This is a genomic window from Achromobacter sp. 1014246743 (genome assembly GCF_059760725.1).
Genome location: NZ_JCBANA010000043.1, coordinates 1 through 54,365, shown reverse-complemented (window position 1 = coordinate 54,365; position 54,365 = coordinate 1). Strand labels below are relative to the sequence as shown.

Sequence of the window (54,365 nt, the reverse complement as noted above, 5' to 3'; positions counted from 1 at the left end):
GTGGATGCGGTGGCGTTTGGCGTGCAGTACATCGCCAACCCGGACCTGGTGCGCCGCTTCGCGCTGAAGGCGCCGCTGAATGCACCGGATTCGTCGACGTTCTATTCGTCGGGCGCGGCCGGTTATACGGACTATCCGGCCCTGGCGGCCTGAACGGCCGGTCGGACGCTGCCTGGGTAGCCAGGCCGTCCGGCCCGCTCGGCCGAGTCCTCATACGGGCTTGGGTTCTGGTTTGCGGCATGGCCGCAAGCGGGAACCCAAGCCCGTTTTTCAATTCAGCGTCACGCGTATTCTCAATGCAGAATCGCGCGCATCGGGTAGGTGAACAGCCCGTAGTGCGCGGCGTTCAGGCCCAGGTGGGCCAGCACGGCGGCTGCCAGGCCGCCATGACGATAGGCCACGCCGTAGCCAACGCCGGCAATGCCTGCCAGCAGCATCCACTGCCAGCCGCCCGCGTAGTGCGCCAGGCCGAACAGCAGCGCGGCGACCCCTGGCGCGGCCGTGGCGCCCCAGCGCTGGCCGCGCCAGCACTGCGCCAGGCGCTGCTGCACGTAGCCGCGGAACAAGGCTTCTTCGGCCAGGGTCACGAGCAAGGCATTGTTGATCAGCCAGAGCCAGCCGGATTCGGGCCATTTCGGCGCCCATCCCACCACGCCCAACGCCAGGGCCAGCCCCAGGCAGACCACGATGGCGGCGGCGCAGGCGGCCAGGGCGGCGCCCAGGGTGGTGCGCGCGGTGGTTCCCGCCATGACGGGCGCGGCGGCCAGGATGACCCAGAACGCGACCAGCGGTTTGTCCAGGTTCAGGTACATGCCGAAGGGTACGGCGTCGGGCGTCAGCGCGGCGCGCGGGATGACCAGCGGGTTGTGAAAGCCCGGCAGCCAATGCAGGAACAGCAGCACGGCCACCGCCAGGAACAGCGTATGGCCGGCGGCGCGCAGGGCGGGCGGCGAGGCAGGGCGGACCAGCATGGCGGCCAGGACCAGCAGCGCGGGCCAGGCCAGCGCCAGCGGCTCGATGCCGCCTTGGGTCCAGGCCCAGGCGTAGGCGGCAGCCAGCGGCAGCAGCGACCAGCGGCGGGTGGCCGGCAGCCACAACAGGGCGGCGGCCAGGAACAAGAGCGAACCGGGGGACACGAGCGGCATGAATCTTCCTGCGATGCATCAATGGGCGGCGGTCTGCGTGCGGCCCCGCGGGCGGGTGGCGCCACCCGAAAAAACGCGGCGATCCGCCAAGGCGCGCAGCCGCCGCCACGACAAGGTCGCCAGTGTAAGCGCCCCGGGCTTTTCATTTCCGCGCTTTCAGGCGACCATGCCGCAGCGGCGGCACGGGCTTGCCGCGCGTCGCGGGCCTGCCCGCACAAGGAGCAACAATGAAACTGATCGCCTGGTTGATGTTGGCGGCGGCAATCCTGCCCTTCGTGTCGACGATCGTGGCCAAGGCCGGCGGCAACAAGTTCGACAACAACGATCCGCGCGCCTGGCTGGCCCGCCAGGAAGGCTGGCGGGCGCGCGCCAACGCGGCGCAGATCAATACCTTTGAAGCGCTGCCGTTCTTTTTCGGCGCGGTGCTGTTTGCGCTGTACACCCAGGCGCCGCCCGCGCACGTGGCCACGCTGATGGCGTGCTGGCTGGGGGTGCGGCTGGGCTATCTGGCAATGTACCTGGCGGGCTGGGGCGCGCTGCGTTCGCTGGTGTGGACGATCAGCATGGGGTTCACGATCGCCATCCTGTTCTCGGGCGTGTAGCACTATGCGCAAACGGCGCATCGCGGCCGGCGTCGCCGTCGTGGCGGGCGTGCTGGTATACGTGGCCAATGCCGACCGGACGGTGCCCGAGCCGGGGGCGCAGCCGACGCTGCTGGCGCACCGCGGCATCGCGCAGCGGTACGACACCACCGGCATGCAGCCCGACACCTGCACGGCTACCCGGATCGTGCCGCCCGTCCATGGCTACCTCGAAAACACCATCGCGTCGATGCGCGTCAGCTTCGAGGCGGGCGCCGACATCGTCGAGATCGACGTGCACCCGACCACCGACGGCCAGTTCGCGGTGTTCCATGACTGGACGCTGGATTGCCGCAGCGACGGCCACGGCGTGACGCGCGAACATTCCATGGCCCAGCTCAAGGCGCTGGACATCGGCTACGGCTACACGGCGGACGGGGGCAAGACGTTTCCGTTGCGTGGCCGCGGCGTGGGGCTGATGCCGTCGCTGGACGACGTGCTGGCCGCCTTTCCGCGCCAGCGTTTCCTGATCAATGTCAAAAGCCGCGACCCGGCCGAGGGCGAGGCCCTGGCCCGCGTGCTCAATGCCATGACGCCCGAACGGCGGCGCGACTTCATGGCTTATGGCGGCGATGAGCCGATGGCGCGCCTGCGCCAGTTGTCGCCGGATGTGCCGACCTTGACCCGCTCGGGTTTGAAATCCTGCCTGCTGCGCTACGCCGCCCTGGGTTGGTCGGGCCATGTGCCAGAAGCTTGCCGCGGCATGCCGGTGATGGTGCCGATCAATGTCGCGCCCTGGCTGTGGGGCTGGCCCGGCCGCTTCCAGGCGCGGCTGCGCGACGTCGGCAGCACCCCGTTCCTGATCGGGCCGTATGAGGGCGAAGGCTTTTCAACCGGCATCGACACGCCGGACGACATGCGCCGCGTGCCCACGGGCTATACGGGCGGTATCTGGACCAACGAAATCGAAGCGGCCGCCCATGCCTTCAAGGGCCGCAGCCCCACGGCGTCGTTTCCTTGACGGCCACGAGGCGCTGCGCGAGGCAGCGCCGGGATGTCATGCCAGGTGGCTTCGTGGACCTTACTTCCACTCGAACACGGCGCGCGCCGTGCCGCTGTTCTGCACTGTCACGTCGCGGTCTTGCGTCTTGCCGTTGAAGGTGGCGGACACCTTGTAGCTGCCGGCGGGCAGTTTGACCAGCATGTAGGGGCCTTCGGATTCGGCCTTCAACACCTGCTTGCCGTGGGCGTCCTGGATGTGGACGGCGACGTTGGCCACGTAGTCGGCCTTGCCGTCGCGCTGGGCGGCAAAGGTCAGCGCCAGCGGGTAGTCTTTGGCCGCGGCCTTGAGGGCTTCGGATTCGTCCAGGCCGATGCCGCCGCTGACGTACTGCACGCTGCCTTGCTGCTTCACGGCAGGCAGGGCGGCCTGGGCGGTGGTCAGGATGCCGGCAACGGCCAGGCTGCCCAGCGCCATGACGGCGGCCACGGTGCAGCGTTCGATGCGTTTGTTCATGGAATGCTCCTTACGGAAATGATCACGCGCAAAAAAAAGCGTGATGGGAAATTCGACCGCCCGTCGCGCGGCGAGTTCGCTTTCGGCGCGACGGGATGCCTACCGATTGTTTCCGCGGCCTATTTCAGGATATCGCTTGCGGCAGCGTCGCGCCAGGCAAAGGCCAGGGCGCTTTCGCCATTGACCGATCCATCGGGGGCGAAGCGCCTTTCGGTCAATTCGGCCGCGCCGTCGTCGCGCAGTGCCAGCACGGTGGAACTGCGGGTGCCATAGTTGGGGCTGATGATGAACGGACTGCTCAATAGTCTTTCCCGATCCCGCGGCAGGCCGGTGGCGGGCAGGTCGGCATCGTCGGCGGGCTGGCGGTCGGCCAGGGCGGTGAACAGCGCCGGCAGGTCGGGCTGGGGATCGTTTTCCAGCACGCGCTCAAAGGCCGCCCGAGTGCGTGCCAGTTTGGGCCAGGGGGTGTCCAGCAAATGGTTGGACAGCGCATAGACGCCGGGCGCCAGCGCGCGCGGCGCGCCGTCGCGGTTGCTGGTGTACCAGGCGCCGCGCGCGTCGCCCACGATCAGGTTGAAGCCGTTGTAGGCCTGGCCGGCGGCATGGACGGCGGCCACGTAGTCCGCGGGGGATTCTGTGCCGCGCAGGAAGCCTTCGACCAGCGCGCCGCGCGACGGGGCGTCGGCAATCTGCCGGCCCGGTTCGCGAAAGTTGGTGACCAGCGCATAGCGCCCGCCCGTGGTCGCGCCCATCCAGGTGCCGCCGGCCAGGCCGTCGCGGCCGCCGTAGACGCTGGGCGCATCTGGCCATTGCGCCGCGGGCAGCGTGGGCCGGGCGTGGAATTCGTCGCGGTTGGCGGCGATCAGGACGGGGATGCCCGGCACGGCGTGCAGGGCCAGGACGGCGAGACACATGGTTCAGACCTGGTGAGCGTTTGGTTGTGGGGGCGCGGCTTTGCCCGGCGTGGCCGCGAATTCCGGGCCGGCCAGCGTCGCGCGCAGGGATTCGATGGCGGCGGCCGCCTCGCGCAGCGCGGGCACGGGCGCGTCGATCGGGTCGACCGCCACGGGCGCACCCTGTGCCACGGCCTCGGCCATGGCGTGCAGGGCGCCGGCCAGTTGCGCCAGTTCGGCGGGCGTGGGCGGCGGCGCGTCGGCGGGCAGGGACCAGGCGGTGTCCGAGACGGCGTTGGCGACGCGTTCCAGCGCCACTTCCACCGGCCACCAGGCCAGCGCGCGGCGGCTGACCAGCCGGGGTTCGGACAGGCCGCGCTGCAGCGCGATGCGCAGGTCCGACAGCCGTGCATAGGCTTGCGCGCGCAGGTCGTGGCGGGTGGCGCCGTCGGCCTGGAACACGGCGTTGAGATAGGCGGCGAGCGTGTCGATGGCGGTGGCGACGGCCTGGTCCAGGTTGTGGCGTTCCAGCCGCATCCAGGGCAGGTAGCCCACGGCCAGCACGATGCCCGCGGCCACGGCCACATCCACCAGCCGGGCCAGGGCGATGGGCCAGCTGCCCGGTTGCAGCGCGCCGATCAGCAACATCAGGATGGGCAGCAGGATGGCCGAGAACAGGCCGTAGTTGCGGCGGATGGACCAGGGCAGCAGCGCCGCCAGCGCCGCCACGGTGACCAGGCTGGCGATGCCGCTGCGGTCCAGCGCCAGCACGGTGGCGCTGATGGCCACGCCCACGACGCTGCCGGCGCAGCTTTGCAGCGCGCGGGCAAAGACCGAACCGAAGTTGGGCTTGAACACCACCACGACGATCAGCGGCACCCAGTAGGAACGCGGCAGCGCGAAGGCGTGGGCGACGACTTCGGCGGCAATCAGGCACAAGCCCAGTCGCACCAGGTAGCGCACCGTGGTGGGACCGGGCCGGTAGGTGCGCGCCAGCACGCGCCACGGGGTCCGCGGCCGGGCGGGCGGCAAGGCGGGAAAGGCGTCGGGCTGGGCCGGGCCGCTGCCGTCCAGCAGCGGCTGCACACGGGCCAGCGCGTCGGCCAGGGCATCGAGCCCCGCGCCGCGCAACGTGGCGATGTCGTCGGCGGGCGCGGGCGGGGCGTCGTTTTCCACGCGGTCGGCCAGGCGGTTCATGACGCGGGCGCCTTCGTGCGGCAGCACCCGGCCGGCGCGGGCCAGCGCCAGCGCGGTGTCGGACAGCGGCGTGCAGGCCTGCAGTTGCGCGGCCAGCCGGGCCAGCCGGGGCGAGGGGCCGGCGGCGCGACCGCGGGCGGCCAGCACGGTGTCGTAGGCGGTGGTCAGCGCGGCTTCCATGTCGCGCCGCGCGGCCATGATGCGCGAGGTGCCGATGGCGGCGAACATGGCCGCCAGCTTGCGGTAGGCGGTGGCGACGGCGGCGCGTTCCGGGGCAATGGGGTTGACGACCCAGCCCAGCAGCGTGAGCGCCAGGCCGAACAGGCCTCCGGCCCCCACCAGCACTGACGGCAGCCAGGGCGGCAGGGTCGAGGTGAGGCTGGTGCCGACGATGACGTAGGTGGCAAATTGCAGCGTGGCGACGGCGGCGATGTTGTTGAAGGTGCCGACGAGGCTGGCGATGAGCACCAGCACGGTCATGCCGGCGGCGCTCCAGAGTCCGTGGCCGGCCAGCAGGTTGCCCAGCAGGTAGCCGAGCGCGCCGCCGAAGACGGTGGACCCGATGGACAGGGCGCGATTGCGATAGGGGCCGCCGTTGTCGCCGGTGATGGCGGGCAGGGCGCCCAGGGCGACCAGCGCGGCGGCCGCGCTCTGGTCCAGCACCAGGCCGACGGCGGTGGGCAGGCCGATGGCCAGCGCGGCGCGCAGCGCCACCCAGCGGCTGACCGGCGACGGCTCCATGTGCGCCAGGCTCATGAGCCAGCGCATGTTGGAAGCGCGTGCGCGCGTCGGGTGGGTCGGGCGGGACAAGGCGGCCTCGGGGCGCGGGTTCGTGGGGGCTAGCCTTTGATGAGCGGGGCTTCTTGCGGCGCGGCGAGCCGGAAGTAGTCGTCGGTGCGCATCAGGATGGAGGCATCCAGCCGCCCGGCGTTGAACACGATTTCATCGTGGCGTTGGCGCAGCGTGGGGTCCACCATCAGGTGCAGGTCGGGGTTGAAGCTGAAGGGCGGGATGGCGCCGATTTCGCAGCCGGTGAGTTCGCGGGCGAGGTCCTGGGACGCCAGGGACGCTTTCTTGCCGCCGGCGGCGCGGGCGATGGCTTCCAGGTCGGCCTGCTGGTCGGCGGGGAAGACGGCGAGGACGTTCTTGCGCTGGTTGGACGAGATCTTGACGCGGCAGACCAGGGCCTTGGCGCCTTGGCTGACGGCGGTGCCGCGGACGGCGGCGACTTCGACGGAGCGCCCGGCGGCCGGGTGGGAGATCAGGCGGAAGGTGGCTTGGTGATGGGTCAGCAGTGCTTGCAGGCGGGTGTAGACGTCCATGTTTGATGTCTGTTTGGCGGTGTTTGGGGGGCTAGGGGAATGATACGCCGGGTGGGGGGGGCTTCGTAGGTCGCCCTGGGGGCTGGGCCTTGTTGTGGCGAGCGCCCACGATTGCGGTCCGGAGCCTTCGCTCCGGACTTCCCCTGCATCATCCTCGTACGCCTGCGGATTCCCTTGGGGGCGCATCGAGGTTGCTCGCCACAACAAGGCCCAGCCTCCAGGGCTACGGGTGGCGAGGTTTGGGGGGCGGGTTAGATGTCGCCTGTGAAGGCGTAGCCCCAGCCCCAGACTGTTCTTATTGGGAGTTCCATGTTGGTTTCCTGGGCTTTTCTTCTCAGGCGGCTGACGACGACGTCGGTGCGGCGTATGGACTCGCGGCCGGCTTGGGGGTCGCCGGGGGGGAGGTCGCCGCGGGGCAGGCGTTTGTCGGGGCTGGTGGTGAGTTTGAGGAGGAAGTCGCGTTCGGCCTGGGTCAGGGCCAGGCGGGTGCCGCGGGGGCTGACGAGGGTCCAGGCGGCGTCCTGGAAGTGCCATTTGCCGTTGCCGTCGACGGGGGCGGCGGGGGCGGGGCGCGGGTCGGGGTCGTGGGGGCGGCGGCCGGAGATGGGGACGCGGCGGACCAGGGCTTGCAGGGCGGCTGCGATTTCGGCGGTGGCGACGTCGGGTTGGAAGCAGGCGTCGGCGCCGCAGTGCAGGCCCAGGATGCGGTTTTCGGGGGAATCGAAGGTGGAGACGGCGACGATGCCGGCGGTGGTGTCCATGGCGCGCAGACCTGCGACGGCCATGCAAAGGTCGGTGAGTTCGGCTTCCATGACCAGCAGCGGGGTGCGGCGGGCCTGGAACAGGCGGAACAGGCCGTTGGAATCTTCGCAGCAGCGGGGCGAGAAGCCCATGCCGGCCAGGGCGTCGCTACGGCGGGTACGTTGGCGGGGGTCGGGCGAGAAGACGATGAGGTCTAGTAGGTCATTCATGAATCGTTGTCGAGATCTGTGCAGCTTCAGCGCATGCATGATGCATCGGATACAACGGATTCCTAAACGTCGCACAACACCACTTTCTTACCCGAATTCTCGGACATGAGCCCGCAAGGCCTGATTTGGCGCGGGTTTGCGGGCTATGGCGAGGATTTTGCGGCGGCCTGGGCGGGCGGTGTTTCGTTCCACCAGCCGCCGCCCAGCGCTTGCAGCAAGGCGGCGGTGTCGGCGTAGCGTGCGGCATCGGCGGCGCTGCGCGACAGCCGGGTCTGCAGCAACTGGCGCTGGCTGTCGAGCAGGCTCAGGTGGCTGATGCCGCCGGCCTGGTAACGGCCCTGGGCGATGCGGTCGGCGTCTGCCGCGCGGCGCCAGGCGGCGTCGTAGGCGCCGAAGGCCTGGGCATCGGTCTGCACGGCGCGCAGCGCGTCGGCGACCTGGCGGAACCCGTCCAGCACGGTCTGGCGGTAGGCGGCCTGGGCGGCGTCGTAGGCGGCTTGCGCCGAACGCGTGCGGGCGCGCAGTTCACCGCCACGAAACAGCGGTTGCACCACGCCCAGCCCCAGGTTCCAGACGTTGACGCCATCGGTGATATCGCCGGCCCGCGTGCGTTGCGACCCGAAGCTGGCGGTCAGGGTGAACCGGGGATACTGGTTGGCCGTGGCCACGCCGACCTCCGCCGCGGCCTGGTGCAGCAAGGCCTCGGCGGCCAGGATGTCGGGGCGCTGGCGGGTCAGCGCCGACGGCACGCCGGCCGGAATCTCGGCAGGCAGGGTCAGGTCGGCCAGGCGCAGCGGCGGCGCCTGCCCGTCGGCGGGCAACTGGCCCAGGTAGGTGGCCAGCTGGTGGGTGGCCTGGGCCAATTGGTATTGCAGCGGCGGCAGGGTGGCCTGGGTCTGGGCCAGCAGCAATTCCTGGTTGCGCAGGTCGGCTTCGGCGATGCCGCCGGCCGCCAGGCGCTGGCGCATGATGTCCTGCTGGCGTTGCTGGGCGGCCAGCAGGTCGCGCGTGATGGCGATGCGTTCGGTCAGGTCGGCCTGGCGGATGGCGGTGGTGACGACGTTGGCCGCCAGCGTCATGCGGGCCGCCTGCCATTCGTGCGATTGGTAGTCCACCTGGGCGGCCAGGCCTTCCAGCGCGCGGCGGTTGCCGCCGAAGACGTCCAGCGTGTAGGACACGTCGATGGACGCGTTGTACAGCGTGAACGGGGCGGGCTGTTCGGTCACGGGCACGCCATAGGCGGACGGATCGACCTTCTGCCGGGTCGCGGACAGGTTGGCGTCCACGGCGGGCAGCAGGCGGCCGCCGGTCTCGGCGTTCAGGTCTTCGCTGGCCTGGCGCAGGCGGGCGCGGGCCTGGTCCAGTGTGGGGCTGGCGTCCAGCGCCTGGCGCACCAGCGCGTCCAGGGCGGGGGATTGAAACAGCTGCCACCACTGCCCGGGAATGTCGGCGGCGGTGAGGCGCGGCTGCGCGGCGGCCTCTTGCGGCGCGGCATAGGCCGAGACGGCAGGCGCGGCGGGCCGGCTGAAATCGGGGCCGACGGCGCAGCCGGGCAGCAGGGCGCAGGCGGCCAGCGCCGCGGCGCGGCGGGCGAGGGGCAGGCGAGGGCGGGGGCAGGACATGGCGGCCTTCAATCCAGGGTGCGGCGGTAGAACTTCACGGCGGCCGTCATGACGATGGCGGTGAACAGCAGCATGGGCCAGATGGTGGGCCACAGGTCCCACCAGCCGTTGCCCTTGAGCAGGATGCCGCGGATCAGCCGGTTGAAGTGGGTCAGCGGCAGCAGATTGCCCAGGTACTGGGCCCATTGGGGCATGCCCAGGAACGGGAACATGAAGCCGGACAGCAGCATGTTGGGCAGGAAATAGAACATCGTCAGCTGCATGGCCTGCAACTGGTTCTGCGCCAGCGACGACAGCGTGATGCCCACGGTCAGGTTGGCGGCCACGAAGATCAGCGCGCCCAGGTACACCGTCAACAGGCTGCCCAGGAACGGCACGTGGAAGATGAAATACGCGGCCAGCAGGATGATGGTGGCCTGGATCAGGCCGATGGCGATGTACGGCACGATCTTGCCGGTCATGACTTCAAGCGGCCGCACCGGCATGGCCAGCAGGTTTTCCATGGTGCCGCGTTCTCGCTCGCGCGTCATGGCCAGGCCGGTCATCATCACCAATGTCATGGTCAGGATCACGCCCATCAGGCCGGGCACGGTGTTGTATTGCGAGATCTGCTCTTCGTTGTAGAGCTGGTGCACGCGCACGTCGAACGGCGGCTGGCCGCCCGCCAGGTGCGCCAGCGGGCCGGTCAGGTCCTTCTGCGCCACGGCCAGCGCCAGCTGGTTGGCCGAGCCGATGGCCAGTCCCGTCGCCATGGGATCGGTGGCGTCGGCTTCGATCAGCAGCGCCGGGCGCTCGCCGCGCAGCAGCTTGCGGGTGAAGTCGGGCGGAATGGTCACCACGAACAGCACGCGGCCCTGCGCCAGCGCTCTGCTGCCGGCTTCTTCGTTGGGCAGTTCGTCCACGATGTGGAAGTAGTCCGACGACTTCATCGCGGCCACGAAGCTGCGGGTGAACGGGCTGTGATCCGCCACGATGACGGCGGTGGGCAGCTGCTTGGGGTTGGTATTGATGGCGTAGCCGAACAGCGCCAGCTGCATGATGGGGATGCCCACGATCATGCCGAAGGTGATGCGGTCGCGCCGCAGTTGCAGGAATTCCTTGAGCACCATGCTCCACCAGCGCGACCACGAAAAGCCCTCCAGGTGGCGTCTCATGCCGGGCTCGCGAAGTTGTCGGAAGAACGGTTCATCAGGTAGATGAAGACGTCTTCCAGGCTGGTGTCGATGCGCTCCAGCCGCAGGTCCTGGCCGGCCACGGCGTCGTTCAGCGTGCGTTCCAGCTGCGCCGCGTCGCGCCCGCTGATGTGCAGCGCCGACCCGAAGGCCACCGTCTGGTCCACGCCCGGCGCGCCGCGCAACTGCTGCGCCAGCGGCACCAGGTTGTGGCCGTGGATGGCCCAGGTGGTCAGGTGCTGCTCGGCAATGACCTCGTCGGCCGTGCCCTGGGTCAGCAGCTTGCCGTAGGAAATGTAGGCCAGCTTGTGGCAGCGTTCGGCTTCGTCCATGTAGTGGGTGCTGACCAGCACCGAGATGCCGCGCGCGGCCAGCTCGTGCAGCTGTTCCCAGAAGTCGCGCCGCGCGGTCGGGTCCACGCCCGCGGTGGGTTCGTCCAGCAGCAACAGGCGCGGCTGGTGCAGCAGGCAGGCGGCCAGCGCCAGCCGCTGTTTCCAGCCGCCCGACAGCGACCCCGTCAGTTGCCCGGCGCGGCTTTGCAGCCCCAGGTCTTGCAGCGCGCGGTCGACGGTCTCGCGGCGCTGGGGCATGCCGTACATGCGGGCCACGAAATCCAGGTTCTCGCGGATGGTCAGGTCGTCCCAGTACGAGAACTTCTGGGTCATGTAGCCGACCTGGCGCTTGATCTGCGCGCTGTCCTTGATGATGTCGTAGCCCAGGCAGGTGCCGCTGCCCGAATCCGGCGTCAACAGGCCGCACATCAGGCGGATGCTGGTGGTCTTGCCGCTGCCGTTGGGGCCCAGGAAACCGAAGATCTCGCCTTCGCGCACTTGCAGCGACACATCGTTGACCACGTGCTTGTCGCCGAAATGCTTGTTCAGGCCCTGCACGTCGATGACGTAGCCGCCCGGCGCCGTGGGCGATGCCGTGGGGCCGTTCATTGCAGCGCCGCCTCGACCGGCTGGCCGGGATGCAGCCGCGCGGCGGCGTCGGGCGCCGGACGCGCCTCGATCATGTAGACCAGCTTGCCACGGGTTTCGCGGCTGTAGATCACCGGCGGCGTGTATTCGGCCTGCGGCGAGATGTAGTCGATGCGCACCGGCACGGGGTCGCCGCAGCCATCGCAGCGCACGGTGGCGGCCTGGCCGGGTTTCAGCGCGCCGGCCACGGCCTCGGGCACGAAAAAGCGCACCTTGATATTGCCCGGCGGCAACAGGCTGACGACCGGGCTGCCGGCCGGCACCCATTCGCCCACGCGGTACAGCGTGTCGAACACGAGCGCGGCGGTCGGCGCGGCCTGGCGCTTCTGGGCCAGTGTCCAGTCGGCCTGGGCCAGCGCGGCGCGGGCGGCCTCGACCTGGGCGGCCTGCGCACGCCGCTGATCCTGGCGGCCGGGCAGGTTGGCCACGTCCAGCTGGGCGCGCAGTTCGCGCACCCGCGCCGCATCCGACTGCGCCTGCGCGCGGCTGTCGTCCAGTTGCGCGCGGGCCACGCCGCCGATGCGGAACTGGGCGCTGTCGCGCGCCAACTGCGTGGCCGACCGGCGGCTGGCGGCTTCGGCCTGGGCCAATTGGGCGCGGGTGACGTCAACCTCGGCGGGGCGCTTGCCGGTGGCAATGTCTTCTTGCTGCGCAGTGGCCGCCGCCAGTTGCGCGTCGGCCTGGTCGCGGGCGGCGGATTCTCGGGTGGCTTCCAGCGCGAACAGCGGCGCGGCGGCGGCCACCTGCTGGCCGCGCTGCACCGACAGGCTGTCCAGCCGGCCCGCTTCGGACGAGGCGATGTACAGGTATTCGCCTTCGACATAGCCCTGGTAGGACGCGTCGCTGCCCTTGCCGCAGGCGGCCAGCAGCAACAGGCAAAGGGCGGCGGCGGGGCGTGCAAGGCGCAAGGCAGAGTCGGTGCGCATGGTCAGCGTCCTGGGGTGGGCGAGGGGGGAAGCAGGGTGTCGGCCATGGCGTCGGGCGGCGCCAGGTCGGGGCAATCGGCGGCAGCGTCGCCATGGGCCAGGCCGGCCGTCAGCGGGGCCGCTGGGGTGAACAGCCCACCCGTCAGCATGGCCACGGCGTGGGCCGCGATGGCGTCGTGGCCGATGGCCTGGGCGGTCGGGTCTTCCTGCCAGATGCGGCGCCACAGGCTGGACGTGGCCAGCGGCAGCAGGGTCAGGCCCAGGATCGACAGGAACACCAGGCGCGGTTCGACCCCGGGCGTGATGGCGCCGGCGCGCTGGCTGTCGGCGATCATGCCGGCAAAGACCTGCAAGCGCTGCGACGGCAGGTGGCGCAGCACCCGTTCGCGCAGCTGGCCGCCTTCGTTGACCACCTCGTGCATCCACAACGCCGGCAGCCAGGGCCGGTCAGCGGCGCAGCGCACCAGGCGCGAGACGATTTCGGTGATGGCGGCGCGCGCGGTGTCGGCCGGGCCGACCACGCGGCGGGCCGTCTGCGGCACGGGGCTCCAGACGAAGCTGATCACTGGCACCACGCGTTCCAGCACGACGGCATCCAGCAACTGGTCGCGGCTCTTGAAGTAGTAATGCAGCATGGCCGAGGTGACCCCGGCGCGCTCGGCGATGTGGGCGATGCGGGTGGCGGCCACCCCCTGCGCGGCGAACAGATCGGTGGCAATGTCCAGCAGCTGGTCGCGGACGGCGGCGTTGTCGGGGCGGGGCGGGCGGCCCGGACGGCGGGCGGGGGCAGGCGAATTCGGCATGCCGCAAATTCTAATTAAATATTTAATTAATTAAAAGGGGGGCGAGGGGCAGGGTTGCCGGACAAGCCGCCGGGCATCGATGGTGTAATGCCCTGAAGGCCTGCCGGCGCTGTTCGTTTTCCCGCGTTTCCCAGGGCAGGCCATGATCCGGAACAGAAGGAGTCTGCACGCCATGCCGCAATCGTCCTCCCTCAACCGCCGCATCGTCCTGGCCGCCCGTCCGCAGGGCGAGCCCGCCGACAGCGATTTCCGCCTGGAAACCGACGCGGTGCCCCAACCCGGCCCCGGCCAGCTGCTGCTGCGCACGGTCTACCTGTCGCTTGACCCTTACATGCGCGGCCGCATGAGCGATGCGCCCTCCTACGCCGAACCCGTGAAAGTCGGCCAGCCCATGGTGGGCGGCACCGTATCGCGGGTCGTGGCGTCGAACCATCCCGATTACCCGGTGGGCGAATGGGTGCTGGGCCAATCCGGCTGGCAGGACTACGCCGTGTCCGATGGCGCCGGCCTGCTCAAGCTGGGCCAGTCGCCCGACCACCCGTCCTATTCGCTGGGCGTGCTGGGCATGCCGGGCTTTACCGGCTACATGGGCTTGCTCGACATCGGCCAGCCCAAGGCCGGCGAAACCGTGGTGGTGGCCGCGGCCAGCGGCGCGGTGGGCGCGGTGGTGGGCCAACTGGCCAAGATCCACGGCTGCCGGGCCGTCGGCATTGCCGGCGGCCCCGACAAATGCCGCTACGTCGTGGACACGCTGGGCTTTGACGCCTGCATCGACCACAAGGCGCCCGACATGGCCGAGCAACTGGCGCGCGCTGTGCCGCAGGGCATCGACGTGTATTTCGAGAACGTCGGCGGTGCGGTGTTCGACGCCGTGCTGCCGCTGCTGAACCCGCGCGCGCGCGTGCCGGTCTGCGGCCTGATCTCGGCCTACAACGCCACGAGCCTGCCCGACGGCCCCGACCGCCTGCCGCTGCTGATGCGCACCATCCTCACCAAGCGCATCAAGGTGCAGGGCTTCATCATCTTCAACGAATACGCGCATCGCTACGGCGAATTCCGCGAGGCCATGCAGGGGCTGCTGAAAGACGGCCGCATCCAGTACCGAGAAGACGTGGTCGACGGCCTGGAAAACGCGCCGCGCGGCCTGATGGGCCTGCTCAAGGGCGAAAACGCGGGCAAGCGCATCGTGCGCGTCGGCCCCGATGCATAGGAGCGCAACATGAATATCCTGATCGTGCTGACTTCCCACGACACGCTGGGCAACACGGGCCGCAAGACCGGCTTCTGGCTCGAAGAGTTCGCGGCGCCGTACTACGCCTTCCTGGATGCGGGCGCGACGCTGACGCTGGCCTCGCCCAAGGGCGGCCAGCCACCGCTGGACCCCAAGAGCGACGACCCCGACGCCCAGACCGACGACACCCGCCGCTTTCGCCAGGACCCGGCCGCGCAGCAGCGCCTGGCCGCCACGCGCCGCCTGGCCGAGGTGCAGGCGGCCGACTACGACGCCGTGTTCTATCCCGGCGGTCACGGGCCGCTGTGGGACCTGGCCGAAGACCCCAAGTCGGTCTCGCTGATCGAGACCATGCTGGCCGCCGGCAAGCCCGTGGCCGCCGTGTGCCACGCGCCTGGCGTGCTGCGCCACGCTAAGACCGCCGATGGCAAGCCGCTGGTGCAGGGCCGCCAGGTCACGGGCTTTTCCAATGCGGAAGAGGCCGCCGTGCAACTGACCGACGTGGTGCCCTTCCTGGTCGAAGACCAGCTGGCCGCGCTGGGCGGCTTGTACACCAAGGGGCCGGACTGGCAGCCGTATGTCGTGTCCGACGGTCTCTTGATCACGGGGCAGAATCCGGCGTCGTCAGTGGGCGTGGCGCAAGCGTTGCTGGACCGGCTGAAGGCGTGATGCGCGGGCGTTGGCGCGCTGGCCGCAGGCGTGCCGGCGCCTTGCCGATGTCCGCATCGTTGTACGGTTCGATTCGCCGCGCGGGGCGCGCGCTTGTGTCAGAATTGATACTTTCAGACACAAGCGAACGGTTCCGTTGCAACCGCGCGCCCCATGCCTAATGCCTCCAGACTTGCCCCCGCAGGACGCGTCCGCGCCTGCTGCCTGTTCCCCAGGTTCTTGCGAAGCCGCGCTGTTCGCCGCGATGCAGGCGCGCGATCCTGCCACCGGCCGCCATTGCCACCGCGTCGTCGCCCTGAGCGTGGCCCTGGCCCGCGCCTGCGGCCTGCCTGACGACGAACAGAAAGCAGTTGCCGTGGCCGCGCGCTTGCACGACGTGGGCAAGATCGGCACGCCGGACCGCGTGCTGTTCTCGCCCAAGCGGCTGGAAAAAGACGATTGGGACATCATGAAGTCGCACGCCGCGACGGGCGCCGACATCATCATGCATAGCGACATACCGCAACGCGAACTCATCGCGCTGGCGGTGCGCCATCATCACGAACATTTCGATGGCTCCGGCTACCCCGAGGGGCTGGCCGGGCACGACATTCCGCTGCATTCGCGCATCATTTCGCTGGCCGATTCCTACGACGCGCTGGGCGACGCCCGGCCGTATCACCCGGCGCGCACGCACGCCGAGATCATGCGCATTCTCAACGTGGAAGCGGGGTCCAAATGCGACCCCGATCTGTTGCGCGTCTTCGAAACGATGATCCAGCACAGCCCGCTGCGCGTGCCGTGAAAGCAGGCGCACGCACTGCGCTTGCGGCGGGTGCGTGAACGCAGGGGCACCGCGAGCGGCCATCGCCACGCGGTATGACCCTGCAGCCATCGACGCGGCGCTGGCCGCGCGAGATCACTTCAGCTTGTAATGCGCCGCCACGCCGGCCAGCTCCTGCAGCGTGCGCTGCTGCCAGGCGGCGTCGTGGCCCAGTTCCTCGGCCAGGATGCGCGCGACTTCCGGCGCGGCCATCAGGGCGGCGTCGGCGTCCAGGAACAGCGCGCGGTTGCGGCGCGCCAGCACATCTTCGGCGCTGCGCGCCAACTCGAAGCGCGCCGCGAAGCGCACGTGCGCTTCGGACAGGCCGCTGCTTTTCACCAGCATGCGGTCCGCGCCGGGCAGGGCCTTGAGCGCGGGCAGGTCGCTGCCGTAGTAGCTGTCCGGCGTGCCGGCATGTTCCTGCGACGGCGCCAGGCCGCCCGAGCCATGCAGCGCCAGCGACTCGGTGCGGCAGCTGGCCTGCGTCAGCAACTGGTGCTGGATGGCGGTATCCACCACGTCCTGCGCCATGCGGCGGTAGGTGGTCCATTTGCCGCCCGTGACCGTCACCAGCCCGGCCTGCGACACCAGGATGGTGTGCTCGCGCGACAGCGACTTGGTGGAGGCATCCCCCGTGGCCTTGACCAGCGGCCGCAGGCCCGCCCAGACGCTGGTGACGTCGTCGCGCGTGGGCTTGCGGCTGAGGTAGCGCGCGGCCGTCTGCAGGATGAAGTCCACGTCCTGCGCGCCGGCTTCCGGGTCCAGCGGCAGGTCGTTGCGCGGTGAATCGGTGGTGCCCACGATGGTGTGGCCGTTCCACGGCACCACGAACAGCACGCGGCCGTCGTCGGTCTTGGGAATGAGGATGGCGCGCTTGCCCGGCAGGAAATCCTGCGGCAGCGTCAGGTGCACGCCCTGGCTGGGCGCCACCATGGTCGGCGCGTTCTTGTCTTCCATGCGGCGCACGCTGTCGACCCACACGCCGGTCGCGTTGATCACGCAGCGCGCGCGCAGCGTGAAAGTGGCCCCGCCCAGCGCGTCCTGCGCGGTCACACCGTCGACCTTGCCGCCGGTGGTGGTCAGGCCCGTGGCGCGCACGTAGTTCACCGCCGTGCCGCCCAGGTCGAACAGCGTGCGCATCAGGCTGAGCGCCAGGCGCGCATCGTCGAACTGGCCGTCGTAATACAGCACGCCGCCTTTCAGGCCGCGGCCGTTGACGCTTTCGGCCAGGGTCGGCGCATTGGCCAGCGTGTCGCGGCGCGACAGCCAGCGGCTGGGCGACAGGTTCAGCTTGCCGGCCAGCATGTCGTACATCTTCAGGCCGATTCCGTAGAAGGGCTGGTCCAGCAGGTTGTAGGCCGGCACCACGAAGCCCAGCGGCCACACCAGGTGCGGCGCATTGCGGTTGAGCAGGCCGCGTTCGTGCAGGGCCTCGCGCACGAGGCTGATGTTGCCCTGTGCCAGGTAGCGCACGCCGCCGTGGACCAGCTTGGTGGCCTTGCTGGACGTGCCCTTGGCAAAGTCGGCGGCTTCGATCAGCAGCGTGCGGTAGCCGCGGCTGGCGGCATCCACGGCGGTGCCCAGGCCGGTGGCGCCGCCGCCGATGACGATCACGTCCCAGGCGGGCGTGTTGTCCAGTTGCGCCAGCAGGCGGTTGCGATCGGGCGGGGTGACGGAGGCGGACGTTTGGTTCATATGCAAGGTGGCGGCTGGGCCGCGAGGTAATCAGTGCGGTGTTTCGTAGGAGCAGGGCGCCGGGTCAGGCGGCCTTGGCGGCGTTCGGTGCGGCGGCCACTTCACAGCGCACGCCGGAATCCAGCAGCACCTGGGCCAGCGGTTCCTGCGGATGCGCGTCGGTGAAAAAGCGGTCGATCTGCGAGATGTGCGCCAGTTCCACCATGGCCTGGCGCTTGAATTTGCTGCTGTCGGCGGCCAGCCAGACCTCGCGCGATTGCTCGATGATCGTGCGGGCCACGCGCACTTCGCGAAAGTCGTAGTCGCGCAGCGTGCCGTCGGCTTCGATGCCGGAAATGCCGATCAGGCCGATGTCGACCTTGAACTGGCGAATGAAATCCATGGTGGCTTCGCCGACGATGCCGCGGTCGCGCGAACGCACGACGCCGCCGGCCACGATGACCTCGCAGTCGGGGTTGTCAGACAGGATGTCCGCCACGTGCAGGTTGTTGGTAATGACGCGCAGGCCGCGGTGGCGCAGCAGGGCGCGCGCGATGGCCTCGGTGGTGGTGCCGATGTTCAAAATCAGCGAACAGCCGTCGGGCACGGCGCGGGCCACGGCCTCGGCGATGCGCTGCTTGCCGGCGGCGTGCAGCCCCTGGCGCTTGCGGTAGGCGATGTTCTCGATGGTCGACGCTTCGATGCGCACGCCGCCATGAAAGCGCGACAGCAGGCCGGCTTCGGATAGGATGTTGACGTCGCGCCGCACGGTCTGCAGCGTGACGTCAAAGCGTTTGGCAAGCTCTTCGATCGTGGCCGAGCCTTGGGCTCGCACCATTTCGATCAAGGCGCTTTGTCTGGGATTCAGTGTCATGTTCGCATCATAAAACAACAAAAGCGAAAAATAATGACGCACTGCAAGATTGTTTTTTGTTCGCTTCTTCGGTAAAACGCACAAAAAACGAAAGCGATCTGAAAGAAAAACCTGAAACGACGCGTTCTTGCGCGCCGCAAGGGCCGCTGTACCCCAGTATCGATGCCCGATTGAATAATCGGGGACGTATAAGAGGCAGGAGACCAGATGCAGCTGACCCTGGACAGGATAGGTTTGCGAGCCGGCTCGCAGACGCACCTGTATCCGATGACCCTGGCCCCGGTGCCAGGCGCCATGACCGTCCTGCTGGGGGCCACCCTGGCGGGCAAGACATCGCTGATGCGCATCATGGCCGGGCTGGATCGGCCCACCGAAGGCCACGTGCTGGCCGACGGCCGCGACGTGACCGGCGTGCCGGTGCGCCAGCGCAATGTCGCCATGGTCTACCAGCAATTCATCAACTATCCGTCCATGACGGTGTTCGACAACATCGCGTCGCCGCTCAAGCTGCGCGGTGAAGCCGGCATTGCCGACAAGGTCGGCGCCATGGCGGCGCGGCTGCACATCGACCACCTGCTGGCGCGCTACCCGTCGGAACTGTCCGGCGGCCAGCAGCAGCGGGTGGCCCTGGCCCGCGCCCTGGCCAAGGACGCGCCCCTGATCCTGCTGGACGAACCCCTGGTCAACCTGGACTACAAGCTGCGCGAAGAACTGCGCGACGAGCTGTCGGCATTGTTCGCGCAGGGCCGTTCCACCGTGGTCTACGCCACCACCGAACCGGGCGAAGCCCTGTTGCTGGGCGGCCACACCGCCGTGCTTGATGCCGGCGAACTGCTGCAATACGGCCCCACGGCCGAGGTCTTTCACCGCCCCAACTCCATTCGAGTGGCGCGCGCGTTCAGCGACCCGCCCATGATCCTGTTCGCCGCGCGGCGCAACGAAATCGGCTTTGCGTTGCAGGGCGGCATCACGGTGGCGCGGCATCTGCCGCCCAGCACCGGCAGCGACCTGACCGCCGGACTGCGCGCCGGCGCGCTGGACGTGACCCCGCGCCCCGGCCACATCGGCCTGGACGGCGTGGTCAAGCTGGCCGAGATCTCCGGGTCCGACACCTTCGTGCATGCCCGCACGGCGGCCGGCGACGTGGTGGCGCAGCTGCCCGGCGTGCATCGCTACACGCTGGACCAGCCGCTGACGCTGTATTTCGACCCGGCGCAGACCTACGCCTTTGGCGCCGACGGCGCCTTGCTGGCCGCGCCCGCGCGCCGCGCCGCAACCGGGGGGGGCGCCTGATGGCACAGATCGAGCTGGACCTCTCTCATTCCTACGTCGCCCATCCCCAGGCCGACGAGGACTACGCGCTGCTGCCGCTGAAGTTCACTTTCCGCGACGGCGGCGCCTATGCCTTGCTGGGCCCGTCGGGCTGCGGCAAGACCACCTTGCTGAACTGCGTGTCGGGCCTGCTGCGCCCGTCCCATGGCCGTATTTTGTTCGACGGCCAGGACGTCACCGGCAAGACGCCGCAGGCGCGCAACATCGCCCAGGTGTTCCAGTTTCCGGTGGTGTACGACACCATGACGGTCGCCGAGAACCTGGCCTTTCCGCTGCGCAACCGCGGCGTGCCGCCCGAACGCATCCGCGAACGCGTCGGCCGCATCGCCGAAATGCTGGAGATGTCGCACGTGCTCGATCGCCGCGCCAGCGGCCTGACCGCCGATGCCAAGCAGAAGATCTCGCTGGGCCGCGGCCTGGTGCGCAACGACGTGTCGGCCATTCTGTTCGACGAACCGCTCACCGTCATCGACCCCCAGCTGAAATGGGAACTGCGCAGAAAGCTCAAGGAAATCCACCACGAATTCAAGCTCACGCTGATCTACGTCACGCATGACCAGACCGAGGCGCTGACCTTTGCCGACCAGGTGATGGTGATGGCGCGCGGCCGCGCCGTGCAGGTCGGCAGCGCCGACGACCTGTTCGAACGCCCCGCGCATACCTTCGTGGGCCACTTCATCGGCTCGCCCGGCATGAACTTCCTGCCCGCCCAGTGGCGGGACGGCGCACTGCGGGTAGGGCAGTGCCGTGTCGACGGGCTGTCCGATGCCCTGGCGGCCAAATTGGCCCACGCCGGTCCGGTCAAGCTGGGCGTGCGCCCCGAATACCTGCGCCTGACCGACGCCCAGGCGCCCGGCGCCTTGCCGGTCCGCGTGGACCGCGTGCAGGACGTGGGCACCTACACGCTGCTGGTGGCCGACTTCGAAGGCACGCCGCTGCGGGCCCGCCTGGGCGCCGACCTTCCCGCCATGGCGCCTGGCGCCACCGTGTGGCTGTCGGCCCTGAATCCGCACACGTGCTTTTACCGCGACGAGGAACTGATCCGATGAAACCGATCAATCACCGGGCCTGGTTCCTGGTCCTGCCCGTGGTGCTGTGCGTGGCGTTTTCGGCCATTCTGCCGCTGATGACCATCGTCAATTACTCGGTGCAGGACATCATCTCGCCCGAGCGCCGCGTGTTCGTCGGCACCGAATGGTTCGCCGCCGTGCTGCAGGACGAAGAGCTGCACGGCGCGCTGTTTCGGCAGATCGGCTTTTCGCTCGCTGTGCTGGCCATCGAGATCCCGCTGGGCATCCTGCTGGCGCTGTCGATGCCGGCCAGCAGCTGGCGGGCGTCGGCGGTGCTGGTCATCATCGCGCTATCGCTGCTGATCCCGTGGAACGTGGTGGGCACCATCTGGCAGGTGTTTGGCCGCACCGACATCGGCCTGCTGGGCGCGACGCTGTCGTGGCTGGGCGTGGATTACAACTACACCGGCAACGACGTCGACGCCTGGGTCACCGTGCTGGTGATGGACGTGTGGCACTGGACGCCGCTGGTGGCGCTGCTGTGCTATGCCGGCCTGCGCGCCATCCCCGACGCCTACTACCAGGCCGCCCGCATCGACGGCGCTTCGCGCCTGGCCGTGTTCCGCTTCATCCAGCTGCCCAAGATGCGCGGCGTGCTGATGATCGCGGTGCTGCTGCGCTTCATGGACAGCTTCATGATCTACACCGAGCCCTTCGTCCTGACCGGCGGCGGGCCCGGCAACGCCACGACCTTCCTGTCGCAATACCTGACGCAGAAGGCCGTGGGCCAGTTCGACCTGGGTCCGGCCGCGGCGTTCTCGATCATCTACTTCCTGATCATCCTGCTCTTGTGCTTCATCCTCTACAACTGGATGCAGCGCGCCGGCACCACCGGCGGCTTTGACGAGGAGCGTGCCAATGCGTGATTCATCCACCTGGTGGCGCGGCGCCTTCCTGGCGCTGTACCTGGTGTTCGCCATCCTTCCGCTGTACTGGATGCTGAACATGTCGTTCAAGACCAATACCGAAATCGTCAGCACGCTGACCCTGTGGCCGCGCGATTTCACGCTGGAACACTACCGCACGATCTTCACCGATCCCGCCTGGTATTCCGGCTACATCAATTCGCTGATCTACGTCGTCATCAACACCGTCATCTCGCTGGCCGTGGCGCTGCCGGCCGCCTACGCGTTCTCGCGCTACCGCTTCATCGGCGACAAGCACGTCTTCTTCTGGCTGTTGACCAACCGTATGACGCCGCCGGCCGTGTTCCTCTTGCCGTTCTTCCAGCTGTACAGCTCGTTCGGGCTGATGGACACCCACCTGGCCGTGGCCCTGGCGCACCTGGTGTTCAACGTGCCGCTGGCCGTGTGGATCCTGGAAGGCTTCATGTCCGGCGTGCCGCGCGAAATCGACGAAACCGCGTATGTCGACGGCTACTCGTTCCCGCGCTTTTTCCTGACGATCTTCCTGCCGCTGATCAAGTCCGGCGTCGGCGTGGCGGCGTTCTTCTGCTTCATGTTCAGCTGGGTCGAACTGCTGCTGGCCCGCACGCTGACGTCCGTCAACGCCAAGCCCATCGTCGCCACCATGACCCGAACCGTCTCGGCATCAGGCATGGACTGGGGCGTGCTGGCCGCGGCAGGCGTGCTGACCATCGTGCCCGGTGGCATCGTCATCTGGTTCGTGCGGCACTACATCGCGAAGGGCTTCGCGATGGGCCGCGTCTAGGACAGGGAGCGCACATGTTCAGCTGGATGGTATGGACCACCCCGGTCGCCGTGTTCTTCTCGTGCATCGTCGTGATGCTGGTGGGCATGACGGTCTGGGAACTGAAATCGCCCACGGTCGAGCGCAAGGGCTTTCTGCCCCTGCGCACCACCCGCGGCGACCGCCTGTTCATCGGCTTGATGGCCGCGGCCTGGCTCAACCTGGCGTTCCTGGGTTTCGGCCAGAAGGCGGTGGAATGGTTTTCGCTGGATGAGCCGCCATCGGTGTGGATCAGCTTCGTGCTGTCCATGCTGCTGTTGGCTTTCATCATGAGAAAAGGCTGAAAGGGGCAACAGAACCCCACGCGACATCAGCGGTTTGGAAGGACTATCGGCCAGCGTCTTCCCCGGCCAGCGGTCCGCAGCACGATACGGGAAGACTTATCGAGGAGACAGGTCATGAAATTGCGCATGCACGCCATGGCGGCCGCCATCGCCCTGATCGGTACGTCAGGAGCCTGGGCCGGCGAGCCGGAAGCGAAAAAGTGGGTCGATTCGGAATTCCAGCCGTCGTCCCTGTCCAAAGACCAGCAGATGGCCGAGATGAAGTGGTTCATCGACGCCGCCGCCAAGCTCAAGGCCAAGGGCGTCACCGAAATCAACGTGGTGTCCGAAACCATCACCACGCACGAATACGAGTCCAAGACCCTGGCCAAGGCCTTCACGGAAATCACCGGCATCAAGGTCAACCACGACCTGATCCAGGAAGGCGACGTGGTCGAGAAGCTGCAGACGTCGATGCAGTCCGGCAAATCCATCTACGACGGCTGGATTTCCGATTCCGACCTGATCGGCACCCACTACCGCTACGGCGCCATCCTGCCGCTGTCCGACTACATGGCCGGCGCCGGCAAGGAATGGACCAACCCGGGTCTGGACCTGAAGGACTTCATCGGCACCAAGTTCACCACCGCGCCGGACGGCAAGCTGTACCAGCTGCCCGACCAGCAGTTCGCCAACGTCTACTGGTTCCGCGCCGACTGGTTCGCCCGGCAAGACCTGAAAGACAAGTTCAAGGCCAAATACGGCTACGACCTGGGCGTGCCCACCAACTGGTCCGCCTACGAAGACATCGCCGACTTCTTCTCCAACGACGTCAAGGAAATCGACGGCAAGAAGGTCTATGGCCACATGGACTACGGCAAGAAAGACCCGTCGCTGGGCTGGCGCTTCACCGACGCGTGGCTGTCCATGGCCGGCGCGGCCGACAAGGGCCTGCCCAACGGCCTGCCGGTGGACGAATGGGGCATCCGCGTGGCCGACGACAAGTGCACCCCCGTGGGCGCATCGGTGGCACGCGGCGGCGCCACCAACAGCCCGGCCGCCGTCTACGCGCTGACCAAGTACGTCGACTGGATGAAGAAGTACGCGCCGCAGCAGGCCATGGGCATGACCTTCTCGGAATCCGGCCCGGTGCCCGCGCAAGGCCAGATCGCCCAGCAGATCTTCTGGTACACGGCCTTTACCGCCGACATGACCAAGAAGGGCCTGCCGGTCGTCAACGATGACGGCACTCCCAAGTGGCGCATGGCCCCGTCGCCCTACGGCCCGTACTGGAAGGACGGCATGCAGAACGGCTACCAGGACGTCGGCTCGTGGACCTTCTTCAAGTCCACCAACCCCGACAAGATGGCCGCCGCCTGGCTGTACGCCCAGTTCGTCACGTCCAAGTCGGTCTCGCTCAAGAAGTCCATCACCGGCCTGACCTTCATTCGCGACAGCGACATCCACAGCGACTACTTCACCAAGAACGCGGCCAACTACGGCGGCCTGATCGAGTTCTACCGCAGCCCGGCGCGTGTGGCCTGGACGCCCACCGGCAACAACGTGCCCGACTACCCCAAGCTGGCCCAGCTGTGGTGGAAGAACGTCGCTACCGCCGTCACCGGCGAAAAGACCCCGCAGGCCGCCATGGACAACCTGGCCAATGAAATGGACCAGGTCATGGCGCGGCTGGAACGGGCCGGCATGGCGCAATGCGCGCCCAAGCTCAATGCCAAGAGCGATCCGAGCAAGTGGCTGTCGGATCAGCACGCGCCTTGGAAGAAGCTGGCCAATGAAAAGCCCAAGGGCGAGACGGTGGCTTATGAGAAGCTGCTGGAAGCCTGGAAGGAGGGCAAGGTGCGGTAAACGCATCGACGCCTGAGTTTTTTTCATCCCGCGCCACGGCTGGTCCGTGGCGCTTTTTTCTGGATGTCAAAAACGTAATCTCCCTATCCGCTTTCTGTCTGCATCGCCTTCCTAGAATGAATTCCGTGCAGTACCCAACGTGATTCTTAGGAGTGTGAAGCATGCAGATTCTTCGTAAAACCGCTTTGTTCCTGGCCCTGGCGACGGGCGTGTCGGGCGCCGCGCTGGCGCAGCCGGTGGCATCGGCCGGCGCGCCGGCCACGGCGTTGACCAGTCCGTATGGCCATTCGTTGACCCGCGCCGAAGTGCTGGCCGATCTGGCGCTGTGGAAGCGGGCCGGGGTGGACCGGTTCTGGCGCGGCGAGGCCACGCCGGATATCTACAGCCCGGAATACCAGGCCGCGTTCTCGGAATACGTGCGGCTGCGCACGGGGCCGGATTACCAGGCCGAGGTGCAGCGCCAGAGTGACGCGCGCCGCTAAGCGATAGGGCCTTCGCGACATCAACCACATCTGGCTTACCGGCGTGCCGGAGTCCGGCGACAGGCTGCTGTTCGCTGACCTGGAGCTGGACTTGTTGCGCGTCGGGCCGGTCAGGCGTTGCCGTTGACGCCCAAGGAATTCGGGCGGCTGGCCCTGCTGGTGGGCAGGCCACGCCGCCTTCGGCTATATTCCTGCCAACGGAGATGGTGTTCCTCCTTTAACCACCGCGCCTTGCGCGGTTGATGACGCCTACAGAAGCCTGACCAACGTCGGGGCTGTAGGCGTTCGCATTTTTGGCCTCATTTGGCTGTATTTGCGACTTCATCTGCGGCTTCTGTTCAGCCTTGAACCATTGGTCAGCCCGAGTCCTTTCGAGCCATGACCCATGCCGCGATTTCCCCGTATAGAACCCTTTGAACGCTTGCCCTACGCCGGCAAGTGGTTCGCGATTGCGTCCCTGGTCGGCGCGCTGGCCGGCTGCGCGTCGGCGATCTTCCTGGTTGCCCTGGACCTGGCCACCGGTTGGCGGCAAAGCCACGCCTGGGTGATCTGGCTGCTGCCGGTGGCCGGCTTTGGGGTGGGCTACGTGTATCACCGGCTGGGCAAGTCGGTGGATGCCGGCAACAACCTCATCATCGACGAGATCCACGACCCCAAGCAGGTCGTGCCGCTGCGCATGGTGCCGCTGGTGCTGGGCGGCACGGTCGTGTCGCACCTGTTTGGCGCGTCGGTCGGGCGCGAAGGCACCGCCGTGCAGATGGGCGCCGCGCTGGCGGACCAGCTGACGCGCCTGCTTCGGCTGGAACGCGAAGACCGCCGGGTGCTGTTGATGTCGGGCATCAGCGCCGGTTTTTCGTCGGTGTTCGGCACGCCCCTGGCCGGCGCGGTGTTCGGGCTGGAGGTGCTGGCCATCGGCCGCATGCGCTACGAGGCGCTGTTTCCGTGTCTGGTCGCCAGCATCGTGGCCGACCAGGTCTGCCTGGCCTGGGGCATTCACCACACGGCGTATGCGATCGGCGCGATCGCACCCGTGGGCGTGGCCAGCGTGGCGGCGGTGTTGGCGGCGGGCATCGTGTTTGGCCTGGTCGGCATGTTGTTTGCGGCGGCCGTGCACACCCTGGCGGGCGGGGTCAGGCAGCTTATCGCCTACGCGCCGCTGCGCCCGGTGGCGGGCGGCATCGTTATCGCGACGGCGGTGTGGACGCTGGACGCCTACCGCTACATCGGCCTGGGCATTCCCGACATCGTGCGTTCGTTTCAGGCGCCGATGGCGCCGTGGGACTTCCTGGGCAAGTTCGCCTTTACCGTGGCCTCGCTGGGCACGGGCTTCAAGGGCGGCGAAGTCACGCCGCTGTTCTATATCGGCGCCACGCTGGGCAATGCGCTGGCGCCGCTCTTGCACATGCCGTTCGCGATGATGGCCGGTATCGGCTTCGTGGCGGTGTTTGCCGGCGCGGCCAACACGCCGATCGCGACCACGCTGATGGCCATGGAACTGTTCGGCGCCGACATCGGCCCGCTGGCGGCCACCGGCTGCGTCACGGCGTATCTGTTTTCCGGGCACGCGGGCATCTACCGGGCCCAGCGGGTGGGGCATCGCAAGCATCACCGCCAGGGGTAGGGCGCGGCGCGCGTTGGCCCGGAGATCCCTGCGGTATGCTGTGCGCTTTTCCTGCCTGCCGCCGCGGCCACTTGCTCCATGTTCAAGCGCACGACTGCCTCCACCGCCGCCATGGTCGAAGGCCGCATCGAGCAGATGCGTGTCGCCGTGCCGCTTGTCCGAGGCAACGTCCATATCGTGGTGAATGGGGTGTCGGTGTATGGCGCCTTCGAGAGCGCCGCCGACATCCGCACGTTGCAGGAACTTCAGCAGCAAGGCGTGCCCGTGCGCGTCGGCGTGCTGGATGGCCCGCAGTCGCTGCGGCACTTTTCGTGGCTGTCTGCCGCGAAAGGTCCCGGCATTGCACCGCGCTACTACGTGGATCAACGACGCCGCGCCTGGCGCAGCATCGGCATCGGCGCCGCGCTGGCCGCCGCAATGATCGCGGGCTGCTTCCTGCTGGACCTGGGGTCCTTCGTGCAGGTGCTGCTGCTGGTGGTTGCCTTGACGGTGGCCCTGGTCGCGCTGATCCTGGCAGGCAGCGCCTTGTATGGGCTGTGGCACAACCGCCTGCACCGTCCAGCCATCTTGCAGAGTGAAGCGTGGTACCGCCAGCAGCAGGGCAGGCCGGTCTTGCCTGGCGCCGATGCGTCTGCCGCCGCGTCGGCGTTGCTGGCGGACAAGCAACGGCTTGGCGAGCCGCAGATCAGCGAACAGCTCATCGCCGATGCATCGCCCGAGATCCTGCATGTACACGGCGTGTTGCGGTCCTTGACCCACGAGGCACGCCCCGGGACGCGGCACCGTCCCAGTTTCGGCGTCTATCGGTTCCAGATCGGTCGCCAGCACTATGCACTGCACGTCGGCGAAGACCTGGGCAACGTCCAGCCTTTTCTGGCGGAAGGCGACCGCGTCGAGCTGGCCGCCTACGCCGGCGAGATTCCCGGCGCGGGGCCGCACCGGCTGGTCTACGGCCTGCGCAATCTGGAAGATGGCCGCGTCTACGTCTGCCACCGTCATTTCCGCGGCGCGCATGCGCGGATCGGGCCGGTCGGCGTCGGCCTGAATCAGCGCGTGCCGATGCTGGCGCTGCTGGGCAGTCTGCTGCTGGTCGCCTGGCTGGTGGTCGTGGGCTTTCTCTATTTTGGCGGTTCACCACAAGAGCATGCCGACCTGCCTGAGCTGGCGACATTCCTGTTCGCGATCCTGCTGTTTGTCTGGGCCTGCTTTGCCGTGCCGCTGCTTTTTCTGGACACGCGCTGGCGCCTGGGGCGGCCGACACGTCGCCAGCGCATTCTGGAGCGCATCTACCGCACGCTGGATCTGGGCACGCCGTTCGCGCCCAAGGTGCGCATCGAAGAGGTGTAGTGACCTGTCACGGCCGTGTCAGCACAGGGCCGGCGGCAACGGATATAGTCTGGGCAGTTCCCTTGACAGCATAGGTGCTTGCATGAAAAGCCATTACCCCACGTTCTGCGCCGGCGCCGCGCCGGGCCTGGTACACAAGCTGGGCGGTCTGCCGTGGGGCTTGCCCATCGCGCACTGGCCGATATGCCAGGAGTGCGGCCGGGCCATGAGCTTTCTCGCGCAGGCGCCGGGGCAGGCGGACGACGCCACTGCGCCCGTCTTGCCGATCCCCGCCGGCGAGGTCCTGTTCGCCTTCAAGTGCGAATGGGACAGTGTCTGCAGCTTCTGGGAAAGCGACGGCGGCGCCAATGCCGTCTTCAGCCTGCCGCGTGCCGCGTTGGGCGATGCCCCGACGGCCCCGCCCGAACACGCCGAAGATGGCTTGCCTGAGCTGATCCCGGAATTGGGCATTGCCAGCTGGCGCATCGACGACGACGGCGCCCCGCCCGAACTGGAAGCGGATTTCTACGATTACGGCCGCCATGACGACCTGCCCGACGACATCGCGCATCCCCACGACTGGGCCACCGAGTGGCGCACCAAGTACAACGGCGTGCCGTACTGGACCGCCAACGGCGCGCAGGGCGTGCCGCCTGGACGTCTGCTGTTGCAGATCGACAATTGCGTGCCGATGCAGGACGGCGGTTACCAGGAAGTCGCCAATTTCTGCTCGGACGGCACGGCGTTTGTCTTCATCGACGCGTCGCAGACGCCGCCCGTGTATGCGTTGCTGATCAATCGCTGAGGATCGGGCAGGCGTCGTTGCCCCGTCCCGACTTCCCGGAACCTGACCATGTCCCACCCCGCTGCCGATGACGTGATTGCGCTGTATCAGGACCATGCCGCCGCCTTCGAGAAGCAGCGCCGCACGCATGCCTTGATCGAGCAGGCCTGGCTTGCCGCCTTTCTCGACCTGATGCCGGCGGGCGGTGCGGTGCGGGTGCTCGACCTGGGCTGCGGCGCCGGCACCCCGATCGCGCGGCACCTGATCGAGCAGGGCTGCCAAATCACGGGGGTGGATACGTCACAGCCGCTGCTGGATATCGCCCAGGCGTCGTTTCCCGATCATCGCTGGATTGCGGCCGATATGCGGCAGTTTGCGTGCCCCGACACGTTCCAGGGCGTGATTGCCTGGCACAGCTTTTTCCATCTGGCTCCTGACGATCAGCGGCCGATGTTCGCCCGGTTTCGCCGTTTGGCTGCGCCGGGCGCAGCCTTGATGTTCACCAGCGGCCCCGCGCAGGGGCATGCCATCGGCCAGTTCGAAGGCAGGTCGCTCTACCACGGCAGCCTGGACCCCGCCGAATATCGCCAACTGCTGGCCGATAATGGTTTTGCCGTCGTGCGGCACGTGGCAATCGATCCCACCTGCGGCGGCGCGACGATCTGGCTGGCGCGGCAGGTTGATCGTCACGGATAGGAGCGACCCGATGACGGATGCGCCCTTGTTGGACCCGGTGCTCTTGCGCCGCCTGCTGCGCGCCAAAGACCGCATGGACGCGGCGTCGCACCAGGCGTGGCCCATCCGCCGCCTGGCCGAGGTCAGCGGGGTCTCCGAGGCCTATTTCGCCCGGTCCTTCAAACGAGCGTTTGGTTTGCCCCCGCACCGCTACCTGCTGACGCGCCGCATCGAGCAGGCCACTGCCTTGCTGCGCGACACCGACCTGCCCATCACCGACATCGCGTTCGCCACCGGTTGGGAAAGCCTGGGCACCTTTGGCCGCATTTTCCGCGACGTGACCGGCCGCAGCCCCAGCGACCTGCGCGCCGAGGTCCGGGCCGGCATGGCCGGGCTGCAACACGTGCCTGCCTGCGTCGTATCGGCATGCCGCGCCCCGACCCGCCGCGATCATTAAAATGCCCACTCTGATCGGGCCGTGTTCCACGGCCATTCGGCCTTTGCGCCCATCTCCTTCATCTGCCTGTATGCCTGCCGCCGCCTGTCTTCGTTCCCTTCGCTTCTGCCTGGCCCTGTTGCTGGCATCCGCCGGCCTCGCCCAGGCCGCGGGCTTTCAGCGCCTGAACCTGCCCATGGACATGAACGGGCCGGCCTTGCAGGGCGGCATCTGGTATCCCTGCGCGGCACCGGCAGGCCAGGTCAAGATCGGTCGCGTCGAGATCACCGCGACGCCGGACTGCCCGATCATCGAGGGCGCCAAGCCGCTGATCGTGATGTCGCACGGATCGGCCGGATCATTCCTGGGCCATCACGACACCGCGGCGGCGCTGGCGGACGCGGGCTTCGTGGTGGCGGCCATCAACCATGTGGGCGACAACGCGCTGGACAAGTCGCGCCAGGGGTATCTGTCGATCTTCTCGACCCGCCCGCGCGAGATGCGGCGGCTGATCGACTACCTGACCGGCGCCTGGCCTGGCAAGGCGCAGCTGGATGGCCGGGTGGGGGTCTTCGGGTTCTCGCGGGGCGGCTATACCGGGCTGGTGCTGGCGGGGGCCGTGCCCGATTTCAAGCAGGGGCTGAGTCTCTGCGCGGACGAATCGGGGCTGCCGATGTGCCGCGACATCCGCGACGGCAAGATTGCCGCGCAGCCGTATGTGCGTGATGAACGGATCCGCGCGGCGGTCATCGCCGACCCCCTCAATGCCTTCACGGCGGACACGCTGAAGGCGGTGTCGATCCCGGTGCAGCTATGGGCGTCGGCATTAGGCGGCGATGGCGTCACGCCCGCCAGCGTGGATGCCGTGCGCGCGGGCTTGCCGCAGGCCGAGTTTCATCGGGTCGACGGCGCGGGGCATTTCGCCTTCCTCGCGCCGTGCTCGGCGGGGCAGGCCGACGCCACGCCCGCGATCTGCGCCGATGCGCCCGGGTTCGACCGGGCGGCATGGCATCGTGACTTCAACGCGAAGGTGATCGCGTTCTTTACGTCGGCGCTGCGTTGACGCGCAGTGCGCGCTAGCGCGCCGCGCCCTGGCGGCGGGCCTGCTCGGCCGCCCGTTGCCGGGCCGCGGCGCGCGGGCCGTCGCGCTGGGTGACGTAATTGCGGTAGTGCTGGAAATCTTTGCCGGCCAGCGCCAGGTACAGGCCGGTTGCGACCATGAAGCTGCTGAACACATAGACCTTCAGCCAATAGCTGACGGGCAAGTCGAGCAGCGCGAAACCCAGGTACATATTCATGATGCCAAAGCCGAGCAGCACGGCCATCAATAGCCAGCGGGCCCATTCGCTGCCGCGGTACAGCCAGATCAGCAAGGCCGCGGGCACGATCATCTTTTGCAGCACCGAAAAATCGCCTTGCAGCAAAGGCATGATCTGGTAGCTGGACGAGGCGATGGTGCCGCCCAGCGCGATGAACCAGAAGCGCTGGCTGGTGGGCGCGCGGCGTCGGGGCGCGGGACGGGATTCGCTATGGTTCTGCAACATCGGGTCTCCTTGGCGAAGCGGCCAGTGTACCGTGCGTGAGGCGCACGGCGCGGGTAGACTGGCGCCTGGGTTCATTACCGGAGCGCCACCTTGGCTACCTCGCTGCGCCGATATACCGAGCTTCCCTATCTGATCGATTTCCTCATGTCCGGCGAACTGGCGCTGCTCAATCCGAAGGCGTGGGACGACCGCAACGATTCGTTCTACATCGAGGAATATGCGCGAGCCAAGCGCTTGCAAGGCGTCTACGCCTTGTGCCTGGCCGAGGCGTCCGAGACCTACCACCATTGGCGCGTGTTCTCGCACGGCAGCGGCGGGGTCTGCATCGAGTTCGACAAGGAAAAACTGGTGGCGCAGGTCTCTGGCGTGCCCGATATGCGCGCCGAGGCCGTGCAGTACCGCACCATCAAGTCGCTGCGCGAGCAGCCGCCGGCCGATGCCGATCTGCCGTTTCTGAAGCGCCACGCCTTTCGCGACGAAAAGGAATTCCGCCTGTTCGTATGCCGCAAGACGCGCGACACGCCGGTGCTGCGGGTGCCGGTCGAACTGACGGCCATCAAGCGCGTCACCCTTAGCCCATGGCTGCCGGCCACGGTGTGCGACCAGGTCAAGAAGGTGCTCAAGGCCACCAAGGGCTGCGAGAAGCTGCGCGTGTTCCGGTCCACCCTGGTGGACAACGAAGACTGGAAGAAATTCGCCAGTGCGGGCCGCAAGGAGCCGGCATGACGGACAAGCGGGCGGATGGCGTGATGTCGCCCCTTGAAATCGTGCAGGCCTTCCAGCAACGGGGCTGGAAGAACAACGACCCCATGGGCCAGGTGCTGCGGCTGCGGCAGGAAGACGCCCAGGCCCTGGGCGCGCTGGTGCAGTTGTTCCTGGACCGCGGCCTGGAACACGCCACCTTCATCGACGCTGCCCTGGACCTGATGGACGACGCCACGCATGCCGACGTGCTGCGCCAGGCCTGGCAGCGGTCCCGGCGCTTTGGTACGGGCAGCGGCCTGTCCGAAGTGCTGGACTGCGCGGCCACGCAATGGCCCGAGGTCTTCGCCGACGATTGGGATCACCTGCTCGCGGCTGCGCACCAGGGGCAGGGCGGCCCGCGCTTTGGCGTGGACCAGGCCTGGCGTGCGCTGGATGCCGACACGGCCCGCGCGTGGCTGGCGGATGTCGGCCCGCAGGCCGAAGAAGGGTCATTGGAATACCTGAAGGCCCGCGCCGTGCTGCATTCGCGCCATCCGGATCTGGTGTTGGAAGTCTGGCGGCGCGTGTTCGCGCCGCAGGATGAATCCAACGGCATCTATTGGCTGATGGCGGTGGGCTATGCCGATGACAACGGGCAGGCCCGGGCGCTGCACGGTGAACAGCCGCTGCACATTCGTTTCAGCGCAGCCCAGCGCAAATTGATGGTGGCTTCTCAGCCGGCCTGGCGGCGGGATATCCAGCGCCTGCATCCGACGTGGGGGGCCGTGAACGCTGCGCCGCCCGTCTCGGTTGCGGCGTCAGCTGCCGCGTCAGTTGCCGAAAAGGCGCCACAGGCCGATGCGCCCGCGGTCGCCGCCGTCCGCCTGGGCGGCACCCTGACCGCCACCTGTGGCCTGTGCCACGGCCCGCTGCATCGCCTGCTGGCGCTGCCGCAGCCGGCGTTGGCCGGCATCGATTGCGCGACGCCTTTGGAATTCGCGACCTGCCTGGCGTGCCAAGGCTGGGAGGCGGATGCCGAAGTGCTGTTCTTTCGGCACGACGGCCAGGGCGCGCCGCAGGCGCATCCATCGCAGCGCCGGGACGACCCGCTTGTCCCCGAGTTTCCCACCGGGCCGTTGCTGGAAGCCGACGTGACGCTGTTCCAGGCGCCCAAGCGCTGGGCCTGGCAGGACTGGGGCGATTCCAACGGCCGCCAGAACCTGAGCCGCGTGGGCGGCCCGCCCAGCTGGGTGCAGCAGGGCGAATACCCGCCGTGTCCCGATTGCGACACCCGCATGGCGTTTGCGATGCAGCTGGATTCCGACCTGCCGCAGGAAGATGGCGGCGAATGGTCGTGGGGCAGCGGCGGCTGCAACTACACCTTCTGGTGCGCGCATTGCCGCGTCAGCGGGCATCTCTGGCAGTGCACCTGAGCGGGCGTCGGGCGGCTCGGTAAGCACGTTGCCGCCAGGCGCCTCTGCCTGACCCGCTGCCTGACCCTTTGTCAGCCCAGGCTGCGCAGCGCGGCCCGCACCAGCGAGTTGTGCGCGGCAGCCCCCGCCATGACGCCCGACGCGCTGGCAAGCGTGGCATTGGCCATGGGCAAGGTGGCGTCGCCCGCCGCGAACACGCCCGGCACCGTGGTCTGCTTGAAATCGTCGACCCGCAGGTACGGCCCCAACGGCCCCGCGTCGAAGGCGCAGCCCAGCTGCATGGCCAGGGGGCTGGCCATGTGCACGCGGGCCGCCACGAAGATCGCGTTGACCAGCAGGCGGCGGCCGTCGGCCAGCTGCACCGCGTCGATCTGCGGCGCCTGGCCCAGCAGGCCCACCACCGGCGTGCGTTCGATGCGCACGCCGCGCGCGGCCAGCAGGGCGGCTTGTTCCGCGTCGGGTTCGAATTCCCCTTGCGTGAAATAGGTGGTCGGGCCCCAGTCGGGCAGCAGCGCCGCCTGATGGGCCGACAGCGAATGCGCCGCCAGCACGCCCAGCGGGCGGTCAGCCACTTCGTAGCCATGGCAATAGGGGCAGTGCAGCACCGTCTGGCCCCAGCGTTCCTGCAGGCCGGGCAAGGCAGGCAGTTCGTCCCGCATGCCGGTGGCCAGGACCAGGCGGGACGCATGCAGCACGCGGCCGTCTTCCATCGTGACCAGGAAGCGTCCGGCCGATTCCTTGGCGTGGGTGGCGGTGCCGTCGATGAATTCCACGGTGCCGTAGGCCGCCAACTGCTGGCGGCCGATGCGCACGATCTCGGTGGGCGACCTGCCGTCCAGCCCCAGGAAGCCGTGCGAATGCGCCGCGTAGCGGTTGCGCGGCAGGCCCGCGTCCACCAGGGCAATGCGGCGGCGGGCGCGGGCCAGTTGCATGGCGGCGGACAGGCCGGCGAAGCTGCCGCCGACGATGACGGCGTCATAGCGGGGAGGTTGCACTTCCACTTGCATGGCTATCTCGATACTTTAAAAGTTGCATGATAAGGCGAACGTCGCTTTTCACGCAACTTATAATGTTTCAATCCAAGACCCAGGAAACTTCCCCGATGCGCAGCGACAACCGCCTGTCACGCATGCTGCACGTGCTGATCCACATGGCCGAGCACGACGCGCCGCTGACCTCCGAGACCATCGGCAAGATGCTCAACACCAACCCCGTGGTGGTGCGCCGCATGATGTCCGGCCTGCGCGAGCACGGCTACGTGCAGTCCGAAAAAGGCCACGGCGGCGGCTGGGTGCTGACGCGCCAGCTGTCCGACCTGACGCTGCTGGACGTCTACCAGGCGCTGGGCGAGCCGCCCATCTTCGCGCTGGGGCTGGCCGACAGCGAACCGGAATGCCTGGTCGAACAGGCGGTGAACGCCGGGTTGCAAGGCGCGCTGGTCGAATCGCGCCGCCTGCTTCTCGAACGCTTTGCGACGATCAGCATCGACCAACTGGCGCGCGATTTCCAGGAACGCCTGAAGCAGCATCCGGAATGCGACCGGCGCCCGCCCGGCCATCATCCGGCCGGCAATCAGCACGGCAGCTAGGGCGCGATCAACCCCCGCACGACATCGGCCAGCGTCACCTGGCCCTTCAAGATGCTGTCGCGCGGGCCTTCGAAGTCGATCCACCCTTCGTTGAAGCCATCGAGCATCTGGATGCGCGGCATTGGCTCTTTCATGCCCTGGGCGGTGAACAGGGCGCCCCAGGTTTCACGCGGCACGGCCTGCACCGACACGGGCGTGCCCAGTGCGTCGGCAAAGGCGCGGCCGGCATCGTTCGGGCTGATGCGCTGCGGGCCTTCCAGTTCGACCACGCGCAGGCCCGTCCAGGTGTCTTGCAGCAACTGCGCGGCGATGCGGCCGACGTCGGCGGTGGCCACCATCGGAATGGCGCGGTCCAGCGGTTGCAGGAAGGATGCGATCAGGCCGTCATCGCGCGCCGACGCCACGTCCCACGCGAAATTCTCCATGAACCAGCCCGGCCGCAGAAAGGTCATGGGTACGGGCAGGCGCCGCAGCGCCTGTTCCATCAGCGTGCGCTGGGTCAGCAGATTCTGCTGCGTCGATTGCGCGCCGATGGTCGACAGGCAGACGACCCGACGCGGCTGCCCCAGGGCGATGGCCGAGGCCACCGCGTCGATGGCGGCACGCGCTTCGGGAAAGCCGGGCGCGGGGTCGAATTGGGGCGGCGGCAGGATGAACGCGCCGTCCACGTTTTCGAAGGCGCGGGCCAACGCCGCGGCGTCGGTCATGTCGGCGATGGCGACGTCGCAGCCGCGGGCGGCCCAGGCGGCGGCGTGGGCAGGGTTGCGCAGCACGGCGCGCACGGGCCGGCCTGCTTGCAGCAGGGCCTCGGCGACCGCGCCGCCGACCTTGCCGCTGATTCCGGTAATGGCATACATGAAGGGTTCTCCAGACACTGGCGCGATGCGGATCGATCACGCCGGGGCAAATCGTAGTGCGCGGCCTTTGTTGAGAGAATGGCAATTCAGTCATAACATTCATGACTTCAGATCAGGAGTCTTCGATATGGCGCTGGATGGCCGGGTATTGGCAAACATCGGGGTGCTGACCGCCGTGGTGGAAAGCGGCAGCTTCGCGCGCGCGGCCGAGGCGCTGGGCATCACCGCATCCGGGGTCAGCCGCGCGGTGGGGCGGCTGGAGGCCGGCGTGGGCGTGCGCCTGCTGGATCGCACCACCCGGGCCGTGGCGCTGACGGACGAGGGCCGCCGGCTGTACGAGCAGATCAATCCGCTGGTGGCGGGCATCGGCGAGGCCATCGCCACCGCCGGCGGTGCGTCGGCGGCGGTCAAGGGGCGCTTGCGCGTCAATGTAGACGCGTTCTTTGCCCGCCTGATCCTGGCGCCGCACCTGGCGCGGTTCCTGGAACGCCACCCGGACCTGACGCTGGATCTGGCCACGCGCGAACAGCTGGGCGACCTGGTGTCCGACGGTTTCGACATCGCGGTGCGCTTCGGCGAACCGCCGTCGTCGTCGCTGGTCTCGCGCAAGCTGCTTGATACCCGCTCGGTCACGGTGGCGGCGCCGTCCTATCTGCGCAAGCACGGCGTCCCGACGGCTCCGGCCGACCTGGCGCGCCACGCCTGCATCCAGATGCGCAGCACCATGACCGGCCAGCTGCTGGAATGGAACTACCGCAAGAAAGGCCGGACCACGCGCGTGGAAACCTCGGGGCCGCTGCACCTGACCGACGGCTGGACGATGCTGGGCGCCTGCCTGGGCGGTGCGGGCATTGCCCGTTTCAAGGCCAGCGGCGTCGAGGAACTGATCCGCCAGGGCAAGCTGGTCGAACTATTGCCCGACTATATCGGCGACCGCTATGCGCTGTACGCGCTGTATCCGTCGCGCCATTTGCCGGCGGCAAAGGTGCGGGCCTTCATCGATTTCGTCACCGGCATCCTGGACGATCCGGCGGGCTGACAGGGCCCGAGGGGCGGGCCGCCTGAAGCGGGGTGGCGGCGGGGTCAGATAGCCGCCGCCGGTGTATTCTCGCAATCGTGCCACGCCCGCATCCCGGGCGGCCGGCCCGCGCAAGAAAACACGGGCGGCGCCCACCCGCGCCAGCCTGGTACTGCCCGCACAGGAGACAACCATGCTATTGACCGAAGAACAGCTCAGCGTCCAGGACATGGCGCGCCGTTTCGCCCAGGAACGCCTGGCGCCCCAGTCCGAACGCTGGGACCGCGACCACCATTATCCGGCTGACGCCATTGCCGAGATGGCCCAGCTGGGTTTCTTCGGCATGCTGGTGCCCGAGGAATGGGACGGCAACGCCAGCGGCTACCTGTCGTACGCGGTGGCGCTGGAGGAAATCGCGGCCGGCAACGGCGCCTGCTCCACCATCATGAGCGTGCACAACTCGGTGGCCTGCATGCCGATCCTGAAGTACGGCACCGACGCGCAGAAAGAACAGTTCCTGCGACCCCTCGCCACCGGCCAGCACATCGGCGGCTTTGCACTGACCGAGCCGCAGGCCGGGTCGGACGCCAGCAGCCTGCGCACCCGCGCGGTGCGCGACGGCGACCACTACGTCATCAATGGCGCCAAGCAATTCATCACCTCGGGCCGCACGGGCCAGACCGTGATCGTGTTCGCCGTGACCGACCCGCAGGCCGGCAAGCGCGGCATTTCGGCGTTCATCGTGCCCACCGATACCCCGGGCTACCAGGTGGTGCGGGTGGAAGACAAGCTGGGCCAGCATCTGTCGGACACCTGCCAGATTGCGTTTGAAGACATGCGCATTCCGGCCGCGTGGCGCCTGGGCGAAGAGGGCGAGGGCTACAAGATCGCGCTGTCGAACCTGGAGGGCGGCCGCATCGGCATCGCCTCGCAATCGGTGGGCATGGCGCGCGCGGCGTTTGAATGCGCGCGCGACTACGCCCGCGATCGCCAGGCGTTCGGCAAGCCCATCATGGAACACCAGGCGGTGTCGTTCCGCCTGGCCGACATGGCCACCCAGATTCACGCGGCCCGCCAGATGGTGCTGCACGCCGCGGCGCTGCGCGAGGCTGGCAGGCCGGCGCTGACCGAAGCGTCGATGGCCAAGCTGTTTGCGTCGGAAATGGCCGAAAAAGTGTGTTCGGCCGCGATCCAGACGCTGGGCGGCTATGGCTACCTGGCCGACTTTCCGGTGGAACGCATCTACCGTGATGTGCGGGTGTGCCAGATCTACGAGGGCACCAGCGACATCCAGCGGCTGGTGATCGCGCGGGCGTTGTAAGGGGTCAATCCAGCAAGGCCTGCACCACTGCCTGCGCCTCGGGTGCCAGCGGCTGCTCGCGCTGCAACAGGGCGATCTTGTCCTCGAACTCCTTCACCACGTCGGGCCGGATCTGCTGCATGGCGCGCACGGTCTGCGCCAGCAGCAGCCGGGCATTGACGCAGTGCGGAAAGTCCAGGCACTGGCGGATATTGCCGTCGAGGATCTCGCGTTCGCCGTTCAGGTGGCCGGGGTGCTTGTCGTTGGCACCGTTGCAGCGCACGGCCAGCAGTTGCTCCAGACGCAGCAGGTAGCGCGGGAACGCCGCGCCGTCCGGCACCGTGTAGTTGCGGGGCGCGTTGCTGGGAGCCTGCGCCGTGGCGCGGGCCACCAGCGCCACCAGGTCTTCGGTCAGGCGTTGAAGGGCGGCCGTGGGGTCGGCCATGGGGAAATGGGCGCTCAAGGTGCCGACGCATTCCTCGTCATCCGTGCGCAGCACGCGCACCTGGGCCTGCCAGGGCTCGCTGGTGGTGACCAGGTGCGAGATCACCACGAAGTCGCTCTGGGCCTCGCATTGCTGGGCGTAGCGGATGGCATCGGCGTCGTCCCAGGCCACGCCGCTGAGCACGAAGCCCGGTTCGGGTTCCGTCAGCCAGGGCACCAGCGTCTGCGTGCGCAGGCCGCAGCGCAGCGCCAGTTGCTCGTTGAAGTACAGCGGCAGCGCGCGGCTCAGGCGGCCGGTGGCGTCGGCCAGCTGGCGTTCGGCGTGGTCGGGCGCGGCGTCGACCTCGGCCGAGCCGCCCAGGAATGACACCAGCGGACGATTCGGCGCAATCGGGTCGAACAGCGCGGCGGCCGGCGACTCGGGCGCCAGCCACACCGGGCCGCGGCCCAGCAGCATGGCAAAGCGCATTTCGGTGGATTCGGGCACGCTGCCGTCGCCCAGCGCGGCGCGGGCCAGTTCGGTGTCCCAGTACGCCAGGTTTTCCTGCCAGTCGGGGCGCTGCTGCGCGTAGAGCTGGTCGAGAATGCGGCGGGCGTCGTCGTACTGGCCCAGTTCGGCGTGGGCGCGGATCAGGTTGTTGCCGACCATGACGCCATGCGCCGCCGCGTCAAAGCGCGGTCCGGCCAGTTGCAGGATGGGTTCGATGGCGCCGGCATTGCCCAGGTCGGCGCTAAGCTGCAGCAGCAGGCCGGCGGGTGTGGGCGTGCCGGCGCGGGCCAGGGCTTCGCGGTACAGCGCCAGCGCGCCGGCCAGGTTGTGCGCGCCCAGTTCGGCGTGCGCCAGCCACAGCTGCGCGCGCCAGCTGCCGGGTAGCGCCGCGACCTTGCGCATGGCGGTCACGCCGGCCACGTCGCCGCCGTATTCGCGGTGGATGGCCTCGTACCAGCCCAGGCCGTTTTCCTGGTTGGGGTCCCGTTCAAGCGCGCGCCACAGGGTGTCGCGGGCGCGGGCCTCGTCGCCGCGTTCGTCGTGGATCTTGGCCAGGTTGGTCAGGGTGACGCCGGTTTCGCCATGCTGCTGCATGTAGGCCAGCAGCACGCGTTCGCTGTCGTCCAGCCGGCCGGTCTTCATGTAGACGATGGCCAGGAGCACCGCGGCGCGCTCGGCGGCAGGTTCCAGGGCGACCAGGCGTTCGGCCGGCTTGAGCATTTCATCGACGAAGCCATCCCCCAGCGACTGGATGATCAGGCTGGCCAGCGAATCGGCATCGTCCCGGTGGCGTTCGATGGCGCCGGCCAGCACGTTGTCGCGCCATTGCTCGCGCGTCACGAAGATTTCGCGGCCGTAGGCGTCAAACGCACGGATCAGGTTCGGGTCTTGCGACGGATCGCTGACGGCGGGCGCTTCGGCTTCGGCCGGCGAGGGCTGCTGGCCCAGGATTTTCTTCAGGAAGCTCATGCGGAACTCCGGATGCAGGGAAGAGGCCGTCGACTACGAGCGTGCGCGTCGGCTGAGGAGGGTCGCCGCGGGTTTGCCGCGGCTGGCGCGGCGGCGGCGGGCCCACACCGTGTAGATGATGAGATTGCCCACCACCAGCAAGACCGCCAGCAGGATCTGCACGTTGCGCGTCAGGCCATCCGGGTAGATCGCGGCCAGGATGTAGTGCTCGATGAAACCGCCGCCGTAGCCTTCCTGGCCCGCCTGGTGGCGTAGCGATACTTCCAGGGGCGTCAGCGGGCAGATCCAGCCCATGCCGATGACCATGGCGCCCCACGCCAGTGCAGGCAGGTGCAGGTAGGCCAGGCGCCAGCGCCACAGCGCCAGCAGGCCGCCGAACACGACGAAGGCGACGAACAGGCCATGCAGTACCAGTACTGCGTCGGCCATCAGGCGATAGGTCATGCGGGGTGTTCTCCAGGTTCAGGCAAGGGGGGCGCGCCTGAGGCGCATGCCGCGGTCAGGCAGGGATCAGGGCTTCAGGTCGCGCAGCAGCTTGGCCAGTTCGGGCGCGGCCATCAGCGACACGCCTTGGGCGCGGGCGTATTGCAGGGCGTTGTCCGACACCTCGCCCAAGGCGATGTAGATGGCTTCGCGCGCGCCGCGCTTTTCCCGCGCGGCCTGCAATTCGCGCAGCGGTTCTACGCCCGTGCGGGCGGCCTTCCAGCGCTTGGCGCTGACCAGCGCCACGTGGCCATCCTTGCTGAGCGCGAAGTCTGCGCCCGGCGCCTGCAGCCGTTCGACTTCGCAGCCGTCGCGGCGAAAGCCCGCTTCGACGGCCGTGGCGAATTCGGTCCAGGACATGGCCGCGGCGGCTTGCGCCACGGCCTCGACCCGGGCGCCCGACGGGGCGCGCAACTGCTTGTAGGCTGCCATGATGGCGATCACCGCGAACGGCACGGCCGCAAACACGCCCATGGCGGCGTAGTCCAGCGGCAGGGCGGCGAAACCGCCCACGGCCAGCACCAGGGCGACCCCGGCGCTCATCCACCACGGCGAGCGCAGCAGCACCGCGAAGATGGAGTTCTGCGACATCTTGAGCTTCATGCTTCGCGCACCACGATGCGGACGTCGCCGCAGGTGACGATCTGGCCCGGGCGGATCTTGGCCGTCTTGCGGCTTTCGACCACGCCGCCGACGCTGACGTGGCCGTCGGCCACCAGCATCTTGCCGGCGCCGCCGCTGTCGCACACGCCGGTGGCTTTCAGCAGCTGGTTCACTTCAATATAGGGGCTGCCTTCGGCAAGCGTGAATTCAATGATGGGCATGTCGCGAAAAACCGTTGAAAGAAAAAGCGGGCCGATCAGCCTTGGCTGCCGGGCGGGTTGCCGCCGGGGGGATTGCCGTGGGTGCCATCGGCAGTGCCGCCCGTCGTGGGGGCAATGGGCGTCGCCGTCGGGACGACGCCCGCCACGTCGACCGGGGCCGGCCGGACGTTGCCGGATTCCGCGCGCGCCATCCAGGCGATCAGCGACGAGCGCATGGCTTCCTCGACCGACATCTGGATGGGCTGCACCCATTCCTGCGGCACGAACACGGTATAGCCGCCGATCATGTAGCCCATGGGCAGGTACACCGCTACGCGGTCGCCCTGCGTGAAACCCTCGGGCAGGCCGTCCAGGTTGCGCCGCGTGATCAGGCCGACCAGTTCCAGCTGCTGACCGGGAATGCGCAGCACCACGACCTGCTGGGCGGTGCTCTTGGAACCGGGCGAGAAGTAATCGGCAAAGCTCTTGAGCGACGAATAGATGCTCTTGACCACGGGCAGGTTGGTGAAGGGCATTTCCACCAGCAGCAGCACGCGCTTGACCCGTTCTTTGGATACCAGGTAGCCGATCGCCAGGATGCCCAGGATGCCCAGCAGCAGGCCCAGCCCGGGGAAATAGAAGCCGCCGATGAACGGGCGCAGGAACGTCAGCGCCACCGCTTCCGTCCACGCCAGGAAGATATAGAGCACGTAGATGGTCAGCGCGAGCGGCAGGACGGTGATCAGGCCGCGGAAGAAGTATTTGTAAAGACGGGTCATAGTCGAGAAAAAGCAAGAAAATCGGGGTCGGGCCGGGCGGGCACGGACCGGAACGGCCGCCAGCATAGCAGCCGACGGCAGCCGGCCGGGTAACAAGGCGCGGTAAGCGTTACCGGTCGACGGGCAGGTACAGGGTCTCCTTGATTTCCTCCATCACCACATAGCTGCGCGATTCCGCCGAGGCGGGCAGGCGCTTGAGGATTTCACCAAGCAGACGGCGGTATTCGTTCATTTCGGTCAGGCGGGCCTTGACCAGGTAGTCGAAGTCGCCCGACACCAGGTGGCATTCCATGACCTCGGGTACATACAGCAATTCTTTTTTCACCTTGTCGAACACGTCGCCCGACTTGGCGGACAGCTTGATTTCCAGGAAGACCAGCAGGTTCTTGCCCAGGGCGGCCGGGTTGACGCGCGCATGGTAACCGGTGATGACGCCTTCGCGTTCCATGCGCTTGACCCGGTCCGAGCAGGGGGTGGCCGACAGGCTGACCCGCTCGGCCAATTCGGTGACCGCTATGCGGCCTTCCCGCTGCAGGATATCCAGGATTTTCAGGTCGATACGGTCCAGGTCGCGCATTTCACTTTTGGGAGGCAAAAAAGCAGGGGTGCCCGAGAAAAAGCACTGCCAAAGAAAAATAATCAGTGTTTTTCACTGCGATGAGGCTCATAGACTACCGAAATTCCTGACCAAAACCAAACTTCGGAAAGAATCATGCATGTGATCGTCCTCGGCAGCGGCGTCATCGGCACCACGACCGCCTATTACCTGGCCCGCCAGGGGGCCAAAGTGACGGTGCTGGACCGCCAGCCCGGCGCCGCCCAGGAAACCAGCTACGCCAATGCCGGCCAGGTCTCGCCGGGCTATTCCACGCCGTGGGCCGCGCCCGGCATTCCGCTCAAGGCGATCAAGTGGCTGTTCAAGAAGCACGCGCCGCTGGCAATCCGCCTGGACGGCAGCCTGTACCAGCTGAAATGGATGGCGGCCATGCTGGCCAACTGTTCGGCCGAGCGCTACGCCGTCAATAAAGAACGCATGCTGCGCCTGGCTGAATATAGCCGCGACTGCCTGCGCGAACTGCGCATCGACACCGGCATCCATTACGAAGAACGCACGCGCGGCACGCTGCAGCTGTTCCGCACCGACGCCCAGATGGAAGCCGCGCGCCGCGACATCGCCGTGCTCGAGGAAGTCGGCGTGCCCTACGAACTGCTGGACCGCAACCGCCTGGTGGGCGCCGAGCCCGCCCTGGCGCGCTCGCTGCACAAGCTGGCCGGCGGCCTGCGCCTGCCCAACGACGAAACCGGCGACTGCCGCCTCTTCACCACCCGCCTGGCCGAGATGGCCGCGGCGCTGGGCGTGGACTTCCGCTACAACCAGCCGGTGGCCGGCCTGAACACGGCCGGCGGCCAGGTGACCGGCGTGCGCGTCGGCGACCAGGTGCTGACCGCCGACCGCTACGTGGCGGCGTTCGGCAGCTACACCCGCGGCTTCCTGGAACCGTTGGGGCTGGACCTGCCGGTGTACCCGGTCAAGGGCTATTCGCTGACCATCCCCATGAAGGACGAGGCCGCCGCCCCGGTGTCCACCATCCTGGACGAAACCTACAAGATCGCCGTCACGCGTTTCGAGAACCGCATCCGCGTGGGCGGCATGGCCGAACTGTCGGGCTTTGACCTGCGCCTGAAAGACGCGCGCCGCAAGACGCTGGAACTGGTCGTCAACGACCTGTTCCCGGGCAGTGGCGACGTGCCCCGCGCCGAGTTCTGGACCGGCCTGCGCCCCATGACGCCGGACAGCACGCCGGTCGTCGGCCCGACCCGCTACGGCAACCTGTTCCTGAACACCGGCCACGGTACCCTGGGTTGGACCATGGCCTGCGGTTCCGGCAAGCTGGTGGCCGACCAGGTCATGGGCCAGCGTCCGCAGATCCGCACCGACGGCCTGGACCTGTCCCGCTACGACCGCCACACGTCGGCCCACCGGCCGCTGGTGCTGGACGGCAAGGGCGCCTGACGTCCGCCGGTTTTCCGTTTTTTCCGGCCGCCGGCCATAAGCTGGCGCCTCAATGGCCCGCTCGGCGCAACATGCCGGTCGGGCCATTGTTCTTTGGCGGGCCGCCGGCCTCTACAATCCGGGCATGACTCATTTCCTGCATACCGCCGATTGGCAGATCGGCCGTCAATACGGCCAGTTCGACACCGACGATGCCGCCTTGCTGGCCGAGGCCCGGCTGGACGTCGTGGCCCGCATCGCGGCGCTGGCCGCCGAGCGCCAGGTGGACGCGGTACTGGTGGCCGGCGACGTGTTCGACACGCAGGGCGTGTCCGACCGCACCATCCGTCGGCTGTTCGCCGCGCTGGCCGCATACAGCGGGCCATGGGTCATGATCGCCGGCAACCACGACGCCGCGCTGGCCGACAGCGTCTGGAGCCGCGCCGCGCAACTGGACTGCATTGCGCCCAATGTGCACGTGCCGCTGCGCCCCGGCGTGGTGGACCTGCCCGCGCAGAACCTGGCCGTGCTGGCCGCGCCGTTGACCCAGCGGCACACCTACGACGACGTCACGCAGGCCTTCGACGCCATGGACACCGAGCCGGGCCGCCTGCGCATCGGCCTGGCGCACGGCAGCGTGGCGGGCCGGCTGCCCGACACCATCGACGCCACCAACCCCATCGCGCCCGACCGCGCCGCGCGTGCGCGGCTGGACTACCTGGCGCTGGGCGACTGGCATGGTTGCCTGGCCATCGACGAACGCACCTGGTACGCCGGTACGCCGGAACAAGACCGCTTCCGGGGCAACGAACCCGGCTATGTGCTGGACGTGCGGATCGCGGCGCCGGGCGCGGTGCCGGTGGTGGAACGCGTGGCCACCGGCAAGTACCGCTGGTCGGCCTGGACCGAAACGCTCAGCCTGCCCACCGACGCGCAGGCGCTGGCGCAACGCCTGGCCGGCCTGCGGGCCGAAGACGTGCTGCGCCTGGAATTGCAGGGCCACGTCAATGTGCCCACCTGGGAAGCGCTGCAGTGGGCGGTGGACCAGGCCGCGGCGCAGGCGCGCGCCGTGCTGTCGGATTTTTCCGGGCTGCTGCTCGAACCTGACGAAGCCGACCTGGCGCAACTGGGCGCCAGCGGGTACGTGGGCGAGGTGGCGACGCAATTGCAGGCGATGCAGGCCGACCCCGAACAGGCGGCGGTTGCCAGCGAGGCGTTGCGCTTGTTGCTGCGGTTCCAGCGCGATGGGGCAGGGGGCAATGCCGCGCCTCGCGATGCCGCGGGCCGTGACGCCGCCACCCAGGGGAGCCTGCAATGAAGCTCTCGCGCATCGCCCTGGAAGAATTCCGCAAGTTCCGCCAGCCCCTGGTGCTGGACGATCTGCAAGACGGGCTGAATCTGTTCGTCGGCCCCAACGAGGCCGGCAAGAGCACGGTGGCCGCGGCCATACGCGCCGCGTTTTTGGAACGCTACAGCACCCGCACCGTGGCCGACCTGGCGCCGCGCGGCGAGTCCGGCGCGCGTCCCAGCGTGGAACTGGCGTTCGCCCACGCGGGCCACGACTATCTCCTGAAAAAGCAGTTCCTGTCGCGCGCCCGCTGCGAATTGCTGATCGACAATGGCGCCCAGCGCCTGGAAGGCGAAGAGGCCGAGAACGCGCTGGCCGCCTTGCTGGGCTTTGAATTGGCCACGCGCGGGCAAAGCAAGCCCGACCTGGCCGGCGTGCCCGGGCTGCTGTGGATCCAGCAGGGTGACGGCCAGAACCTGCAAGCGGCCGCGGGCCACGCCGGCGGCCACCTGCGCGAAGCGCTGACGCAACTGTCGGGCGAACTGGCGTCGGGCGACGGCGACCGCTTGTACGAGCGCGTGGCCGCCGAACGGGCCGCGCTGCTGGATGCGCGCAACGGCCGGCCCAAGGGCATCTACAAGGATGCCGAAGACGCCCTGGCCAGCGCCCAGGCCGAGCGCGACACGTGCGCGGCCGCCAAGGCCCAGCTGGATGCCGACGTCGACCGGCTGGCCAGCCTGCGCGCCGAGCATGCGCGGGCCGAAGCCGGCCAGCCGTGGAAAGACTTCGAGGCGCGCGCGGCCGACGCCCGGGCCCGCCTGGCCGCGGTCGCCAAAGAGCGCGAGGCGTTCGAGGGCCTGCAACGCGAGCAGCGCCAGGCGGCGCAGACGCTGGCGGTGCTGCAAGAGCAGGTGCGCCGCGACCAGCAGGACGAGGCCGACCTGCGCGCCCTGACGGACGAGGCCGCCGCGGCGCGCGCCCGCGTCCAAGCGGCGCAGGAACCCTTGGCCCGCGCCCGCAAGCAGCGCGACACGCATGCCGCCGCCGCCGAACAGGCCCGCCAGCGCGTCGCCGCGGTCCAGGCCGTGGCCGACCGGCGCGACCTGGAACACCAGTTGCAACAGCTGGACCGTGACGTCGAACGCCTGGACGGTGCGCTGAAGGAAGCCACCCACCTCATCGAACAAGGTTCGGCCCTGAAGGCCGAGGCCGTGCGCATCGAGATTGCCGACGCCGACATCCAGGCGCTGCGCAAAAGCGAACGCGCCTTGGGCGACCTGCAATTGCAGCAGCAGGCCATCGCCACGCGCGTGTCCTACACGTTCGAACCCGGCCGCGAGGCGCGGCTGGACGGCGCTGCGCTGGGCGGCAACGGTGAAGTGCTGCTGACCGCCGCGGCCGAACTCGATCTGCCCGGCGTGGGCCGCCTGCGCATCGAACCGGGCGGCAAGGACCTGCCGGCGCTGATGCGCGAGCTGGGCGAGGCGCGCGCCGCCAGCGCCGCGCTGCTGTCGCGCCTGGGGGTGGCCAATGCCGCCGACGCCGAAGAACGCCACGCCCGCAGCGCCGCCTTGCAGCGCGAGCTGGACGCCATGCGCAAGACCCTGGCGATTCATGCCCCCAAAGGCATCGATGTGTTGCGCGGCCAGCGCGACGAAGCGCTGGCGCGCCGCAGCGCCTTGCGCGAGCGGCTGGCGGCCTTGCCGCCTGCCACCGATGCAGACGATGGCCTGCCTGCGGCCCGCCAGGCGTTGCGCGACGCCGAAAGCAGCGCCGCCCAGGCCATGGACGCCCTGGCGGCGGCCCAGCGGGCACTGGATGCCGATAGCGCGCGCGCCCAATTGCTGGAAACCCAGGCCGCCGCGCGCGGCGCGGACCTGCAGTCGCCCGAACGCGCGGCCCAACGCCAGGCCCGCGCCGGCCGGCTGGCCGAGGCGCGCAGCGGCCACGACCTGCTCGAACAGCGCCTGCAAGCGGCCCAGGCTGTGCTGGCCGCGCTGCGCCCCGAACTGCTGGAACAGGATGCGCTGCGGTTTGAAAAGTCCGCGGCGATCGAACGCGACGCCCAGCACAAGCGCCATAGCGACATCCAGCAACTGCTGGGCAAGCTGGAACAGGCCGGCGCGCAGGGCCTGGGCGAACGGCTGTCCGAGGCGCAAGCCGCCTGCGAACGCCTGCAACGCCGCCGCGATGAATTCCTGCGCCGCGCGCGGGCGCTGGACCTCCTGTCCACCTTGCTGGCCGGCAAGCGCGATGCCGCTACCCAACGCCTGCAAGCCCCGCTGGCGCGCCGCCTGGGCCATTACCTGGGCCTGCTGTTCCCGGATTCCGCGCTGCGGCTCGATGACGCGCTGCTGCCTGCGGCCTTGCAGCGCGCCGGCGCGGAAGACCCGCTGGACGCGCTCAGCTTCGGCACCCGTGAGCAGTTGGGCATCCTGGCGCGCTTTGCCTACGCCGACCTGCTGCGCGAGGCCGGTCGGCCGACCCTGCTGGTGCTGGACGACGCGCTGGTGCATACCGACGACGCCCGCCGCGACCTGATGAAGCGCGCGCTGTTCGATGCCGCAACGCGGCATCAGGTGCTGATGTTCACCTGCCATGGCGAGGCCTGGCGCGACTTGGGCGTCGAACAGCGGCGCATCGGCGCGATGGAGACCCCGTGAAAGCCCGACAGCAGATCATCGACGGTTTCGACAGCCTCAGCCCGCGGCTGCAAGTGGCCGCGCGCTTTGTCATCGACCATCCCAACGAAGTCGTCATCGGCTCGATGCGCACGCTGGCCGAGCGCGCGGGCGTGCCGCCCGCCACGCTGGTGCGGCTGGCGCAGCAATTGGGCTATGGCGGCTGGCCCGAACTGAAGTCGGCGTTTGCCGGCGACCTGGGGCTGCACGGGCAGGGCTACGGCGAACGCGCCCGCAGCCTCGCCCAGCGCAGCCGCCGGCCCGACCTGTTGGATGACCTGTTCCGCGCGCAGCAGGCGGCGCTGGCGGCCACCGCCGAGCAATGCCTGCCGTCGCTCAAGGCTGCCGCCAAGCTGCTCAAGCAGGCGCGCCAGGTGCATGTGGCGGGCTTTCGCGCCAGCTTTTCCATCGCCCATTCGCTGGTCTATGGTTATCGGCTGTTCCGCAACAGCGTGCACCTGGTCGACGGGCTGGGCGGCAACCTGCAGATGCAGCTGCGCGCCATCGAGCCGCGCGACGTGGTGGTCGCCATCAGCTTTGCGCCGTATTCCAGCGAAAGCCTGGCGGTGGCGGATGCGGCGCGCGCAGCAGGGGCATCGCTGATCGCGCTGACCGACAGCGACGCCTCGCCCCTGGCGCGCGCCGCGCAGGTGACGGTGCTGTATTCCGTGGCCGGCGCTTCGTTCTTTCCGTCGGTCACCGCGGCCATGGGCGTGACCGAGGCGCTGCTGGGGCTGCTGGTCGCCGAAGGCGGCGACGACGTGGTGGCGCGCCTGAAGCGCAACGAGCAGGACCTGGTCGAGTCCGGCGCCTACCTGCCGGTGGGCTCGCGATAACCGTGTGTGATGCCTGCCCGTGCAAACCCGGGATTGCACGGGCCCGATGCCTTTGTTAAGGTGCATTGAAACAAATGTTTCTCATGAATGAACAGGGATTCATTTGTTTCCATCTGCTGCGGCAAAGGATACACACCATGAGCAAGCCCTGGCGCGTTGCCATCGCAGGGTTCCATATCGAATCGGTCAGCTTCCTGCCGATCGAAGCCACCAAGGCCGATTTCGACGCCGTCGCGCTGCGCGGCGAACGCATCCTGGCCGAGCTGCGCGGTACCAACACGGTTGTCGGCGGTTTCATCCAGGTCTGTGAAGCGCAGGGCATCGACATGGTGCCGCTGGTGCACACCGCGCTGGGCGCGGTGGGGCCGGCATCGGACGAGGCCGTGGCCTGCTACGCCGACGAAATCGCGCAGGGCGTGCGACAGCACGCCGACACGTTGGACGGCGTGCTGCTGTTCCTGCATGGCGCCTGCTGGGCGCCGTCGTATCCCGACCCCGAACGCCATTTCCTGCGGCTTGTGCGCCAGGCCCTGGGGCCGGACAAGCCGCTGATGGTGGCGTTCGACTATCACGGCAACCTGGACGCCGACACCCTCGAAGGCGTCACCGCGCCGTTCGCCTACCGCCGCTCGCCCCACACCGATACTGGCGACACCGGTGCACGCGCGGCCGATTGCCTGGTGCGCACGCTGCGCGGCGAGATCGCGCCGGTGTGGGCCATTGCCAAGCCCGGCGTGCTGGTGCCCAGCATCTTCAGCGCCACTGCCTTGCAGCCGCTTGCCAGCATCATCGACGCGGGCATGCGGCGGGACGCGGCGTGCCCGGGCTACAGCGATACTTCCGTCATGGCGGGCTTTTCCTACGCCGATGCCCACAACACGGGCTTTTCGGTGCTGTGCGTGCGCGACGCCGACCGCGCGGGCGCCCAGGCCGCGGCCGATGCGCTGTCCGGGCTGGTCCATGCGCAACGCCATGCCCTGTACCGCCCGTTGCCCGTGTACGAGATCGACGCAGCGGTAGAGCAGGTGCTGGCACAGTTACGCCGCGAACCGGCCGCCGGCCGGCCTTGCGTGCTGCTCGAGCACGCCGACCGCATGAACGATTCGACCTACCTGCTGGCCGCGCTGTTGCAGCGTGGCGTGACGCGCGCGGCCGTGCCCTTCATCTGGGACCCGGCCGCGGCGCAGCAGGCGGTCCGGGCAGGCGCGGGCCAGCGCATCCGGCTGCGGCTGGGCGCGCACAGCTCGGACAAGGCCGGCCCCAAGCTCGAGGTCGACGCCCGTGTGCTGTGGGCCGGGTCCAAGCAATACCGGGTGTCGGGCGCCTACATGCGCGGCATGCCGGTGGACCTGGGCGCAAGCGCCTTGCTGGACGTAAACGGCATCTCGGTCAGCGTGGTCAGCCATTTCGCCTTCGCGGTCGACGGTGACGCCTTCACGCAGTTCGGCCTGCGGCCCGAGGATTTCGACATCATCGTGCTGCGCTCCAAGACGCATTTCCGCGCGTTCTACGAACCCCTGGCGCGCGACATCCTCATCGTCGACACGCCTGACCATGGCGTGGCGGACCTGCGCAAGCTGCCGTACCGGCATGTCGACGTTACGCGCGCGTTTCCGTTCGTCGATGCACCGAACGCAGGGGCCTTCCCGCTCGTCGATGCGTCCGCCGCCAACGCCGGCCCGGCTTGACGACAGCCGGCCGCGCCGGTAGCCTGTGCAGGTTCATTCTCGAACGTCCATCGATCCCCATGCCCGACGTCACGCCTTTCGCCGATTCCGCTTTCGCTGCCCGTGCAGCGGGCGCCGGCGCGCGGGCTCGCCGTCGGCATGCGGCATCGCCTCCTGTCTTTTCTCCTGTCGTCTGCACGGTCGTTTCGCCGCCGCAGTCCTCGCCCAGGGCTGTCCGGCCGGTCTTTGTCCGGCCCGTGGCATCGCCGCCGGTGGCGCCGCCGCGCGCCGTCGTCGCGGATATATCGGGTGTATCGGGCGCTTATCCGCCCGTTGCTCCGGTCACGCCCGTCGTCGGCTGACCCCCGCAGACTTTCCGCTCCCGCCTCGTTGCCCGTTTCATCCGCGCTGATGCGCCGACGCCTGTGCGTCCGCCGCGCGCCTGACGGTGCCTGGCCCGCCTGTGCTTCTTGACTCGTGCCGTCCGGACTTGTGGGTCCTGACTTGTGCGTCCTGACGCGCCTGCCGGCCGCGGGAGCCTGTTCCCTTCCTGACAGGTAGAAACTTTCATGTCTTTCAATCGCAATTCGTGGACCGCCTATGGGTCCACCCCCTTGTTCGTGCTGCTGTGGAGCGGCGGCGCGATCTTCGCCAAGTGGGGCCTGGCGCATGCCTCGGCCTTCGGCTTCCTGCTGGCGCGCTTCATCCTGGCCCTGGCCGTGCTGTGCGTGCTGGTGGGGCTGCGGCGCGGGCCCTTGCTGCCCGCGCCGGGCACGCGCGGCATCGTCGCGCTGACGGGTCTCTTGTTGATCGGCAGCTACTCCATCTGCTATCTGCTGGCGCTGGACCACGGCATCACGCCAGGCGTGCTGGCCACGCTGCTCGGCGCACAGCCCATCCTGACCCTGGCGCTGATGGAACGGCGCTATCCGCCCGCGCGGCTGGCCGGCTTGTTCCTGGCGCTGTGCGGCCTGGTGATGGTGGTGTACCAGAGCATCGGCATGGCGCGCTTTTCCGTGGCCGGCATGGGGTTCGCGTTTGCCGCGCTGGCCAGCATGACGGCGGGCGCGATCCTGCAAAAGCGCGTGCGCCAGGCGCCGATGGACGTCATGCCGCTGCAGTACGCCGTCAGCCTGGCGCTGTGCCTGGTGTTCGTGCCGTTCCAGCCGATCCGCGTGGAATGGAACATCGGCTTCATCGTGCCGCTGCTGTGGATGGGCCTGGTGATCTCGGTGGGCGCCACGCTGCTGTTCTACCGCATGATCCAGGCGGGCAACCTCGTCAACGTCACCAGCCTGTTCTACCTGGTGCCGGCGGGCACGGCGGCGTTGGACTACCTGGTGCTGGGCAATCGCCTGTCCGCGTTGAGCCTGGCGGGCATGGCGGCGATCCTGCTGGGATTGATGCTGGTGCTGCGCACGCCGGCGGCTGCCCGGCCTGCGGGCTGAGGCAGCGTGCGGCGCGGTGTCGTCGGACGACATCGCGCCGCGTTTGGTCTTACCTGGTGGCGCCGGACCCGACCGGATTCGGCGCCGCGCGCAAGCGGGCGCGTTACGCGTGTTCGGCCTGTTCCTGGCCGGCCCAGTGGCCGCTGACCAGCTGGGCAGGCCGCTCGCAGGCTTGAACCCGCGCGCACACGGACCATGCATCGAGCCGCACGTTCAGCCCGGCATACACGCCATGGCCGGCCCCGGCCTCGATCCGGCCCTCGGCGCACACGCCTTCGCCCGCGCGGATCGAGCCTTCCGCGCAGATATCCTCGCCCGCGATCAAACCCCAGCCCGTGGCCAGGTGGCCGCCGCAGCGAATGGTGGCGCCGGCCTGGATGCCGCTGGCCGCGTCGATGTCCTTGCCCGCCTGCACTTCGCCGCCGGCCTTGATGCCCTGGCCGCATTTCAGGGCGCCTTGCACCTGGATGTCCTGGCCGGCCCGCAGGTGGCCGGTCACGGCCAGGTCCTGCCCGGCGCAGATGTCCCACTTGGCGCGCAGGTTGCCGCGGCAATCCAGCGCCGTCGCGACCTCGATGCCCCATTCGGCCGACACATCGCCGCCCGCGCGCAGATCGCCCGCGCTGGCGATGTTGCCGCCGGCCACGATGTTCTCGCCCGCCACGATCGATTCCCCGGCGCGGATGCCGCCGCCGGTGACGATGCTGCGCCCGGCGCGCACCACGCTGTCCACCGTGATGCCCATGCGCACCTCCAGCGTGCCGGCAAAGACGATGGCGTTGGCGTCCAGCGTGTCCAGCTTGAGCACCGCGTCGGTCGGGCCGAACTGATCCAGCAGCCAGCAGGCGTCGCCCACGCGCCCGTCGGCCACCAGGGCATCCAGGACGGCCTGGTAGTCCCCCTGTCCGTTGTGGTCCCGCAGGAACCATTTGTAGCCCCCGGCGCAGGGGTTCTTGGCTTTGACGAATTTCTTGGTGAGTTGCATGGCGCTAAATGGCGATCAAGGCGTGACGCCGCCGCCGGACGAAGCCGGCAGGCAGATTGGAAACGTGGCCAGGCGCCCGGCCGAATGGCAGGGCGGTCGTGCCGGACGGCATTCGGCCAAGGCGCGAGAACCGTCAGGCGGTCAGGCGTACCCAGGGCCGGCGGCAGGCCGGTGGCTTAGAGAGAAAGGGAACGGCCAAGCCGGCAGATCAGCCGGGCTTGGAGCGCGCGTAGGCGGAACGCGCGGCGACTTCCTGCGAGCTCAACAGGGTCGAGCGCAGGGCGCAGAGGGCGCAGGCAGCGGATGAGAGAAGAGAGAATTCAGTTCGCACGGGGCGAATGGTAGCAGAGGGGGCCGCTCCCCCTCTGCCATTCGCTTAATTCGTCGACTGGATGTTACGTTCCTTGGCAATCCGCTGACGCAGCTCCAATTCCCGCTTGATCTGCGCCGCATATTCGGCCGGCGTGTTGCCGTCCACCAGCGAGCCGCCATCGGCCAGGCGCTGGATGATCTTCGGGTCCTTCAGCGCCTTGACGGTGGCGTCGTGGATGCGGTCGATCACGGCCTGGGGCGTGCCGGCGGGGGCGACCAGGCCGTACCAGGCCATGTTGTCCATTTCCGGCAGGCCGCCTTCCTTGAAGGTGGGCACGTCGGGCAGGGTGGGCAGGCGCTTGGGCGCGGCCACGGCCAGGGCGCGCAGCTTGCCGGCCTGGATATGGGGCATGGACGACGGCAGGTTGTCGAACTGGGCATTGACCTGGCCGGCGATCACGTCGTTCAGGGCCGGGCCCGAGCCGCGGTAGGGCACGTGCACCATGTCGGTCTGGGTCAGGGACTTGAACAGTTCGCCGTCAAGGTGGCCGATGCCGCCGGCGCCGGACGAGGCATAGCTGTATTTACCCGGGTTGGCCTTGAGCAGGGCAATGAACTCGGCCAGCGACTTGGCCGGCACGGCCGGGTTCACCGTCAGCACGTTGGGCACGTTCACCATATTGGTGATGGGCGCAAAGTCCTTGAGCGGGTTGTAGGGGTTCTTGGGGTTGGTGGCCGGGTTGGTGGCCATGGTGCTGACGGTGGCCACGCCCAGGGTGTAACCGTCGGGCGTGGAGCGGGCGAGGGCGTCGGCGCCGAT

The 54,365-nt window shown here is 68.5% G+C and carries 54 protein-coding genes and 1 riboswitch (1 of these 55 running past the window's edge); of the genes, 30 read left to right on the top strand and 24 right to left on the bottom strand.

Annotated features, from left to right (window positions below):
- Positions 1-153: the 3' end of an alkene reductase gene (locus AC6LJ2_RS18690; protein ID WP_263913215.1), read on the top strand. Its footprint begins 903 nt before the window's first position; only the last 153 of its 1,056 coding nucleotides appear in the window; the start codon falls outside the window, past its left edge; the stop codon is at positions 151-153.
- 140 nt (positions 154-293) lie between these two features.
- Here the strand turns inward: AC6LJ2_RS18690 and AC6LJ2_RS18685 are convergent, their stop codons facing one another.
- Positions 294-1,145 (bottom strand): CPBP family intramembrane glutamic endopeptidase, encoded by an 852-nt coding sequence (locus AC6LJ2_RS18685; RefSeq protein ID WP_498151924.1) that lies wholly within the window; start codon positions 1,143-1,145, stop codon positions 294-296.
- Between the two features lie 227 nt (positions 1,146-1,372).
- Here AC6LJ2_RS18685 and AC6LJ2_RS18680 point away from each other — a divergent pair, with 227 nt between their 5' ends.
- Together AC6LJ2_RS18680 and AC6LJ2_RS18675 are read left to right on the top strand one after the other, a co-directional pair.
- Positions 1,373-1,747, top strand: coding sequence for an MAPEG family protein (locus AC6LJ2_RS18680; protein ID WP_263913217.1), 375 nt, complete (start codon positions 1,373-1,375; stop codon positions 1,745-1,747).
- Between the two features lie 4 nt (positions 1,748-1,751).
- Entirely contained in the window at positions 1,752-2,747 is a 996-nt protein-coding gene (locus tag AC6LJ2_RS18675; protein ID WP_263913218.1) for a glycerophosphodiester phosphodiesterase family protein, read from the top strand.
- A gap of 60 nt (positions 2,748-2,807) precedes the next feature.
- On the opposite strand, the gene AC6LJ2_RS18670 is transcribed toward AC6LJ2_RS18675, so the two are convergent.
- From AC6LJ2_RS18670 to AC6LJ2_RS18625, 10 genes are all read right to left on the bottom strand, one after another.
- Positions 2,808-3,242 (bottom strand): peptidase associated/transthyretin-like domain-containing protein, encoded by a 435-nt coding sequence (locus AC6LJ2_RS18670; protein ID WP_263913219.1) that lies wholly within the window; start codon positions 3,240-3,242, stop codon positions 2,808-2,810.
- A gap of 119 nt (positions 3,243-3,361) precedes the next feature.
- Complete coding sequence (locus AC6LJ2_RS18665; protein WP_498151923.1) at positions 3,362-4,156, bottom strand: NRDE family protein; 795 nt, start codon at positions 4,154-4,156, stop codon at positions 3,362-3,364.
- A gap of 3 nt (positions 4,157-4,159) precedes the next feature.
- Positions 4,160-6,142: an FUSC family protein gene (locus tag AC6LJ2_RS18660; RefSeq protein WP_263913221.1), complete on the bottom strand. Its 1,983-nt coding sequence runs from the start codon at positions 6,140-6,142 to the stop codon at positions 4,160-4,162.
- Positions 6,143-6,171: 29 nt separating this feature from the next.
- On the bottom strand, positions 6,172-6,654 hold the full coding sequence (locus AC6LJ2_RS18655; RefSeq protein ID WP_263913222.1) for a YbaK/prolyl-tRNA synthetase associated domain-containing protein: 483 nt from the start codon (positions 6,652-6,654) through the stop codon (positions 6,172-6,174).
- A 251-nt stretch (positions 6,655-6,905) separates the two neighbouring features.
- Positions 6,906-7,625, bottom strand: coding sequence for a response regulator transcription factor (locus tag AC6LJ2_RS18650; RefSeq protein ID WP_498151922.1), 720 nt, complete (start codon positions 7,623-7,625; stop codon positions 6,906-6,908).
- Between the two features lie 143 nt (positions 7,626-7,768).
- Positions 7,769-9,247 (bottom strand): efflux transporter outer membrane subunit, encoded by a 1,479-nt coding sequence (locus AC6LJ2_RS18645; protein ID WP_498151921.1) that lies wholly within the window; start codon positions 9,245-9,247, stop codon positions 7,769-7,771.
- 8 nt (positions 9,248-9,255) lie between these two features.
- Positions 9,256-10,401: an ABC transporter permease gene (locus AC6LJ2_RS18640; RefSeq protein ID WP_263913225.1), complete on the bottom strand. Its 1,146-nt coding sequence runs from the start codon at positions 10,399-10,401 to the stop codon at positions 9,256-9,258.
- Complete coding sequence (locus AC6LJ2_RS18635) at positions 10,398-11,360, bottom strand: ABC transporter ATP-binding protein (protein ID WP_498151920.1); 963 nt, start codon at positions 11,358-11,360, stop codon at positions 10,398-10,400. Before AC6LJ2_RS18635 ends, AC6LJ2_RS18640 begins: the two co-directional genes overlap by 4 nt.
- The gene (locus tag AC6LJ2_RS18630) at positions 11,357-12,325 is read right to left on the bottom strand and encodes an HlyD family secretion protein (protein WP_498151919.1); all 969 of its coding nucleotides are present in this window, start codon (positions 12,323-12,325) and stop codon (positions 11,357-11,359) included. The genes AC6LJ2_RS18635 and AC6LJ2_RS18630 overlap by 4 nt, the downstream gene beginning before the upstream one ends.
- A gap of 2 nt (positions 12,326-12,327) precedes the next feature.
- Positions 12,328-13,128, bottom strand: coding sequence for a TetR/AcrR family transcriptional regulator (locus tag AC6LJ2_RS18625; protein ID WP_498151918.1), 801 nt, complete (start codon positions 13,126-13,128; stop codon positions 12,328-12,330).
- Between the two features lie 172 nt (positions 13,129-13,300).
- Here AC6LJ2_RS18625 and curA point away from each other — a divergent pair, with 172 nt between their 5' ends.
- From curA to AC6LJ2_RS18610, 3 genes are all read left to right on the top strand, one after another.
- Positions 13,301-14,338 (top strand): NADPH-dependent curcumin/dihydrocurcumin reductase, encoded by a 1,038-nt coding sequence (curA, locus tag AC6LJ2_RS18620; protein ID WP_263913229.1) that lies wholly within the window; start codon positions 13,301-13,303, stop codon positions 14,336-14,338.
- Between the two features lie 9 nt (positions 14,339-14,347).
- The gene (locus AC6LJ2_RS18615) at positions 14,348-15,028 is read left to right on the top strand and encodes a type 1 glutamine amidotransferase domain-containing protein (protein ID WP_263913230.1); all 681 of its coding nucleotides are present in this window, start codon (positions 14,348-14,350) and stop codon (positions 15,026-15,028) included.
- A 160-nt stretch (positions 15,029-15,188) separates the two neighbouring features.
- Positions 15,189-15,812, top strand: a complete 624-nt coding sequence (locus tag AC6LJ2_RS18610; RefSeq protein WP_498151917.1) for an HD-GYP domain-containing protein — start codon at positions 15,189-15,191, stop codon at positions 15,810-15,812.
- 114 nt (positions 15,813-15,926) lie between these two features.
- Here the strand turns inward: AC6LJ2_RS18610 and AC6LJ2_RS18605 are convergent, their stop codons facing one another.
- Together AC6LJ2_RS18605 and AC6LJ2_RS18600 are read right to left on the bottom strand one after the other, a co-directional pair.
- The gene (locus AC6LJ2_RS18605; RefSeq protein ID WP_263913232.1) at positions 15,927-17,525 is read right to left on the bottom strand and encodes a glycerol-3-phosphate dehydrogenase/oxidase; all 1,599 of its coding nucleotides are present in this window, start codon (positions 17,523-17,525) and stop codon (positions 15,927-15,929) included.
- Between the two features lie 64 nt (positions 17,526-17,589).
- Entirely contained in the window at positions 17,590-18,399 is an 810-nt protein-coding gene (locus AC6LJ2_RS18600) for a DeoR/GlpR family DNA-binding transcription regulator (protein WP_081821558.1), read from the bottom strand.
- Positions 18,400-18,585: 186 nt separating this feature from the next.
- Between AC6LJ2_RS18600 and AC6LJ2_RS18595 the strand changes: the two genes are divergently transcribed.
- From AC6LJ2_RS18595 to AC6LJ2_RS18535, 13 genes are all read left to right on the top strand, one after another.
- Complete coding sequence (locus AC6LJ2_RS18595) at positions 18,586-19,671, top strand: ABC transporter ATP-binding protein (RefSeq protein WP_498151916.1); 1,086 nt, start codon at positions 18,586-18,588, stop codon at positions 19,669-19,671.
- On the top strand, positions 19,671-20,759 hold the full coding sequence (locus tag AC6LJ2_RS18590) for an ABC transporter ATP-binding protein (protein WP_498151915.1): 1,089 nt from the start codon (positions 19,671-19,673) through the stop codon (positions 20,757-20,759). Before AC6LJ2_RS18595 ends, AC6LJ2_RS18590 begins: the two co-directional genes overlap by 1 nt.
- Positions 20,756-21,646, top strand: a complete 891-nt coding sequence (locus tag AC6LJ2_RS18585) for a carbohydrate ABC transporter permease (RefSeq protein ID WP_498151914.1) — start codon at positions 20,756-20,758, stop codon at positions 21,644-21,646. The genes AC6LJ2_RS18590 and AC6LJ2_RS18585 overlap by 4 nt, the downstream gene beginning before the upstream one ends.
- Positions 21,639-22,451, top strand: a complete 813-nt coding sequence (locus AC6LJ2_RS18580; RefSeq protein ID WP_263913235.1) for a carbohydrate ABC transporter permease — start codon at positions 21,639-21,641, stop codon at positions 22,449-22,451. Before AC6LJ2_RS18585 ends, AC6LJ2_RS18580 begins: the two co-directional genes overlap by 8 nt.
- A gap of 14 nt (positions 22,452-22,465) precedes the next feature.
- On the top strand, positions 22,466-22,774 hold the full coding sequence (locus AC6LJ2_RS18575; protein WP_498151913.1) for a DUF2160 domain-containing protein: 309 nt from the start codon (positions 22,466-22,468) through the stop codon (positions 22,772-22,774).
- A gap of 114 nt (positions 22,775-22,888) precedes the next feature.
- Positions 22,889-24,619: an ABC transporter substrate-binding protein gene (locus AC6LJ2_RS18570; RefSeq protein ID WP_498151912.1), complete on the top strand. Its 1,731-nt coding sequence runs from the start codon at positions 22,889-22,891 to the stop codon at positions 24,617-24,619.
- 161 nt (positions 24,620-24,780) lie between these two features.
- Positions 24,781-25,101 (top strand): DUF4148 domain-containing protein, encoded by a 321-nt coding sequence (locus AC6LJ2_RS18565; RefSeq protein WP_498151911.1) that lies wholly within the window; start codon positions 24,781-24,783, stop codon positions 25,099-25,101.
- A 190-nt stretch (positions 25,102-25,291) separates the two neighbouring features.
- Positions 25,292-25,360, top strand: a riboswitch (Fluoride riboswitch).
- 126 nt (positions 25,361-25,486) lie between these two features.
- The gene (locus AC6LJ2_RS18560; protein WP_498151910.1) at positions 25,487-26,722 is read left to right on the top strand and encodes a voltage-gated chloride channel family protein; all 1,236 of its coding nucleotides are present in this window, start codon (positions 25,487-25,489) and stop codon (positions 26,720-26,722) included.
- A 78-nt stretch (positions 26,723-26,800) separates the two neighbouring features.
- A complete protein-coding gene (locus AC6LJ2_RS18555) occupies positions 26,801-28,069 on the top strand; it encodes a hypothetical protein (protein WP_263913239.1) in 1,269 nt (422 codons plus the stop codon).
- Positions 28,070-28,151: 82 nt separating this feature from the next.
- Positions 28,152-28,853 carry a hypothetical protein gene (locus tag AC6LJ2_RS18550; protein ID WP_498151909.1) on the top strand — a complete coding sequence of 234 codons (702 nt, stop codon included), beginning with the start codon at positions 28,152-28,154 and terminating at the stop codon, positions 28,851-28,853.
- 48 nt (positions 28,854-28,901) lie between these two features.
- Positions 28,902-29,528: a class I SAM-dependent DNA methyltransferase gene (locus AC6LJ2_RS18545; RefSeq protein WP_498151908.1), complete on the top strand. Its 627-nt coding sequence runs from the start codon at positions 28,902-28,904 to the stop codon at positions 29,526-29,528.
- A gap of 10 nt (positions 29,529-29,538) precedes the next feature.
- Positions 29,539-29,964: a helix-turn-helix transcriptional regulator gene (locus AC6LJ2_RS18540; protein WP_498151907.1), complete on the top strand. Its 426-nt coding sequence runs from the start codon at positions 29,539-29,541 to the stop codon at positions 29,962-29,964.
- A gap of 70 nt (positions 29,965-30,034) precedes the next feature.
- On the top strand, positions 30,035-31,006 hold the full coding sequence (locus AC6LJ2_RS18535; RefSeq protein WP_498151906.1) for an alpha/beta hydrolase family protein: 972 nt from the start codon (positions 30,035-30,037) through the stop codon (positions 31,004-31,006).
- A gap of 13 nt (positions 31,007-31,019) precedes the next feature.
- Here AC6LJ2_RS18535 and AC6LJ2_RS18530 read toward each other — a convergent pair whose 3' ends face one another.
- Positions 31,020-31,487 (bottom strand): hypothetical protein, encoded by a 468-nt coding sequence (locus AC6LJ2_RS18530; RefSeq protein WP_498151905.1) that lies wholly within the window; start codon positions 31,485-31,487, stop codon positions 31,020-31,022.
- A 90-nt stretch (positions 31,488-31,577) separates the two neighbouring features.
- Here AC6LJ2_RS18530 and AC6LJ2_RS18525 point away from each other — a divergent pair, with 90 nt between their 5' ends.
- Complete coding sequence (locus AC6LJ2_RS18525; RefSeq protein ID WP_498151904.1) at positions 31,578-32,213, top strand: DUF2971 domain-containing protein; 636 nt, start codon at positions 31,578-31,580, stop codon at positions 32,211-32,213.
- Positions 32,210-33,604 carry a hypothetical protein gene (locus AC6LJ2_RS18520; RefSeq protein ID WP_498151903.1) on the top strand — a complete coding sequence of 465 codons (1,395 nt, stop codon included), beginning with the start codon at positions 32,210-32,212 and terminating at the stop codon, positions 33,602-33,604. Before AC6LJ2_RS18525 ends, AC6LJ2_RS18520 begins: the two co-directional genes overlap by 4 nt.
- A gap of 71 nt (positions 33,605-33,675) precedes the next feature.
- Here AC6LJ2_RS18520 and AC6LJ2_RS18515 read toward each other — a convergent pair whose 3' ends face one another.
- A complete protein-coding gene (locus AC6LJ2_RS18515; RefSeq protein WP_498151902.1) occupies positions 33,676-34,611 on the bottom strand; it encodes an NAD(P)/FAD-dependent oxidoreductase in 936 nt (311 codons plus the stop codon).
- Positions 34,612-34,706: 95 nt separating this feature from the next.
- Here AC6LJ2_RS18515 and AC6LJ2_RS18510 point away from each other — a divergent pair, with 95 nt between their 5' ends.
- Positions 34,707-35,192 (top strand): Rrf2 family transcriptional regulator, encoded by a 486-nt coding sequence (locus AC6LJ2_RS18510; RefSeq protein WP_498151901.1) that lies wholly within the window; start codon positions 34,707-34,709, stop codon positions 35,190-35,192.
- On the opposite strand, the gene AC6LJ2_RS18505 is transcribed toward AC6LJ2_RS18510, so the two are convergent.
- Complete coding sequence (locus AC6LJ2_RS18505; protein WP_498151900.1) at positions 35,189-36,049, bottom strand: NmrA family NAD(P)-binding protein; 861 nt, start codon at positions 36,047-36,049, stop codon at positions 35,189-35,191. The two genes, AC6LJ2_RS18510 and AC6LJ2_RS18505, sit on opposite strands and share 4 nt — an antisense overlap.
- Positions 36,050-36,176: 127 nt before the next feature.
- Here AC6LJ2_RS18505 and AC6LJ2_RS18500 point away from each other — a divergent pair, with 127 nt between their 5' ends.
- Positions 36,177-37,088: a LysR family transcriptional regulator gene (locus AC6LJ2_RS18500; protein ID WP_445656480.1), complete on the top strand. Its 912-nt coding sequence runs from the start codon at positions 36,177-36,179 to the stop codon at positions 37,086-37,088.
- A gap of 172 nt (positions 37,089-37,260) precedes the next feature.
- Complete coding sequence (locus AC6LJ2_RS18495) at positions 37,261-38,388, top strand: acyl-CoA dehydrogenase family protein (protein ID WP_263913251.1); 1,128 nt, start codon at positions 37,261-37,263, stop codon at positions 38,386-38,388.
- Positions 38,389-38,392: 4 nt separating this feature from the next.
- On the opposite strand, the gene AC6LJ2_RS18490 is transcribed toward AC6LJ2_RS18495, so the two are convergent.
- The 6 genes from AC6LJ2_RS18490 to AC6LJ2_RS18465 form a co-directional block, all read right to left on the bottom strand.
- The gene (locus AC6LJ2_RS18490) at positions 38,393-40,270 is read right to left on the bottom strand and encodes a tetratricopeptide repeat protein (protein WP_498151899.1); all 1,878 of its coding nucleotides are present in this window, start codon (positions 40,268-40,270) and stop codon (positions 38,393-38,395) included.
- Positions 40,271-40,303: 33 nt separating this feature from the next.
- Positions 40,304-40,714: a DUF2784 domain-containing protein gene (locus AC6LJ2_RS18485; protein WP_498151898.1), complete on the bottom strand. Its 411-nt coding sequence runs from the start codon at positions 40,712-40,714 to the stop codon at positions 40,304-40,306.
- 66 nt (positions 40,715-40,780) lie between these two features.
- Positions 40,781-41,356, bottom strand: a complete 576-nt coding sequence (locus AC6LJ2_RS18480; RefSeq protein WP_263913254.1) for a restriction endonuclease — start codon at positions 41,354-41,356, stop codon at positions 40,781-40,783.
- A complete protein-coding gene (locus AC6LJ2_RS18475) occupies positions 41,353-41,577 on the bottom strand; it encodes an RNA-binding S4 domain-containing protein (protein WP_025136391.1) in 225 nt (74 codons plus the stop codon). The genes AC6LJ2_RS18480 and AC6LJ2_RS18475 overlap by 4 nt, the downstream gene beginning before the upstream one ends.
- A 35-nt stretch (positions 41,578-41,612) precedes the next feature.
- A complete protein-coding gene (locus AC6LJ2_RS18470; RefSeq protein WP_263913256.1) occupies positions 41,613-42,335 on the bottom strand; it encodes a DUF502 domain-containing protein in 723 nt (240 codons plus the stop codon).
- 109 nt (positions 42,336-42,444) lie between these two features.
- Entirely contained in the window at positions 42,445-42,912 is a 468-nt protein-coding gene (locus AC6LJ2_RS18465) for an Lrp/AsnC ligand binding domain-containing protein (RefSeq protein ID WP_263913257.1), read from the bottom strand.
- Positions 42,913-43,047: 135 nt separating this feature from the next.
- Here AC6LJ2_RS18465 and AC6LJ2_RS18460 point away from each other — a divergent pair, with 135 nt between their 5' ends.
- The 6 genes from AC6LJ2_RS18460 to AC6LJ2_RS18435 all read left to right on the top strand — a co-directional run bounded on the left by AC6LJ2_RS18460 (position 43,048) and on the right by AC6LJ2_RS18435 (position 52,248).
- The gene (locus tag AC6LJ2_RS18460) at positions 43,048-44,349 is read left to right on the top strand and encodes a D-amino acid dehydrogenase (RefSeq protein WP_263913258.1); all 1,302 of its coding nucleotides are present in this window, start codon (positions 43,048-43,050) and stop codon (positions 44,347-44,349) included.
- A 124-nt stretch (positions 44,350-44,473) separates the two neighbouring features.
- Entirely contained in the window at positions 44,474-45,646 is a 1,173-nt protein-coding gene (locus AC6LJ2_RS18455) for a metallophosphoesterase family protein (protein WP_445656476.1), read from the top strand.
- A complete protein-coding gene (locus AC6LJ2_RS18450) occupies positions 45,643-48,279 on the top strand; it encodes an AAA family ATPase (RefSeq protein WP_498151897.1) in 2,637 nt (878 codons plus the stop codon). The genes AC6LJ2_RS18455 and AC6LJ2_RS18450 overlap by 4 nt, the downstream gene beginning before the upstream one ends.
- Entirely contained in the window at positions 48,276-49,133 is an 858-nt protein-coding gene (locus tag AC6LJ2_RS18445) for a MurR/RpiR family transcriptional regulator (protein WP_498151896.1), read from the top strand. Before AC6LJ2_RS18450 ends, AC6LJ2_RS18445 begins: the two co-directional genes overlap by 4 nt.
- A 137-nt stretch (positions 49,134-49,270) precedes the next feature.
- Positions 49,271-50,821 carry a M81 family metallopeptidase gene (locus AC6LJ2_RS18440; RefSeq protein ID WP_263913262.1) on the top strand — a complete coding sequence of 517 codons (1,551 nt, stop codon included), beginning with the start codon at positions 49,271-49,273 and terminating at the stop codon, positions 50,819-50,821.
- 548 nt (positions 50,822-51,369) lie between these two features.
- A complete protein-coding gene (locus AC6LJ2_RS18435) occupies positions 51,370-52,248 on the top strand; it encodes a DMT family transporter (RefSeq protein WP_498151895.1) in 879 nt (292 codons plus the stop codon).
- A gap of 103 nt (positions 52,249-52,351) precedes the next feature.
- Here the strand turns inward: AC6LJ2_RS18435 and AC6LJ2_RS18430 are convergent, their stop codons facing one another.
- Both AC6LJ2_RS18430 and AC6LJ2_RS18425 read right to left on the bottom strand, forming a co-directional pair.
- Positions 52,352-53,233, bottom strand: coding sequence for a FapA family protein (locus tag AC6LJ2_RS18430; RefSeq protein ID WP_263913264.1), 882 nt, complete (start codon positions 53,231-53,233; stop codon positions 52,352-52,354).
- Positions 53,234-53,609: 376 nt separating this feature from the next.
- On the bottom strand, positions 53,610-54,365 hold a 756-nt coding region (locus tag AC6LJ2_RS18425), incomplete at its 5' end, for a tripartite tricarboxylate transporter substrate-binding protein (protein ID WP_498151894.1).

What these genes read in the sequence shown, in the direction of transcription:
- AC6LJ2_RS18685 (WP_498151924.1), bottom strand. Translation starts at nt 1,145, where the DNA reads ATGCCGCTCGTGTCCCCCGGTTCGCTCTTGTTCCTGGCCGCCGCCCTG.
- AC6LJ2_RS18680 (WP_263913217.1), top strand. Translation starts at nt 1,373, where the DNA reads ATGAAACTGATCGCCTGGTTGATGTTGGCGGCGGCAATCCTGCCCTTC.
- AC6LJ2_RS18675 (WP_263913218.1), top strand. Translation starts at nt 1,752, where the DNA reads ATGCGCAAACGGCGCATCGCGGCCGGCGTCGCCGTCGTGGCGGGCGTG.
- AC6LJ2_RS18670 (WP_263913219.1), bottom strand. Translation starts at nt 3,242, where the DNA reads ATGAACAAACGCATCGAACGCTGCACCGTGGCCGCCGTCATGGCGCTG.
- AC6LJ2_RS18665 (WP_498151923.1), bottom strand. Translation starts at nt 4,156, where the DNA reads ATGTGTCTCGCCGTCCTGGCCCTGCACGCCGTGCCGGGCATCCCCGTC.
- AC6LJ2_RS18655 (WP_263913222.1), bottom strand. Translation starts at nt 6,654, where the DNA reads ATGGACGTCTACACCCGCCTGCAAGCACTGCTGACCCATCACCAAGCC.
- AC6LJ2_RS18650 (WP_498151922.1), bottom strand. Translation starts at nt 7,625, where the DNA reads ATGAATGACCTACTAGACCTCATCGTCTTCTCGCCCGACCCCCGCCAA.
- AC6LJ2_RS18645 (WP_498151921.1), bottom strand. Translation starts at nt 9,247, where the DNA reads ATGTCCTGCCCCCGCCCTCGCCTGCCCCTCGCCCGCCGCGCCGCGGCG.
- AC6LJ2_RS18640 (WP_263913225.1), bottom strand. Translation starts at nt 10,401, where the DNA reads ATGAGACGCCACCTGGAGGGCTTTTCGTGGTCGCGCTGGTGGAGCATG.
- AC6LJ2_RS18635 (WP_498151920.1), bottom strand. Translation starts at nt 11,360, where the DNA reads ATGAACGGCCCCACGGCATCGCCCACGGCGCCGGGCGGCTACGTCATC.
- AC6LJ2_RS18630 (WP_498151919.1), bottom strand. Translation starts at nt 12,325, where the DNA reads ATGCGCACCGACTCTGCCTTGCGCCTTGCACGCCCCGCCGCCGCCCTT.
- AC6LJ2_RS18625 (WP_498151918.1), bottom strand. Translation starts at nt 13,128, where the DNA reads ATGCCGAATTCGCCTGCCCCCGCCCGCCGTCCGGGCCGCCCGCCCCGC.
- curA (WP_263913229.1), top strand. Translation starts at nt 13,301, where the DNA reads ATGCCGCAATCGTCCTCCCTCAACCGCCGCATCGTCCTGGCCGCCCGT.
- AC6LJ2_RS18615 (WP_263913230.1), top strand. Translation starts at nt 14,348, where the DNA reads ATGAATATCCTGATCGTGCTGACTTCCCACGACACGCTGGGCAACACG.
- AC6LJ2_RS18610 (WP_498151917.1), top strand. Translation starts at nt 15,189, where the DNA reads ATGCCTCCAGACTTGCCCCCGCAGGACGCGTCCGCGCCTGCTGCCTGT.
- AC6LJ2_RS18605 (WP_263913232.1), bottom strand. Translation starts at nt 17,525, where the DNA reads ATGAACCAAACGTCCGCCTCCGTCACCCCGCCCGATCGCAACCGCCTG.
- AC6LJ2_RS18595 (WP_498151916.1), top strand. Translation starts at nt 18,586, where the DNA reads ATGCAGCTGACCCTGGACAGGATAGGTTTGCGAGCCGGCTCGCAGACG.
- AC6LJ2_RS18590 (WP_498151915.1), top strand. Translation starts at nt 19,671, where the DNA reads ATGGCACAGATCGAGCTGGACCTCTCTCATTCCTACGTCGCCCATCCC.
- AC6LJ2_RS18585 (WP_498151914.1), top strand. Translation starts at nt 20,756, where the DNA reads ATGAAACCGATCAATCACCGGGCCTGGTTCCTGGTCCTGCCCGTGGTG.
- AC6LJ2_RS18580 (WP_263913235.1), top strand. Translation starts at nt 21,639, where the DNA reads ATGCGTGATTCATCCACCTGGTGGCGCGGCGCCTTCCTGGCGCTGTAC.
- AC6LJ2_RS18575 (WP_498151913.1), top strand. Translation starts at nt 22,466, where the DNA reads ATGTTCAGCTGGATGGTATGGACCACCCCGGTCGCCGTGTTCTTCTCG.
- AC6LJ2_RS18570 (WP_498151912.1), top strand. Translation starts at nt 22,889, where the DNA reads ATGAAATTGCGCATGCACGCCATGGCGGCCGCCATCGCCCTGATCGGT.
- AC6LJ2_RS18565 (WP_498151911.1), top strand. Translation starts at nt 24,781, where the DNA reads ATGCAGATTCTTCGTAAAACCGCTTTGTTCCTGGCCCTGGCGACGGGC.
- AC6LJ2_RS18560 (WP_498151910.1), top strand. Translation starts at nt 25,487, where the DNA reads ATGCCGCGATTTCCCCGTATAGAACCCTTTGAACGCTTGCCCTACGCC.
- AC6LJ2_RS18555 (WP_263913239.1), top strand. Translation starts at nt 26,801, where the DNA reads ATGTTCAAGCGCACGACTGCCTCCACCGCCGCCATGGTCGAAGGCCGC.
- AC6LJ2_RS18550 (WP_498151909.1), top strand. Translation starts at nt 28,152, where the DNA reads ATGAAAAGCCATTACCCCACGTTCTGCGCCGGCGCCGCGCCGGGCCTG.
- AC6LJ2_RS18545 (WP_498151908.1), top strand. Translation starts at nt 28,902, where the DNA reads ATGTCCCACCCCGCTGCCGATGACGTGATTGCGCTGTATCAGGACCAT.
- AC6LJ2_RS18540 (WP_498151907.1), top strand. Translation starts at nt 29,539, where the DNA reads ATGACGGATGCGCCCTTGTTGGACCCGGTGCTCTTGCGCCGCCTGCTG.
- AC6LJ2_RS18535 (WP_498151906.1), top strand. Translation starts at nt 30,035, where the DNA reads ATGCCTGCCGCCGCCTGTCTTCGTTCCCTTCGCTTCTGCCTGGCCCTG.
- AC6LJ2_RS18530 (WP_498151905.1), bottom strand. Translation starts at nt 31,487, where the DNA reads ATGTTGCAGAACCATAGCGAATCCCGTCCCGCGCCCCGACGCCGCGCG.
- AC6LJ2_RS18520 (WP_498151903.1), top strand. Translation starts at nt 32,210, where the DNA reads ATGACGGACAAGCGGGCGGATGGCGTGATGTCGCCCCTTGAAATCGTG.
- AC6LJ2_RS18515 (WP_498151902.1), bottom strand. Translation starts at nt 34,611, where the DNA reads ATGCAAGTGGAAGTGCAACCTCCCCGCTATGACGCCGTCATCGTCGGC.
- AC6LJ2_RS18510 (WP_498151901.1), top strand. Translation starts at nt 34,707, where the DNA reads ATGCGCAGCGACAACCGCCTGTCACGCATGCTGCACGTGCTGATCCAC.
- AC6LJ2_RS18505 (WP_498151900.1), bottom strand. Translation starts at nt 36,049, where the DNA reads ATGTATGCCATTACCGGAATCAGCGGCAAGGTCGGCGGCGCGGTCGCC.
- AC6LJ2_RS18500 (WP_445656480.1), top strand. Translation starts at nt 36,177, where the DNA reads ATGGCGCTGGATGGCCGGGTATTGGCAAACATCGGGGTGCTGACCGCC.
- AC6LJ2_RS18495 (WP_263913251.1), top strand. Translation starts at nt 37,261, where the DNA reads ATGCTATTGACCGAAGAACAGCTCAGCGTCCAGGACATGGCGCGCCGT.
- AC6LJ2_RS18490 (WP_498151899.1), bottom strand. Translation starts at nt 40,270, where the DNA reads ATGAGCTTCCTGAAGAAAATCCTGGGCCAGCAGCCCTCGCCGGCCGAA.
- AC6LJ2_RS18485 (WP_498151898.1), bottom strand. Translation starts at nt 40,714, where the DNA reads ATGACCTATCGCCTGATGGCCGACGCAGTACTGGTACTGCATGGCCTG.
- AC6LJ2_RS18480 (WP_263913254.1), bottom strand. Translation starts at nt 41,356, where the DNA reads ATGAAGCTCAAGATGTCGCAGAACTCCATCTTCGCGGTGCTGCTGCGC.
- AC6LJ2_RS18475 (WP_025136391.1), bottom strand. Translation starts at nt 41,577, where the DNA reads ATGCCCATCATTGAATTCACGCTTGCCGAAGGCAGCCCCTATATTGAA.
- AC6LJ2_RS18470 (WP_263913256.1), bottom strand. Translation starts at nt 42,335, where the DNA reads ATGACCCGTCTTTACAAATACTTCTTCCGCGGCCTGATCACCGTCCTG.
- AC6LJ2_RS18465 (WP_263913257.1), bottom strand. Translation starts at nt 42,912, where the DNA reads ATGCGCGACCTGGACCGTATCGACCTGAAAATCCTGGATATCCTGCAG.
- AC6LJ2_RS18460 (WP_263913258.1), top strand. Translation starts at nt 43,048, where the DNA reads ATGCATGTGATCGTCCTCGGCAGCGGCGTCATCGGCACCACGACCGCC.
- AC6LJ2_RS18455 (WP_445656476.1), top strand. Translation starts at nt 44,474, where the DNA reads ATGACTCATTTCCTGCATACCGCCGATTGGCAGATCGGCCGTCAATAC.
- AC6LJ2_RS18450 (WP_498151897.1), top strand. Translation starts at nt 45,643, where the DNA reads ATGAAGCTCTCGCGCATCGCCCTGGAAGAATTCCGCAAGTTCCGCCAG.
- AC6LJ2_RS18440 (WP_263913262.1), top strand. Translation starts at nt 49,271, where the DNA reads ATGAGCAAGCCCTGGCGCGTTGCCATCGCAGGGTTCCATATCGAATCG.
- AC6LJ2_RS18435 (WP_498151895.1), top strand. Translation starts at nt 51,370, where the DNA reads ATGTCTTTCAATCGCAATTCGTGGACCGCCTATGGGTCCACCCCCTTG.
- AC6LJ2_RS18430 (WP_263913264.1), bottom strand. Translation starts at nt 53,233, where the DNA reads ATGCAACTCACCAAGAAATTCGTCAAAGCCAAGAACCCCTGCGCCGGG.